This is a genomic window from Ferrimicrobium acidiphilum DSM 19497 (genome assembly GCF_000949255.1).
GTDB classification, from domain to species: domain Bacteria; phylum Actinomycetota; class Acidimicrobiia; order Acidimicrobiales; family Acidimicrobiaceae; genus Ferrimicrobium; species Ferrimicrobium acidiphilum.
This window is the reverse complement of the sequence record NZ_JXUW01000019.1, coordinates 1-56,815: the sequence shown is the minus strand read 5'-3', so window position 1 is coordinate 56,815 and position 56,815 is coordinate 1. Positions and strand designations below refer to the sequence as shown.

Annotated in this window: 52 protein-coding genes and 1 pseudogene; 27 read left to right on the top strand and 26 right to left on the bottom strand. The window is 54.5% G+C overall.

The window, feature by feature from the left end:
• From FEAC_RS09570 to FEAC_RS09545, 4 genes and pseudogenes are all read left to right on the top strand, one after another.
• A partial coding sequence (locus FEAC_RS09570) for a transposase (RefSeq protein ID WP_152623173.1) occupies window positions 1-916 on the top strand: 916 nt, incomplete at its 5' end.
• 1,256 nt (window positions 917-2,172) lie between these two features.
• Entirely contained in the window at window positions 2,173-2,394 is a 222-nt protein-coding gene (locus tag FEAC_RS09565; protein WP_035392467.1) for a hypothetical protein, read from the top strand.
• A gap of 163 nt (window positions 2,395-2,557) precedes the next feature.
• Window positions 2,558-4,432, top strand: a pseudogene (locus FEAC_RS09560) (IS1634 family transposase).
• Between the two features lie 390 nt (window positions 4,433-4,822).
• Entirely contained in the window at window positions 4,823-5,671 is an 849-nt protein-coding gene (locus FEAC_RS09545) for an HTD2 family dehydratase (RefSeq protein WP_035391428.1), read from the top strand.
• Window positions 5,672-5,919: 248 nt separating this feature from the next.
• Here FEAC_RS09545 and FEAC_RS15595 read toward each other — a convergent pair whose 3' ends face one another.
• From FEAC_RS15595 to yczR, 7 genes are all read right to left on the bottom strand, one after another.
• A complete protein-coding gene (locus FEAC_RS15595) occupies window positions 5,920-6,192 on the bottom strand; it encodes a hypothetical protein (protein WP_156099322.1) in 273 nt (90 codons plus the stop codon).
• 415 nt (window positions 6,193-6,607) lie between these two features.
• Window positions 6,608-7,579 carry a nucleotidyl transferase AbiEii/AbiGii toxin family protein gene (locus FEAC_RS09535; RefSeq protein ID WP_035391432.1) on the bottom strand — a complete coding sequence of 324 codons (972 nt, stop codon included), beginning with the start codon at window positions 7,577-7,579 and terminating at the stop codon, window positions 6,608-6,610.
• Window positions 7,563-8,048 (bottom strand): hypothetical protein, encoded by a 486-nt coding sequence (locus tag FEAC_RS09530; RefSeq protein ID WP_052566162.1) that lies wholly within the window; start codon window positions 8,046-8,048, stop codon window positions 7,563-7,565. The genes FEAC_RS09535 and FEAC_RS09530 overlap by 17 nt, the downstream gene beginning before the upstream one ends.
• Window positions 8,048-8,287 (bottom strand): WhiB family transcriptional regulator, encoded by a 240-nt coding sequence (locus FEAC_RS16405; RefSeq protein WP_035391435.1) that lies wholly within the window; start codon window positions 8,285-8,287, stop codon window positions 8,048-8,050. Before FEAC_RS16405 ends, FEAC_RS09530 begins: the two co-directional genes overlap by 1 nt.
• On the bottom strand, window positions 8,284-8,574 hold the full coding sequence (locus FEAC_RS09520; protein WP_035391437.1) for a hypothetical protein: 291 nt from the start codon (window positions 8,572-8,574) through the stop codon (window positions 8,284-8,286). Before FEAC_RS09520 ends, FEAC_RS16405 begins: the two co-directional genes overlap by 4 nt.
• Before the next feature lie 182 nt (window positions 8,575-8,756).
• Window positions 8,757-9,323 (bottom strand): NAD-dependent epimerase/dehydratase family protein, encoded by a 567-nt coding sequence (locus tag FEAC_RS09515; RefSeq protein WP_201773890.1) that lies wholly within the window; start codon window positions 9,321-9,323, stop codon window positions 8,757-8,759.
• Between the two features lie 233 nt (window positions 9,324-9,556).
• Window positions 9,557-11,044, bottom strand: a complete 1,488-nt coding sequence (yczR, locus tag FEAC_RS09510) for a MocR-like transcription factor YczR (protein WP_052566161.1) — start codon at window positions 11,042-11,044, stop codon at window positions 9,557-9,559.
• Between yczR and yczE the strand changes: the two genes are divergently transcribed.
• The 4 genes from yczE (at window position 11,029) to FEAC_RS09490 (ending at window position 14,594) form a co-directional block, all read left to right on the top strand.
• On the top strand, window positions 11,029-11,730 hold the full coding sequence (gene yczE / locus FEAC_RS09505; RefSeq protein ID WP_473234768.1) for a membrane protein YczE: 702 nt from the start codon (window positions 11,029-11,031) through the stop codon (window positions 11,728-11,730). The two genes, yczR and yczE, sit on opposite strands and share 16 nt — an antisense overlap.
• Before the next feature lie 208 nt (window positions 11,731-11,938).
• A complete protein-coding gene (locus FEAC_RS14765) occupies window positions 11,939-12,253 on the top strand; it encodes a type II toxin-antitoxin system Phd/YefM family antitoxin (protein WP_081901248.1) in 315 nt (104 codons plus the stop codon).
• A gap of 92 nt (window positions 12,254-12,345) precedes the next feature.
• The gene (locus FEAC_RS09495) at window positions 12,346-13,569 is read left to right on the top strand and encodes an MFS transporter (protein ID WP_035391443.1); all 1,224 of its coding nucleotides are present in this window, start codon (window positions 12,346-12,348) and stop codon (window positions 13,567-13,569) included.
• 254 nt (window positions 13,570-13,823) lie between these two features.
• A complete protein-coding gene (locus tag FEAC_RS09490) occupies window positions 13,824-14,594 on the top strand; it encodes a DUF7019 family protein (RefSeq protein WP_035391445.1) in 771 nt (256 codons plus the stop codon).
• A 492-nt stretch (window positions 14,595-15,086) separates the two neighbouring features.
• Here FEAC_RS09490 and FEAC_RS16400 read toward each other — a convergent pair whose 3' ends face one another.
• Window positions 15,087-15,293: a tyrosine-type recombinase/integrase gene (locus FEAC_RS16400; protein WP_081901250.1), complete on the bottom strand. Its 207-nt coding sequence runs from the start codon at window positions 15,291-15,293 to the stop codon at window positions 15,087-15,089.
• 823 nt (window positions 15,294-16,116) lie between these two features.
• Between FEAC_RS16400 and FEAC_RS09480 the strand changes: the two genes are divergently transcribed.
• The 13 genes from FEAC_RS09480 (at window position 16,117) to FEAC_RS09415 (ending at window position 29,415) form a co-directional block, all read left to right on the top strand.
• Window positions 16,117-16,359 carry a helix-turn-helix domain-containing protein gene (locus FEAC_RS09480; protein WP_052566159.1) on the top strand — a complete coding sequence of 81 codons (243 nt, stop codon included), beginning with the start codon at window positions 16,117-16,119 and terminating at the stop codon, window positions 16,357-16,359.
• On the top strand, window positions 16,349-16,798 hold the full coding sequence (locus FEAC_RS09475; protein WP_035391447.1) for a hypothetical protein: 450 nt from the start codon (window positions 16,349-16,351) through the stop codon (window positions 16,796-16,798). The genes FEAC_RS09480 and FEAC_RS09475 overlap by 11 nt, the downstream gene beginning before the upstream one ends.
• A complete protein-coding gene (locus FEAC_RS09470) occupies window positions 16,798-18,441 on the top strand; it encodes a site-specific integrase (RefSeq protein ID WP_035391449.1) in 1,644 nt (547 codons plus the stop codon). The genes FEAC_RS09475 and FEAC_RS09470 overlap by 1 nt, the downstream gene beginning before the upstream one ends.
• The gene (locus FEAC_RS09465) at window positions 18,434-19,072 is read left to right on the top strand and encodes a hypothetical protein (RefSeq protein WP_035391451.1); all 639 of its coding nucleotides are present in this window, start codon (window positions 18,434-18,436) and stop codon (window positions 19,070-19,072) included. Before FEAC_RS09470 ends, FEAC_RS09465 begins: the two co-directional genes overlap by 8 nt.
• A gap of 2 nt (window positions 19,073-19,074) precedes the next feature.
• Window positions 19,075-21,141: a UvrD-helicase domain-containing protein gene (locus tag FEAC_RS09460; protein ID WP_035391453.1), complete on the top strand. Its 2,067-nt coding sequence runs from the start codon at window positions 19,075-19,077 to the stop codon at window positions 21,139-21,141.
• A 236-nt stretch (window positions 21,142-21,377) separates the two neighbouring features.
• Entirely contained in the window at window positions 21,378-22,163 is a 786-nt protein-coding gene (locus FEAC_RS09455; RefSeq protein ID WP_035391455.1) for a TIGR04255 family protein, read from the top strand.
• A complete protein-coding gene (locus FEAC_RS09450; protein ID WP_035391457.1) occupies window positions 22,163-22,951 on the top strand; it encodes a hypothetical protein in 789 nt (262 codons plus the stop codon). The genes FEAC_RS09455 and FEAC_RS09450 overlap by 1 nt, the downstream gene beginning before the upstream one ends.
• Before the next feature lie 15 nt (window positions 22,952-22,966).
• Complete coding sequence (locus FEAC_RS09445) at window positions 22,967-23,881, top strand: hypothetical protein (RefSeq protein WP_035391459.1); 915 nt, start codon at window positions 22,967-22,969, stop codon at window positions 23,879-23,881.
• 634 nt (window positions 23,882-24,515) lie between these two features.
• Window positions 24,516-26,072 carry an IS21 family transposase gene (gene istA / locus FEAC_RS09440; protein ID WP_052566158.1) on the top strand — a complete coding sequence of 519 codons (1,557 nt, stop codon included), beginning with the start codon at window positions 24,516-24,518 and terminating at the stop codon, window positions 26,070-26,072.
• The gene (istB, locus tag FEAC_RS09435) at window positions 26,066-26,794 is read left to right on the top strand and encodes an IS21-like element helper ATPase IstB (RefSeq protein WP_052566157.1); all 729 of its coding nucleotides are present in this window, start codon (window positions 26,066-26,068) and stop codon (window positions 26,792-26,794) included. The genes istA and istB (FEAC_RS09435) overlap by 7 nt, the downstream gene beginning before the upstream one ends.
• Before the next feature lie 474 nt (window positions 26,795-27,268).
• Complete coding sequence (locus FEAC_RS09430) at window positions 27,269-27,550, top strand: hypothetical protein (protein ID WP_052566156.1); 282 nt, start codon at window positions 27,269-27,271, stop codon at window positions 27,548-27,550.
• A complete protein-coding gene (locus tag FEAC_RS09425) occupies window positions 27,526-27,717 on the top strand; it encodes a hypothetical protein (protein ID WP_052566155.1) in 192 nt (63 codons plus the stop codon). Before FEAC_RS09430 ends, FEAC_RS09425 begins: the two co-directional genes overlap by 25 nt.
• A 1,233-nt stretch (window positions 27,718-28,950) precedes the next feature.
• Window positions 28,951-29,415 (top strand): hypothetical protein, encoded by a 465-nt coding sequence (locus tag FEAC_RS09415; protein ID WP_052566154.1) that lies wholly within the window; start codon window positions 28,951-28,953, stop codon window positions 29,413-29,415.
• Here FEAC_RS09415 and FEAC_RS09410 read toward each other — a convergent pair.
• The 8 genes from FEAC_RS09410 to FEAC_RS09375 all read right to left on the bottom strand — a co-directional run bounded on the left by FEAC_RS09410 (window position 29,379) and on the right by FEAC_RS09375 (window position 36,781).
• Window positions 29,379-30,131: a Fic family protein gene (locus tag FEAC_RS09410; protein WP_052566153.1), complete on the bottom strand. Its 753-nt coding sequence runs from the start codon at window positions 30,129-30,131 to the stop codon at window positions 29,379-29,381. The genes FEAC_RS09415 and FEAC_RS09410 overlap by 37 nt on opposite strands.
• A 90-nt stretch (window positions 30,132-30,221) precedes the next feature.
• The gene (locus FEAC_RS09405) at window positions 30,222-31,022 is read right to left on the bottom strand and encodes a metallophosphoesterase (RefSeq protein WP_052566152.1); all 801 of its coding nucleotides are present in this window, start codon (window positions 31,020-31,022) and stop codon (window positions 30,222-30,224) included.
• A 137-nt stretch (window positions 31,023-31,159) separates the two neighbouring features.
• Window positions 31,160-31,690, bottom strand: coding sequence for a hypothetical protein (locus tag FEAC_RS09400; protein WP_152623170.1), 531 nt, complete (start codon window positions 31,688-31,690; stop codon window positions 31,160-31,162).
• 716 nt (window positions 31,691-32,406) lie between these two features.
• The gene (locus FEAC_RS09395; protein WP_035390973.1) at window positions 32,407-32,832 is read right to left on the bottom strand and encodes a hypothetical protein; all 426 of its coding nucleotides are present in this window, start codon (window positions 32,830-32,832) and stop codon (window positions 32,407-32,409) included.
• A 6-nt stretch (window positions 32,833-32,838) separates the two neighbouring features.
• Complete coding sequence (locus FEAC_RS09390) at window positions 32,839-33,177, bottom strand: hypothetical protein (RefSeq protein ID WP_152623169.1); 339 nt, start codon at window positions 33,175-33,177, stop codon at window positions 32,839-32,841.
• 152 nt (window positions 33,178-33,329) lie between these two features.
• The gene (locus FEAC_RS09385; protein ID WP_035390968.1) at window positions 33,330-34,151 is read right to left on the bottom strand and encodes a TIGR04255 family protein; all 822 of its coding nucleotides are present in this window, start codon (window positions 34,149-34,151) and stop codon (window positions 33,330-33,332) included.
• A gap of 376 nt (window positions 34,152-34,527) precedes the next feature.
• Window positions 34,528-34,698, bottom strand: a complete 171-nt coding sequence (locus FEAC_RS15590) for a hypothetical protein (RefSeq protein ID WP_156099309.1) — start codon at window positions 34,696-34,698, stop codon at window positions 34,528-34,530.
• A 709-nt stretch (window positions 34,699-35,407) separates the two neighbouring features.
• Complete coding sequence (locus FEAC_RS09375) at window positions 35,408-36,781, bottom strand: AAA family ATPase (protein ID WP_052566150.1); 1,374 nt, start codon at window positions 36,779-36,781, stop codon at window positions 35,408-35,410.
• Between the two features lie 1,165 nt (window positions 36,782-37,946).
• Here FEAC_RS09375 and FEAC_RS09370 point away from each other — a divergent pair.
• Complete coding sequence (locus tag FEAC_RS09370) at window positions 37,947-38,660, top strand: hypothetical protein (RefSeq protein WP_035390961.1); 714 nt, start codon at window positions 37,947-37,949, stop codon at window positions 38,658-38,660.
• Window positions 38,661-39,052: 392 nt separating this feature from the next.
• On the opposite strand, the gene FEAC_RS09365 is transcribed toward FEAC_RS09370, so the two are convergent.
• Window positions 39,053-40,363 carry an IS1380 family transposase gene (locus tag FEAC_RS09365; protein WP_052566149.1) on the bottom strand — a complete coding sequence of 437 codons (1,311 nt, stop codon included), beginning with the start codon at window positions 40,361-40,363 and terminating at the stop codon, window positions 39,053-39,055.
• Window positions 40,364-40,477: 114 nt separating this feature from the next.
• A complete protein-coding gene (locus FEAC_RS15585; RefSeq protein WP_156099307.1) occupies window positions 40,478-40,615 on the bottom strand; it encodes a hypothetical protein in 138 nt (45 codons plus the stop codon).
• Between the two features lie 155 nt (window positions 40,616-40,770).
• Here FEAC_RS15585 and FEAC_RS09360 point away from each other — a divergent pair, with 155 nt between their 5' ends.
• A complete protein-coding gene (locus FEAC_RS09360; RefSeq protein WP_035390958.1) occupies window positions 40,771-41,685 on the top strand; it encodes a hypothetical protein in 915 nt (304 codons plus the stop codon).
• Here FEAC_RS09360 and FEAC_RS09355 read toward each other — a convergent pair.
• Entirely contained in the window at window positions 41,645-46,414 is a 4,770-nt protein-coding gene (locus tag FEAC_RS09355; protein ID WP_035390956.1) for a type ISP restriction/modification enzyme, read from the bottom strand. The genes FEAC_RS09360 and FEAC_RS09355 overlap by 41 nt on opposite strands.
• 202 nt (window positions 46,415-46,616) lie before the next feature.
• On the opposite strand from FEAC_RS09355, the gene FEAC_RS09350 reads away from it, so the two are divergent.
• Window positions 46,617-47,156, top strand: a complete 540-nt coding sequence (locus tag FEAC_RS09350; RefSeq protein ID WP_152623167.1) for a hypothetical protein — start codon at window positions 46,617-46,619, stop codon at window positions 47,154-47,156.
• Between the two features lie 180 nt (window positions 47,157-47,336).
• Here FEAC_RS09350 and FEAC_RS09345 read toward each other — a convergent pair whose 3' ends face one another.
• On the bottom strand, window positions 47,337-48,182 hold the full coding sequence (locus FEAC_RS09345) for a tyrosine-type recombinase/integrase (RefSeq protein ID WP_035390952.1): 846 nt from the start codon (window positions 48,180-48,182) through the stop codon (window positions 47,337-47,339).
• A 223-nt stretch (window positions 48,183-48,405) separates the two neighbouring features.
• On the opposite strand from FEAC_RS09345, the gene FEAC_RS09340 reads away from it, so the two are divergent.
• The gene (locus tag FEAC_RS09340; RefSeq protein WP_081901208.1) at window positions 48,406-49,404 is read left to right on the top strand and encodes a S66 peptidase family protein; all 999 of its coding nucleotides are present in this window, start codon (window positions 48,406-48,408) and stop codon (window positions 49,402-49,404) included.
• A gap of 468 nt (window positions 49,405-49,872) precedes the next feature.
• On the opposite strand, the gene istB (FEAC_RS09330) is transcribed toward FEAC_RS09340, so the two are convergent.
• The 4 genes from istB (FEAC_RS09330) to FEAC_RS15230 all read right to left on the bottom strand — a co-directional run bounded on the left by istB (FEAC_RS09330) (window position 49,873) and on the right by FEAC_RS15230 (window position 52,845).
• Window positions 49,873-50,652: an IS21-like element helper ATPase IstB gene (istB, locus tag FEAC_RS09330; protein ID WP_201773888.1), complete on the bottom strand. Its 780-nt coding sequence runs from the start codon at window positions 50,650-50,652 to the stop codon at window positions 49,873-49,875.
• Window positions 50,643-51,305 carry a Mu transposase domain-containing protein gene (locus FEAC_RS09325; RefSeq protein WP_052566146.1) on the bottom strand — a complete coding sequence of 221 codons (663 nt, stop codon included), beginning with the start codon at window positions 51,303-51,305 and terminating at the stop codon, window positions 50,643-50,645. Before FEAC_RS09325 ends, istB (FEAC_RS09330) begins: the two co-directional genes overlap by 10 nt.
• Before the next feature lie 125 nt (window positions 51,306-51,430).
• A complete protein-coding gene (locus FEAC_RS09320) occupies window positions 51,431-52,138 on the bottom strand; it encodes a DDE-type integrase/transposase/recombinase (protein ID WP_052566145.1) in 708 nt (235 codons plus the stop codon).
• 116 nt (window positions 52,139-52,254) lie between these two features.
• Window positions 52,255-52,845, bottom strand: coding sequence for a hypothetical protein (locus tag FEAC_RS15230; protein ID WP_152623166.1), 591 nt, complete (start codon window positions 52,843-52,845; stop codon window positions 52,255-52,257).
• Between the two features lie 474 nt (window positions 52,846-53,319).
• Between FEAC_RS15230 and FEAC_RS09315 the strand changes: the two genes are divergently transcribed.
• Both FEAC_RS09315 and FEAC_RS15225 read left to right on the top strand, forming a co-directional pair.
• Window positions 53,320-54,537 (top strand): IS256 family transposase, encoded by a 1,218-nt coding sequence (locus tag FEAC_RS09315; RefSeq protein WP_035390947.1) that lies wholly within the window; start codon window positions 53,320-53,322, stop codon window positions 54,535-54,537.
• A 102-nt stretch (window positions 54,538-54,639) separates the two neighbouring features.
• Window positions 54,640-55,047 carry a hypothetical protein gene (locus tag FEAC_RS15225; RefSeq protein ID WP_152623165.1) on the top strand — a complete coding sequence of 136 codons (408 nt, stop codon included), beginning with the start codon at window positions 54,640-54,642 and terminating at the stop codon, window positions 55,045-55,047.
• Between the two features lie 473 nt (window positions 55,048-55,520).
• Here FEAC_RS15225 and istB (FEAC_RS09305) read toward each other — a convergent pair whose 3' ends face one another.
• Both istB (FEAC_RS09305) and FEAC_RS15580 read right to left on the bottom strand, forming a co-directional pair.
• Window positions 55,521-56,249, bottom strand: a complete 729-nt coding sequence (gene istB, locus FEAC_RS09305; protein WP_052566144.1) for an IS21-like element helper ATPase IstB — start codon at window positions 56,247-56,249, stop codon at window positions 55,521-55,523.
• Window positions 56,243-56,815 (bottom strand): Mu transposase domain-containing protein (locus FEAC_RS15580; protein ID WP_419195365.1); only part of this gene is annotated, 573 nt, incomplete at its 5' end. The genes istB (FEAC_RS09305) and FEAC_RS15580, both read right to left, overlap by 7 nt.

The following is a 56,815-nucleotide window of genomic DNA, read 5'->3' as shown; positions in this document are numbered from 1 at the left end:
GGAGCTTCGTCGTCGTGAGACCCGTATAGCCAAGATGCGTCAAGCCAAGGAGGCCATCGAAGCTGAGGCCCGTGCTAAGGCCGAGGCCAAAGCTGATAAGCGTGCCAAGGCCAACACCACAACCAGCAAGAAGGCAGAGGTCAAGGCCAGCACTGATGTCAAGGCCAACACCCAGGCCCCGACCAGCACCGATGCCAAGACCGAGGGTACCGTTGTTGATGATGCAAAGGGTGCCGGCTCCACCGAGACCGTTGCCCCGGCCCCGACCAGCACCGATGCTGATGCTACACAAACCCCAATTCGACCAAACCCCAAAGCCCAACGCAGCTTCACTGATCCCGATTCTCGGATGATGAAGACCAACGAGGGATTCCACTTCGCCTACAACGCCCAGGCAGTGGTGGATGAAGGCTCTCAGGTAATCGTTGCAACCAAGGTAACCCAAGCCGCCGGAGACGTCAACGAACTCATCCCCATGATCGAGGCGACTACGACAAGCCTCAAAGCAGCAAAGATCAAACGTTCGCCACGGGTCTACCTAGCTGATGCTGGCTACTGCTCGGAGGCCAACCTTGGCCACATCACCAAGTTCGACATCAACGCTCTCGTCGCAACCGGACGCATAAAGCACAACGAACGAGTCAGTGAGTCCCCACGCGGGCGGATCCCAAAGAACGCAACGCCAAGAGAACGCATGGCTCGCTCTCTTCGAACCAAGCCTGGACGCATTGACTATGCCAGACGCAAAGCTATCGTCGAACCCGCTTTTGGACAGATGAAAGTCAGACAAAAAGCAGGATACCTACGCCTTCGAGGACTACAAGGAGCACAAACCGAATGGACGCTGCACTCAATCTGTCATAACTTACGAAAACTCTCCAATGCAAGAGTGAATGCAGGGTTGGTGATGGCCTAGAACACAGCGAATAGGTCCGACTTGGGATCATTGACCCCAATTCGGGACCGAAACCAAGAACCCGAGACTACAACCCCCGATTTTGGGAGATTTTAGGACCTCAGCCCTGGATTTTGGGAATGATTCGGACTCACGCTCCTAGACGAATCGCAGCCAGATACTCACAGGTATCTCTAGTACGACGGCCTTTGCATCAACCCCATCACCCCCGCCCAAGTGACTGCCAGGGTGATGAGGGTTGGCTAACAATGCAGGCCGCTCGCCTGTTAGGTCCCAAGCGTGCGAGCACCGCAGGTGATTCTTGACAACGTGTGTAGGAGAGGTCCCTGGTCAAAGAGGGGTATACCGTTTGGTCAAAACTTTCTTGACGCACCTGACGGTATCTCTATTGTATTCGCTCGACTAGAAGTCTCTTCATGCAGGGCGGCTGGCAAATCCCTGAAGCAAACCAGGCTGAGCACTTCCATTGGACGTCCTATGGCACTCAGGCGCCGACAAAAAGGTGACGCCGCGTCACTTGCGCACGACAATAGGCACAGAAATACCCAGGTAACGGGCCATTGTTATGTTTTGGCCACAGACTCGATGTTTGCGTGTTGAGCTGGAAGAGCACAGGGATAGCCGTCACCTCGTATGCGCGTGTTGAGCTGGGGTTTATGTGAGTTTTTGTCAGCGCCCGGGGAGTCGTTGCCGAGTACGCAGAACAAGATCCCTGCTGGGATGGGACGCCTCAGCCCAACTTTCGCAGCTCACCCCCATGCTCCCGGGTAAGTAGATTGGGGTCCAAATATGGGACATTACGAACGGGCAACAATCGGCTTTATGCGCTTCAGTGGGTCTTTAGACGGGGTGGCTGGCAAATCCGTGAAACAAACCAGGCTGAACACTTCCATTGGACGTCCCATGACACTCAGGTGCCGACAAAAAGGTGATGCCACGTCGCTTTCGTACGACAACTGGCACGGATACACCTAGGTATCAGGCCGTTGTGATGTTTTGGTCAACCAACGTCGAAAGTCAAGTCGTTCGGTATTCTCAAGAATTCCTATGACGTTGCAGATACCGTCGAAAGACGTAATGCTGGTGACGGAGGCTGTCAGGAGTAGTCACCACCCTGGCTTGCAGCCGAGAGCGCGTCAAGAGTTTGGTGCAGAACCATTGAGGACCAAAGAATGTCGCTATTAAGCTCGATTGGTGGCTTGAGTGGTCCATGCACTCAGCTCATCTGACTTTCCCGTGCGGAGATGGTTATTGGAATGTATCCAGGGATCGAGAACGGGAGTGAGATATATCGGATCTTGGTAGACCATCTCAGGGACGGCCAGACCGACGAGTTCGCCGAGCTGCTGCCGCAGTTCATTTCGACTATGCCGATCGGGAACTCAAACCGTGTCGTTGATCTGATCCTCGCATCTCTAGACCAAGACGTAGGCCAAGCCCAACTTTCGGAGAATCTTCCCGAATTAGCGTCTAGCTAGATCTTTTTGCCCGATTTCGATGGGTTATCCACAGGTGGGATTTGTATTATGGCAGGTTATATACCAGGTGGGGTATGTTTGGGGATGAATGTAGTGTCCTAATTATTAATATACTTGCATTTTATGACAGCATTCCCTCCTACTCGCTGGTAGCATCGATTCTATGTATATCCGCTCAGTTGATACCAAGGCCAAGACCGGTGCAACATATACCAAGTATCAACTCGTCGAGTCGTATAGAACTGAGAATGGTCCAAGACAGAGGATCATTTTGACCCTCACTGATCTAGATCTCGAGAAGCCTCTCTGGCCAGCTCTAGCTCGGGTGATTAGTGACCGCCTATCTGGAGTGGAGTCGATCTTTGACGAGGATCCAAAGATCGCTCACTATGCCGACATGGTGATGACCAAGCTCAGTGTGAAGAGTGAGATCACTACAAGTGATAGCAGACGAGACAATGAGGCGGACTTTGAACGTGTTGATCTCAATACCGCCACAACCACAAAGGTACGGAGCCTTGGTCCAGAGCTCATTGGAGAGAGGTTCTATGATCTCCTCGGGTGCGAAGAGATCCTGGCGAATGCAGGGCTACCTGTAAAGGCACTCCCTATCGCTAAGGCCGTCATCCTTGCTCGTCTCATCCATCCAGGCTCTGACCTTGCTACCTACAGGTGGATCCGGGATAACTCCTCACTTGTCGAGCTGGCTGGTATTGAGATCGCAAAGTTTACCAAAGACCAGGTGTATGAGGTCGCTGACGCACTCTATGGGGTAAAGGACGAGATCGAGAGAGCGCTCTTTCGCTCCTCGTCCACTCTGTTTCCAACTGATGAGACCCTCTTCCTCTTTGACCTGACCAATACCTACTTCGAGGGCAATGCCAAGGCCAATACCCTTGCTAAGTATGGCCACTCCAAGGAGAAGCGCTACGACTGTGCGCTTGTCTCACTTGCCCTCGTGGTTGATGCAAGAGGATTGCCCATCTACTCCGAGATCTATGAGGGTAGTGTCTCAGAACCAAGGACTTTAGCTGATGTTTTGGCCCACCTCGAGGAGTTGAGAGGAGAGACGCTCTTTGCTGGGGTTACCCCTACCATCATCATGGACCGCGGTATCGCAACTGCTGACAACGTTTCACTCTGTATCGAGAAAGAGCTCAACTACGTCGTTATCGAACGAGCCAATAAGGCGAGTCTCTACAAAGAACACTTCCGCTCTCTAGAGGGATTCGTAGAGGTCACCGATGCCAACGGTTCAGCTGTTGGACTAAAGAAGCTCCAAGAGGGCCAAACCAGTGTGGTTCTGTGCTCATCTGTAGGGAGAAAGAATAAAGAAACGGGGATCGCCAGTCAAGCTAGCACCAGGTTTCTAGCTGACATCGAACGATTGAAGCCGCTCTATCGCCAAGGGGTGCGGTGGTAAAAGACCCAACTCGTCTCAGAGAGGATCGGACGCATCAAGGCTAAGTACCCAAGTGTTGCCGGTAACTACGACTTTTCGCTCAGCTACCACGAGGATCATGGCAAGGTCATAAAGCGGAGTCGAGTAGACCGGGTCATAGATCTCACCATTACTGAAAAGCCGACCAAGACGGGTAAAGACTACCTACGTGGTGCCTACGTGATAGAGACGAATCACAACGAACTCACAGAGGGCGAGATCTGGAGTCTCTATATGACCTTAACCAGAGTCGAGAATACCTTTCGGTCCCTAAAGAACGATCTTGGCCTTCGTCCCGTCTATCACCAGCTAGCAACGAGAACCGCTGCTCACCTGTTCATCTCGGTACTTGGCTATCATCTCCTCAGCGCTATTGAGCTCACCTTGCGATCTAACGATGACACCAGGAGTTGGTCGACGATTAAAGAACAGGTCTCTACCCACGCTAGGACCACCATGGTGTTGACTAGTGACGAGGGGATCGTCAATCACATACGGGTCTCCTCTGTCCCAGAGCCAACACAGCGCAAGATCTATTCTCTTCTTGGGGTCAGGGACCCCCTGAAGCGCACAAAGACAATTGCCACGCGTTTGTAGTGTCCTACTGCTCTAACCCCAACCCCTCTACCAGGGAGAATGCGGATGAGTTTCGAAAGTTGGGCAAGGGAGTTACACCGCAGATGAAGTTGTCTCTCAAGATCACGGAGGCAAATGACAGTCAACAATGTGACGCCGCGTCACTTTTTGACGGATTCTGGAAGGTAAAGACCCTGGTAGATATGCATCATTATGTTTGGGTCAAGACACGCAACCGGTGGCGTAATGTCGACTCCCCCGTCGGGCCGATACGCTCTCTGCTTCCTCCAGTCACCGTATCGGGCCGCGACGCCGCGATGGACGCAATACCGGGGTTCGGCCAGCACAATGATGCTATCCGCGCCGAATTCTCTCCAAGGGCAATCAACAGTACCAAGAAAGGGATCAGTCATGACATCGAACACGACAAACATTCTGGCGAATGAACCCGAGACCAGCACCCGCACTGAGTTAATTACTCTTGGGCCAGCCGAGGGGCTGGCAGGCGTGCTGGACATCGACGCGCCCTCCGTCAGCGACGAGCTACCCGCCCTGTGGCACTGGGTCTACCTGCTTGAGCACCCGCGACAGAGCGACTTGGGCCCGGACGGGCACCCGAGACACGGCATACCGGCACCCCCCGGTCCCGGTCGCCTACGCATGTTCGCCGGTGGACGTGTGTACATGCACATTCTTCTACGTTTTGGCGAACCAGCAACACGTACTACACGGGTCATCCGCACCGTCGAAAAGGAGGGTAAGTCCGGTCCGCTGACCTTCGTAACCGTTCGCAGTGACATCGAGCAGAACGGACGATTAGCGATCGTTGACGAGCGAGATATCGTCTACCGGGCGCCTGGATCGAGGCTACCAATTATGTCCAACACCAACGAGACCCCGCCACCCGACAACAGCCTCACTCTCGACGTCAACTCGGTAATGCTATTTCGGTTTTCAGCATTGACGTACAACGCACACCGCATCCACTATGACTCTGTTTATACCACGCAACAGGAGGGTTACTCTGGACTAGTCGTGCATGGGCCGTTGCAAGCCCTGATGATGAGCGAGCTGATTCGCCGCTCAGGCTTGCCGCTGGTGGGTCAAGAGTTCGCCTACCGCCTTGTCGCACCTGCGGTAGGTGAGCAGCGCCTAACGGCAATGATGAGCGGACCTGAGGAGACCGGTGTCTCGGCGCAGGTGAGGGACGCCACTGGTATCGTAACCGCAACCAGTACTCTTCGTCCGCTGCGGACGTAGTCCAACCACCTGCCGCATACTGGCTCGCTTTCGCAATGGCCCACCAAGATACAGAGTGCCGAGTAACCCCAATGGCGCAGGTCGGCTTGACCAGGTTGTCTCGGGCTTGATGGAGGCCAAAACTGAGCGCCGCGCTGGCTTTGAGTCCGGAATGTTTACGACCATGTCCTGATGGACTAGCTACCTAAACCGAGCTTAAGCCTAACCTGCCGACCGATAGTACCTCCTACCAGGTACTTTATCGTGGGTCAGTGCTTTTGTTCTGTCGACTTGCCTCCAATGGTGATTGGAATCGGTGATCCAATGAGTTCAAAGACTCGACGCTGCAGTGGAGTTGGCACCGAGAGCTGTTCTATCTGGATGCCTTGGCTAAATTCAACCGTGTTTCTGGTAAGGGTTCCAAGGTGGGCAAGCAGGGTAGCAAAGCTATGGAGGACCTCGCCATTTGCTCCTAGTTTGGTGGCGTCTTTGGCACGGGCGGCGTCTGAGCGAAGGGCGGGAGCAACTGGGTCGGTCCCCACCGGCAGCGCCGTAATGGCTATGGTTGCCGAGCACATTGTTCCGTGCAACCTGGAACTGGGTGGTAAGCCGCCCACCATCAAAAACGCTACCGACCGTGGATCCTACTATGTCGGGATGTTGCCCGCTAAGAGTGGCACAGGTCGTGCACAACGTGCCGTGTCGTGGGCGCGACGCCATGGTGTCGGCTGTAGGGACTCTTAGAGCCAGCCGATTTGCCAACTCACCATCTGGTACCAGATGGTTTGGAGCGGCTCCAAAAGTGACGCCGCGTCACTTTTGCATAGCGGAAGACAAATAAACCCCCCAGCTCATAGTCCATCGTTATGTTTTGGTCAGTCACCGCGCTCGACGTTGCCTTTACGGATGTCTCCTGGTTGGCGCGAATGCTCCAAGTCCTAAGTTGTCGTCATCACCTTACCCACCCAGTGCGCCGCGGGCCAAGTTGATAAAGGTCCCAGTGACATCATCGAAGCTCGGCGTCTCGCCCCATATCATGGTCTGACAGAACTGCTCGTACCGAGTTCGCGTATCATCATCACGAACGCGGCCAAGCTCGTCGCGGAGTACTGCGTAAGGATCACCAGCAAAGACCTCGTGCTGGTGCCCATAGGTTTCGACATCGCGAGCAACGGTCTGGGAAACTAGGTCGCTAATCCGGTCTGCGAACTGGAGCGCGTCAAAGTCTGACGAGTTCGACAGTCGCTCGAGCACGCAGTGGGTGTCGTACAGGTGGCGCACCTGGCGATCATCGTAATCCCCACGAGTTAGTCCGGCACGTTCCTGAGAGGTGCGGCGTAGATAACCGACCACCTTGTCGGCCAGAGTGTCCATGACAGAGATGGTTGGAATGGTATCTGCGTCCGACACGGTACCTGTCACCCTGTCTACGATGGTGGCCAAGGGCAATTGTGATACCGGAGTAATTGGAGCAAACGCGGTCATCTCGAGTTTGAGATGTTCACGCATTGCAGCATCCTGTCTGGGGAATCGACTTTGGTAGGCGAACTCGCCCATCATGTACGAGTTGTTGTTGCGGCCTCGCATCTCGCTTACCAACGGGAACCCGGCATCCCCCAGGAGGGCTACGATTTCGGTCTTGACGGTCGAAAGCAACTTGCGAGTTTGTCCCCGGCTCAAGCCATCCGGGACGACTATGCGCAAGTCTGCGTCCTCGGACATACGCTCGATGAGCTGGTGAGCTTGGCTGAGCGAAGTGCCACCACAAAACACCAACTGGCAACCTTCGTCTTGTCCAGCGTCCCTAATGGCCAAGATCGCTTCTCGGACAAGAATGTCCTTCTCGAGCATTGCTGGAGAAATGGGGACAAGATGCTCGCGATCGATGGCACTGATTGTGGTATGCTCTACGTCACTTAGACCTCTCATAGACCAGCCGCCCCTTTCCGAACCCGATCTGTCGCCTAATGCGAGAGTTTCCGACATCGAAGGCGAACCATGCCGGTACCTGCGTGCTCCTACCCTCGTTATATGCTCGTAGAGCGCTATCTGGCTGCGGATCTATGCCTAGTTTGCGCAAGAGCTGAGCACCCCATGTTTCAGTTAGAACGACTGGCACTATCGCTGACGCCTTGCTGATGGGGCTGATGATGGTTTCAGCCTTTACGTAAGCCCCATAACCCACTCGTACAAGCTTCCCATCTTTGACCATAGCCCGCAGTGCTTTATCCACCCCAGAGCGGGTCTTGCCTAATCCGTTAAATTCGGAGCGCAAGAAGGCAGCCTCGTTCGGACGGTCCTCTAGGTACTTCTCAATCGCGGGTCTGATCTTGGAGGTGTACATACCTCTATTATATACAAGTGGGCCAAGCGGGCACATGTGCGCAGTAAGCGCCATCAACCTGCCTCCACACGCCGTATCTTCAAGAGTCGCTGTCGAGCACTAGGAAAACAATGACCGCCCCAGACCCCCTGTGCTGTGGGATTGGCGAGAGCCTCGGCGAGGCATGGCTCTTTGCGCACACAGTCGGTAAAAAGCTGTTTTGCAAGCGTCGTGCGCCAAGTGCGCTCGGACTCAAACCACCACTCGGTAGGCAGCCCCACACAGGTCGCTTGCTTTCGCCAGGCGTCGGTCATGACGCTGCCTTAGCGTGGAATGCTACTCCTTCGACGTAGTACTCCGGCCAATCGTCCTTGGGGCACTGTGGTTCTTTCCCTGCCCGAGACCAAGCCTCTTCCATGCTCATTGTCTCCTTTAATAGATCTAGCTTGGTGTAGAACCGCACTTGTGCGTCCTCATAGCGTTTACGTCGCGCCTCAAGCTTCGCACAAAACGCCCGAGCGTCCTTCTCGGTGCTAAATGCTGCGATCGGATCCTGGGATTCCCAAGGCACCGAGCCTATTACGATCCAAACCTTACTCATTGTTCTCTTCCCACTCCCAGCCCCACAATCCCTGACGACCACGAGCTGGTACCGGCGCTGTTACCTTCTTTACGCAACACAGAGGGCACACTTGCCTTGTGAAGTGAGGCCATGACTACCAGCTTCTCGTTTCGCCAGGAGTAACTTTGGTCCTGGAGCGTGCTTTCCTTGGGCCCGGTTTTCTAGGCCTCGACGATGTTTAGCACTCCGCTTGGGGCATAGAGGGAATCTAAAGTTTTGCTAGCTGCATCGTTGACGTGCACCCTGGGCCGAGGTGGTGGCTCTGATTCGAAGTAGGTCTCAGGCCCGTAGAACTGACCGTATCGAAGAACGACTCCACCAGCGGCAAGGACGGTGTGCTCGAGGAACTCCACTGCAGCACCACCGTCCCCTGGAAGTATCCAAGCGATACTTTGGGCTATGACTTTGGCACCACAGGCCTGGGCCGCATTGACGAGATTCGTTGTCCCTTCTCGTCGTATCCGATTATTGGAGGAGGAATGTTCACGGATAAGTGTGTGATCGTTGGGCAAGTCGGTTAGTTGATGGATGACGATATCTGGCTTATACCCTGTTACGACATTAACCAATTCGTCGTGGTCAAAGACATCGCAGAGAACCGGCGTGGCTCCCATGATTTGTAACTCTTCGACCCTACTCGGAGTGCGGGTCATCGCTGCAACATCATGGCGATTTGCGACGAGTAGGGGAACGAGGCGTCGCCCAATGACCCCACTTGCGCCTGCCACGAAGATTCTCATGTCATTAGGTTAATTAGTCAACCTCAACGCTGATCACATGATCGGTAACCCTCAGCGGATGGTTGCTCACGTGCGCAGCGCTCTATCGCAACCGTCTCGCGGCTCTGGACGGCCCCTGCAACAGCGATTCGAGTGGTTCGTCGTAAACAAACAAGCCCATCAATGGAGACGAACTCCAGTAGGCTTGTTCACGCAATTGAGCTGGCCAAGTCGTCGCGCACTTACACTAGAGTGTCACCAACCGGTGCGGTTATACTCCAGCCACGATTCACATCGGTCACGACCGCGCTCAGGCGCTCGATCGCCGCGACGATATCGTGGGGCGCGAGCGTGAAGGGAATACGAAGAAAGTTCTCCAGTGTTCCTGAAAGTCCAAAACGAGGGCCGGAAGCCAGGCGAATCTGGTAACTTTCAGCCCTAGCCGTAAGCAGAGTACTGATGGGTTCTCCCAGGTTGACCCATAGCGAGATACCGCCGCATGGCACCTCGAATTGCCAGTTAGGGAGGTGTGAATGGATAGCCTCCACCAAGGCATCGCGCTGAATACGAAGCATCTGTCGCCGGGAATCGAGTAAATCACTCCCTCCACGGATGAGCTCAGCTGCGAGAAGTTGATCAACTACCGGGCTTGCCATGTCGAATGTAGCCCTGGCTTCAACCAGATGCGAAATCACAGTACGATCCGCCCGCACCCACCCTACGCGGAGGCCGGCCCAATAAGACTTACTCATCGAGCCCACTGAGATGACGCGCCCTTCACCGCCAAAGCTTGCCAACGGGGCAACGACAGGAGAGTCGTCGAACCCCAGCTCGGCAAAGCTTTCATCGACCAACAACTGTGAACCGCAGTCCGCCGCAGTCCGTACGAGTTCTTCACGTTGGGTTGCACCGAGCAGTCTTCCGGTTGGGTTGTGATAGTCAGCTATCAGATACACGAGCCGTGGTAGGACTTGGCGCATGGCGATGCGAAGTGATGCCGAATCGTCATCCAACCCAACATCGATCACTCGTGATCGGTGTCGTCGAAGGACATCCAGTGCTCCTGGATAGGTAGGTGTTTCGATCGCAACTGGGTCGAGTGGGTCGCTGAGTGCTTCCACTACGAGCGATATCGCCTGTTGAGCGCCACTTGTAATCGCGATCTGCTCTACGGATGTCGTCAAGCCACGACTGGTGTAGTGCTCGGCAACTGCTTCACGCAACGCCAGTAGCCCGTGGGGAGTGTATCCGTGATGGGTGAGATAGTGGGGTAGCGCTTCATGCACCTTTACGAGCGCCATCGCGATCCTCGGGTCCCCAGCTATGGCTGCGACGGCGAGATCGAGCCAACCCGATCCTTGCCAGACCGCTGGACCCCAGGCGGCGCCCTGTCGACTTCGCCCCTGAGGCAACTGAGTCCAGCTACCTCCTCCATGCCGACTCACCAGGACTCCCTCCTCTCTTAGCATTGCATAAGCAGAGGAGACGGTTCGCCGACTCACATGTAGCTCAGCCGCAAGCGAGCGTTCACCGGGCAGTCGGACACCATAAGGGATTCGGGCGTCAAGGATCAGCGAACGAATACCCAATCCAAGACGGGCGTAAAGTGGACCCTTACGACTCACCGATGGCCAGTCGCCGAGGAGTTGCGCGAGCTGATGGCTACGTAACGACCGTGGTTTAGATACCACATTCCCATAAGCGGATCCTGATTGTGCCTCCACCATCATCTAAATTAATTCATGTGCCTACCGAAGATCCCGAATTTCACCAGTTCACATGGTTGAGGCGGCTGCCCTCAAGAGTTGTCGCGCCCCTACCGCATGACCGTCGAGTCAGAAGAGTCACGCAACTGTTAGCTGGACTCTTTCTTTACGGAGTAAGTGATTCGATGCTGGTAATAGCGAGGCTGGGGCTCGATCCATGGGATGTCCTCAATCAAGGTCTCGCAAGACATACTGGTATTCCAATTGGCACTTGGGCGATTCTCGTGGGGGTGGGGGTACTCGTACTCTGGATTCCACTTCGTCAACGACCTGGAGTCGGTACCCTTGCAAACGTTGCTCTGATCGGGTCAACAATGGACTTGGTGCTTTGGCTTGCACCACATGTTCACGGCAATGACCGATGGATCGTTATGTTCCTTGGTGTAGCTTTGAATGGGATCGCGACCGGGCTCTACATCGGTGGCATGCTAGGCCCAGGCCCGAGAGACGGGCTTATGCTCGGTATTTCGGCTCGTGGTCACAGCATCCGAGTGGTGCGCACATCGATCGAGGCAACGGTGCTCCTAGCAGGATGGTTGTTGGGCGGACAGGTTGGCTTTGGTACGCTCGCGTATGCAATCGCCATTGGCCCGCTCGTGCATGTTCTCATACCCTTTCTTAGGGTGAAGTTGGTCGAATCCACGGAGTAGCGACTGGCTATAGATCTTCTTGATCAGCTCGTGTGGGTCATCCCTTTGACTGTCTCGATTGTGCCTGAGAGCGACCTCGTAGAGGACCTGCCCGACGTAGTCTTGCCTTTCGTATGAGCCGTCGGCGACTATAGCTGGCATGCCCATGGATTCCCAGCTCGTCGGCCCCTAGTTTGCGTTCAGAACGTACAGAAAGTACAATACGAACATGAACTCAGAGAGAACCATACCGGTCACCGAAGCCCGCGGCCAGTTGGCCGAGTTGGTCAATCTTGTCGCCTACAGCGGCGACCATGTCACGCTGACACGCCACGGTCGACCGATGGCCGTCTTGGTTTCGGTCGCTGATGCGCAGCGACTGCAGGAGGTGGAGGTACAAGACATCGAACATACCCAAGTGCATTCGCTGCCCATCCCCACAACCGAGACTCTGGAGGAGTTGGGTCATCGCCATGATATTGCAGCCTGGACTACTCCTGGTCACCCAACGGATCCTCGATCAAATAATCGGGGAACCTGTTGAACTCGGCAGTTGCTCGGCAGGGCAGCCCGAACATGCGCGACTGCTAGGTCCTGAGGGACAGGAATAGCCTCGCAGTGGATAGGCGATAGATAATGGCGTCAGAACCGGAGAGCACAAGACCACTTAGGGACTTCGCGACCCTGCTCCGGTCATCGACGGTCCGCTGGGTTGTAGCCGAGGGATTGATTGGGAGGCTACGCGAAGGCGGTATCGGCCTAGCAATCGTTCTTCTCGTAAGGCACGCGACTGGTACGTTTGGTCCTGCTGGCCTGGCGGTGGCAGCCTTTGCACTGAGCACTGCGGTTACCCGACGTGAACATGGTCGCTTCATGGATGCATTCGGTGTCCGACGCGTCATGGGCCTCACCGCCGCAGCTAATACCGTCGCGATGCTCGGACTTGCGCTGCTAAGCCATGAACCGGACCAGAGCGTTAGCCTCATCGTAATGGCAGGGTTATGTGGTCTGACCTTGCCCGCCTTCACCCCCGCCATTAGGTCGTTTTGGACGACTACACGAAAGGAGATGGCACGTTCGGCGCTCGTCGTTGACGCCTTTTTGTATGAGCTTTCTATGACGGCTGCCCCCGGCTTGGTTGGACTAGTTGCGGTCGTGGCCGGTCCTTCGATCGCAGTCATCGTTTTGGCCGCCTTGGGCTGTGCGGGTTCTACGGGGTTCGCGCTCACTGCGGGCTCTTGTCGAAACGGCAGATCCTTCACTTGGCGGCACCATCCACCAGAGCATCGGCTCGCTCGTGGCATCTGGGTTCTGGTTGTCCTTGCCGGTGTGTTAGGTGGGGCAGAGGGTGCACTCACTGTTGCGCTGCCGGCTTACGCAGTCGGCATTGGCGGCGCTTCACGGGCTGGTGTGCTGCTGTCAGCGATTGCAGCAGGGAGTCTTTTTGGAGGGCTGCTATATAGTGGCCTTCGGTTGAGAGGTAATGTCAAGGTGGAGCTAGTCGCCTCAAGCAGTGTGTTCGCGGCCGGTCTCGTGATGTTGGTCGTCCTCCGTGGGGGCTTCGCGTTGACGGCGATCTTGTGCGTTATCGCTGGCCTTGGTCTTGCCCCTATCGTAGCGGTCATTTTGGCATGTGTCTCAAAGCTGGCGCCAGCGGAAAGAGCTACCGAAGCCTTCGCCCTCGTCGGCGCTGCCTGGCCACTAGGAGTTGGTCTTGCAGAAGCGGTAGTAGGCCTATTGGTAACGAGCGTCGGTGTTGGGCCGGGGCTCTTGGTGGCACCGGTGTGCGCAGGAGCTGCTGTCGTTGGTGCCGTCCTCTTTCGGAGGGTATTGTTCGATGGCATGGGGTCAAAAACCTAACTATTCGACGTTGCTTATAGAATGCCAGTCACCAGAGTCATCGTAGGTTCGCTGTTATGCAACATGACAAGAGAGGGCAACCTTCGCCTTTGACCCGCAGACTGTCCCTTTCATAATGTCCCCATTGAACTGCCTTTCTAGCTCAGCAAACCATCGTTGCGATGGTTTCCCAAACTCGACGGCTCGCTCAACCTGTCTCACTTTTGGACATTCGAGTACACTCAAAACACCAGGTGAGGAGACATTGTTATGTTTTGGTCATCGGTGCTATCCTGTCGACTATGGGGGTAGATAGGTGGCCGGTCGACTTTCGTTACATTTCCAGTCGGCTTGTACGGCAGATTGTCCAGCAGGATCAAACCTATCGTCTTGCCTGGAGACTCCGGACAATCTCATTACTGCACGGCATGCTTGGCTTCCAAAGAGATTCGCCTGATCGAGACAATGAGTTCGCGCTATGCCGAGAGGCTACCGAGGCAGTTCGGGACTTGACCGGCACGATCTCGGAGTATGAGTCTTCATATATTCGGGCTCAGGTTGACCTAACGATGGGGTTCTTGACGGTCCACATGGGCTGGCAAACTACAAGCAATGTTGAGATTGCAGTCATGAAGGCTGATGTAAATGTTCCCGATGTTGGCAAGGTGCTCGTGGCACTTTTTGGCTCTGCATCCAACTACCGCGGTAGAAGACCCGTAAGTGACGGCTCGGCTGAAATCCCTAGCGACGTTGACGGACTTTACGGCATCTTGGAAAGAACTCGAGAGTTGGCAGACCCACAGATAGATCACTATGAGCTCGATCGCGATCTAGGACATTCGCCGGACACCCGAGCTGATACGGCGGTCAGCTTGCTTGGCCAACGCTTCAAAGGCTTTGAGCAGAGGCGATTGGATGTGCTCATGCAGAGATTCTGTGTGGCCAAAGACATCGAGCCGTACGATCTAGTCATTCTGGGTGCTCCAATATGGGTAGCCACGCCTGAACCAAGCCCGATAAACACCTCCACCGTTTCGCCGGAGTAGCCTCATACCCTCTTAACTAGTCGATCGACGACAAAGCTAGATGGTCTCAAACGCTCTCGCCTGCCTGCACACTGGCGAAAGTTCCCAACTTCTTAGAGCATCATTACCAGGGCTGCTTTCCCACACCACCCGATCGGTCTAAAGCTTGTCTATTTGGCAACCGACTTGACTCGTGGTGATTCGCCACCAGAGATATAGAAATTCAGTGACAATCGAGGGGTCAACATCAACTAGGAACCAGCAGACCGAGCATCGAGCGGCATCAGTGACTGCGACCAAGCACCCGCCGATTGTTTGCGATATCCTACAATCTTTTAGAGCCCGCCGATTGGCAACGATTAACCAAGGTGAGTAGCGTGAAGCCAGCTAGCCTTCCCGGTTTCGCTACGATTTTGACCCCAGACTCGGATCCAGCACGCCAGCCAGCCGATCAACAGCACCCCACAAAGCCTCGTATCCAAGGTGCGCCTAGACCTCGTCGGTGATTCGGGTTCAGCTATGGCCAAGTACGCGGGATACTTCGGGTAGCGGAGTTTCAGCCGGCAACATCAGGGAGGCTGCGGCATGACGAAATTCATGGACATGGCGGCGGCCAAGTACTGCTCGTGCGACGAATGCTTGGAAAGCATGCGAGGTGTTGTCAGGGTCGAGGGGATACCCATTTGGTGAGGAACTCCAGTCATCGCTGACCGGACGGATCCCGCGGGTCGGCTAGGTGGAGCCAATCCGACAAGTAAGTTATTGACTCAAACCAATCGGCCAATTGGACCCCCGACACTGTTGAAATACGTGCTCCCCCACCCAAGTTGATCCCCGGGTGCCACTTGACACCAGTTCGCGGTCACCCGTCTGGGCCACCACGTTGCAAGCCCGGAAGGACTGGGTGAATGAGTCCGTTCCATCATTGTTCGCTCCTGCGGATCCACTCTGCGCAAGTTCCCCTCGCCCTGGTGTTGCTAAGTCTGTAGGACTATTGACGTGAAGTCGCCCTATGAAAGGGCGACCTGATCCACATGAATGTCAAAAGAACCACTAGATCACGGTGAGTTACGCCGAATAGGAATTTGTCTCTCAAGATCGAGAGGGCAATAGACAGTCAATGATGTGACGCCGCGTCACATTTTGGCGGATTCTGGAAGGCAAATACCCTGTTAGATATACATCATTATGTTTGGTTCAATCGTATGCGTACGTCGATGCGTACGTCGATGCGTACGTCGATGCGTACGTCGATGCGTACGTCGATGCGTACGTCGATGCGTACGTCGATGCGTACGTCGATGCGTACGTCGATGCGTACGTCGATGCGTACGGCCAGATGACATTTGCGAGTCTTTATAGTGTCGGGAAATGCTTCATTTCGCGTTGATCCGTTGGCAATTCTTCTAGAAAGTCCCTGGTGGGAGGGTTTTTATTTCTCGAATGTCACTTAGGGTGGGATTATTCGCACTTAATTACTGCTCCTTGTGATAGCTTTGGAGAAAAGGAATTGCTACGGAAGCAACTGGCGAAAAGGAGTTCGATGACCCGCAGAATATTGGGCGATCAGCCCACGAGTGGTGCAGATGCCCTCGACCCGCTATTGACGGTCGTGGAGCTCGCAAAAATTCTGGGAACGAGTGAGCGCCATGTGCGGCGTCTTGTCGCCGAGCGGCGGTTACCCTTCATAAAAGTCGGGCACTTCATTCGGTTCAGTCGGCGCGATATTTCTGAGTGGTTGACTTCCGTGACGATCATAGGTTGGGATAAGAAATATGGATGCTGACCCTCAACAACAGCTCTACGAAGAGATGGATTGCCTCTGGGAACAGGTGCCAAAGGCTCCTAGTAGAGCGCAGCGAGTGCGAAGGGGAGAGTTTGCTCTGGATGGTCCGTGGGAGCGACGCATCACTCGGAATCGGAGGCTGTCACTCAAAACGCTGCTTCCCTCTTTTGCTGACCAACTTTCAGTGCGGAGCACTTGGTGCGGCTTGATTTTGAGCACCGATATCACTGCGGGACCCCTTATCACGATTAAGGAGTTCCGCGGCCATCGCGAAGTGTGGCTACGTGGCAGCATACGTAAACTTCTGCCAGGCGCTCTTGATCCGGCAGCGAAGGGTTCGAGTTCGACGCCAGTCGACGTCTATCGTCGATACAGTCCAGATTTCGGGGGCATTTGGGAATTAGAGGTCTTGCCGAGAGGCCAGCGGAGGGCCATCTGATGCATGGCGACTCTAGGCCCGTAGCAGTAAGCGAGACTAGCCTCGCCCGCCTGCGTACAGAAATCGCGGCCACCCTGAAGATTGGAGAGGAGGAGTTGGTGAATGGGCTGCGCCATCTTGAGGAGGCGTCGCCGAGCGAGTGGGATCGGGAGTTCCGTACACGCCGCTCGCTGGAGGTTCGAGTCAGCGCTCTGCTTGCGCTTGAAGGCGTGGATGGCATTGGGCTGCCGCGCATCCTCGACGACTTCACGCGGACGACAGCCTTCCAACGGAGCCTGGCCGCTTTAGGGCAGCAGTTCCCCAACGAGGTACCGAATTTAGAGCGAGTGTTGCGGCAGCTATTTCGAATCATTCCACGGCTTACAGATTTTCCCGAGGCACTGGGGGTATTGGAGCTGCTTTACTCAGGCTCGCCGCCGTCTTCGATGCTGCAGCTCCTGAAAATCCTTGGGCCGGAACCGCGTCTCGAAATGAACGGCGAGCAAATTACGGCCAGGGAGGTTGCTAGCCGCATACGACGAGGTTATGGAGGTGTGGAGTACGGTTGGCTGGTTGTCCGTTCAGGGTTGATACCTTCGACCTTTGCGGGGCTGTGTGAGGGGCTATTGGGGAGGAAGACTAGCGATGCAGCGTTGGCACCTCTGCGATGGCTTTGCACCAGCTCTCCTGCGGCTGCTGCGATGCTGGCTTATCTGGGGCCTCGTCGCTTGGCGTCCTGGGAGCGTCTTGTTCGGGTGGGTAGGCACTGCGAGCGCCTCTCGCGGGTAGCTGGATTGGATGCCACGCCGGTGATTTCCCCAGGGTTAGAACATGTGCGTCGGCTCGTGGTGGATTCCGAGGTGGCGTTTCGCTATGACGAGGCGCTCGCACAGGATGCAGCAACCTTGGAAAAGATGTTCCGTCTCCAGGGGTGCGATACGGATACCGCTCGGGAAAGGGCGATGAAAAGAGTCATGGAGGGATTTCAGCCCTTCGTGACGTATCTTGAACAAGCGCAGCGATTTGGCGCCTCCGTTCTTGCTTTCCCGTGCGGTTTGCAGGGACATAGGATTCAGTCGTTCTGGCAGGCGCCACGGGATGACTTAGCACCTGACCAGCTGACGGCCGTCTCCATTCTCGCTCTTGCGCCCAAGCTCCTCGCCGGTGAAGCCTACGGAAAACTGATAATCCTTCAGATTTTATCGTGCGCTCGGGCCTCCGTCGTTCTCGGTCTCCGACGATCGTATGTTGTTGTCACGAGAGAGGGTTGGCTTATCCATGTTCCGTGGAAGGCTAACAAGACGGGTAGCGCCGTGCTTTTTATCGCCGAAGCGTTCCTTGAGGGCTTTGGGATCAACCTCGACTGGCTGCCAATCGATGCGCCTGAAGAGCCTTCAGACGCCTCGCGACGCGATTTTGCGTCCGCGATTGAACGAATGTGCAGTCGATACCAATTGATGACGGACCAACGTATTCCGCATCAAGACATTCGATTTACTCGCCCGATGATGGCGAAGCTTTTGGCTGACGCTCTCACGCCGGACGACTTTGCCCCGATAACGGCGATCCTGGGGCATAGCAGAGGCGAGATGCGACTCAATTACCTTCGGCCTAATGTTGCAGAAGCCGCTAGGTATCTCGGTAGTTGGGGGCATCATGGGTGAAGGCAGGTCGGATGCCAACGCTAGGGTAGGCAGGCGAGGAGCCTCTGGTTCGGATAAAGTACGTCGGCAACGATTAGCCTTTATTCCACCAGTGGTCGAGGCCGCGGTCTGGAGGGCCGCCTCGGAGAGTGGCAATCGTGGGTTGCTACTGATGCTTACCAAATACTTTCTTCGACCTTCTCAATTAGTTGGTGCCACTCTGCACGATGACCAGCTGGTTGTCAATGGATTCAAAAGTCCCCTACCTGTCGATCCCAACGATGTGGCGGTGCTTCGCCAATGGTTGGAGCGCCGGAGGCGCCCCAACAGTCCGCAAGCTATTCGAAATATTCTCCGAACGATGCGACCGAATGTGGTCAAAATATTGACGGATGGTGATTCTGATACTGACTGGGAACTACTCGTTAACTGTGGAATTACAAGCCTGCGGATGCTCGCCAAGGAGCACTACGCAGCAGCACACGGGTTCGATGAACGCTTGTACTGTAATGCGCTTCATGATCAGTTCTCCGATCCCAGTGAATCTCTCCGATGGCTGAGCACTGAGACACGACAACGGCTCAACGGTGCGGCCTTGGAAGTGATGGAGGCTGTCCGAAAAGTTCAGATGCAGTTGGAGGAGCTAGATTAATCATGCATGGCAATAGTTGTGGACAAAGTCATGGGATTACCTTAACGAATGAGCAATCTACGGTCATTAGGGTCGCCTCTACGGCACGGACGCTCATTGCAACAGCGAAGGCTGGAACAGGGAAAACGTCGACTGTAGCTAGCCTTATTTGTGGTGAAAGTCAAGCCGCTACACGTGTATTAGCCCTCAGTTTCTCCCGAAATGGGCTCAAGGAGATAGTGTCGGCACTGTCTCAGCGCCATGACCTTAAGCTCAAGATGGTTACGCCTAGTGCGTTTTTAGGGAACAGCTTGAGGGTGCAGACATTCGATAGCATGCTCTTTGGAGGAATACGAGAACTCGTTCCTGATTTTAATAAATATAGATTGGCGGGCCCCACGGAGCAATATTCTCTGCTGGTCGCTGTCGGCGGGGAGGAGATGATTAGAAGGGGTGGAGAAGCAGGTCTTTGGAGCGACGAACAAGCTCAGCATAGGTTGATCCATATTCTAGACCTCTTGGCTAGATCGCAGGCGTTATCACGCATTTATCAGGAGTTCATGACGCCTTATATCAATGCTATGGAAGCGAAGGCGTTGGCCGACCATATCATTCTTCCTGCTGTATGGAGTCGGTTAGTGGTGGGTCAAGCTACTCGGGTGGCGGAGTTGCTGTGTCGATGTTTCGACCTCATAATAGTTGACGAATTCCAAGACTGTTCAGAACGCGACCTTTCTCCACTCATCGCTCTTAGCCGTCTGCCCCAAGGCCCCCGCTTGGTGGGGCTGGGAGATCCTGGTCAGGCGGTGATGACGTTTCGTGGAGCCGTTGGTAACCCAGCAGCCTTCTTTCGGAGGTCAGGGGTTGTTTTTGAGGAGCGGGCACTTACGTTGAATTTGCGTTCCACTCCTGAGTTGGTAACTGGTGCGAATTCATTGCAGCAAGCTTCAGGGATGGGGTCGTTGCCTGCACGTACTCCTAAGGATTGTCCGAGTGGGCCAGAACCATTGGTAACGGTGTGGCTTTGTGAACAACAGTTGATGGATGCTTTACTGTGCGCCTTAATGTACTGCAAGCGAGCGAGTTATAATGTTTCGATTGTGGGTCGTCTTCCAGTCGAGTTTGTGCGCTTTTGGGAGCGCGTAGAACGTGGGAACACAGCTGGAGGAATTGAGAGGGCCCCTACTGATGTAAGTGTGACAGTCTTGGTGCCGACCAATCGCATAGCTAGGGAAGTGGAAAAGGGACTTCAACTTCGGGGGATAGATGCAATACATGTCAAGCCTCAGGAAAATCCATATGAGAGTGAGACTGTAATGGCGGTAGAAAGCTGGTTTGAGTTTGGGGGAGAACCTGTGGCACAGCTAAGGGCGTTATTGACGAAGCAAAAAATCAGATGGGTTGCTGGTATGGATAAGATATCGGAACGGGAGGTTAGGTTTTGCTTCAAAGTGTTGATGTACAATCTAGGAACTCTAGGCGTAACGCAATCGCGACGTGAGGTGAGTTCGCGACTAGTGAAGGTCATTCAGGACATTGCAAGATATCCAAAGCTGACGGCGTGCGGTCGGGAGTACCTTGAAGGTTCGAGGTATTTGGTACAGCAGTTTAGTAATACCGACAGTCGGACTCCTGTAATAGATAGTGTAGCGGACTTGCAAGGCGTCCTACTCTTGTCGGGCAAAGCTACGAGCCGGGGAAGTACACGTGACTTATGGATCCTCGATCTATTAAGAACATGGGGGGCGGAAGTATTGTCTGGCAAGGTAGCTGCGTTCATTCGCGATAGGCGGGAGAACTGGCAGCCCAAGGAGCTTGAGCTGTCTACTTCGGTAGTTCAGATTAAAACGCCAGAGAGTTCGAAAGGTGATTCTGTGGATGTTGTGATTGCTTACCATGGGGAGCGCATCCCTCGCCCGGAACATGTCGATCGCTGTGCCGCTTCTTCCAATGGCGATGTCGCGGCAGGTTCGCAGTCGTATGTTGCTGAGACTCGGGCGCGCAGAGCCTACGCGATGTTGTGTTTGAGTGGCTTGCCCAGGTTCCATGAAGTTCCTTTGGAGGGATGGCAGTACCAGGATTTTACGTAGTTAATCCGGCGACGAAATGAAGGCTGAATGGAGCTCTCCGCATACAGTACTGCATGGCTGCTAAGAGATACCGCAACAGCCGTAGAGGTTTTACGCATTGGGAGTCTCGCTCTACTCTCAGCACCTGGGTTCACCTCCGGAGTGGAGGGACTATACTGCAACTTGCCCGCAACTGTGCTTACGCTGGGACGAATGTCCAAGCCGGGCCAGCATGAACAGAAACGAGGTGTTGCTGGATGCCTGGGCTGCAACTGCCAGAGCCATCGATGGAAAAACTTGAGCGCTCTCCGCTGGAGTTAGTCGTGTGTCAGATCCGGTACGAGCGGAACCTCGCAGTTACCGACACTAGGCGAGCACTTGAGGTCCAAGAAAGATTGGGGGGCAAGTACCCGGTTCTCGACCAGGCCGCCGGGATCGCCCTCAACATCTTAGGCGGTACATCGGGCATGTCTACTGCGTCTGAACAGCAGCATGGGTGGAACTTCCGCTCCACGGATGGGGCATGGACGGTGGTGCTCATGCCGGAGTTCTTCGCGCTGGAGACCCGCGCGTACACCGACTGGGCAGATTTTTCCACCCGCCTCAATGAACTCGTTCTGCTGGTGGTGTCTGCTTTCGATCCGAGCCTCGAACAGCGCGTTGGGTTGCGGTTCATCGATCGCGTCAAGGATCCGGTTATCCATTCTCCCGAGGGCTGGGAAGGCTGGATCGACGATCGTCTGCTGGGTCCCGCCCTTCACAGCGCCTTCGCACCGGCGATCAAGGCATGCCAGCAGGTGCTCCAGCTTGACGGTGGCGACGATATGGAAGTGCTCCTGCGTCATGGTTGTGTTCCAGAAGGCTCCCCTGACGATTCCGTGTGGCACTACGTTCTCGATCACGACTGCTCGCGGTCTGGTGGTAGAGCATTCTCTTCAGATAGTATCCGTAACTGTACCGAGCGCCTCCACACGCTAGCGCTGGCGGTTTTCCAAGCATCCGTTACGGAAAAGCTATTCGGATACCTGCGAGGCGATGCTTGATGCTCCAGACCACTCTTGCTCACCCCGAAGAGGACGAGGCTTTCTCGAGATTGTTCGACTTCACCCCTTTGTGCACTGCCAAATCTCGAGAGACCGTTGAGAGTGTTGGCCTTGAACGGCTACCGAAACGCTCTGTAGACTGGGGTATTTTCGGTGCCCTCATCACAGCCACAGCCGTTACAACCCAAAACTTACTCGCCGAGCGGCTCGCCGCTATCTCTCATCCGTTCAGCCAAACCACTGACGACGTTTCCGAAGGCAATTGGGTTCTGGTGCGGTCGGAACTTCCCGATGTCATCGGTGATATGCGACCGTGGACGCCGACTCCGATCGAACCAGTCATGTCGTCGCCCGCGGAGGCAGCGCTTGCAGCTGTTTCCGACATCCAGGACTGGCTGGCCATCGGCCAGGATCAAGTAGCGGCGCTAGCTGGCTACTCCTCCAGGTCCGTTAAAAATTGGCGAGAGGGCATGGACCCGTACCCGGCGACCGTGCGCCGACTCTTCGATCTTCATGCACTCCTGGGGTCATTGGACCGCGCGATGGGCACGGAGCGCGTGCGGCTCTGGTTGGCCGACACTGGACCAGGCGGCATCAGCCGACGTGAACGTCTGGCGGACGACGCAGGACTACGGTCCGTGGTCGCAGAGGCGAACACGATCCTGTTCGAAGAGCCCACAGTCGCCCTTCTTCATGCCCTCGACTTCGAGGAAGAGGGACAGCGGGTTGTTGCTCATAGTCCGGACGTCTTTTCTAGTCCTGTGCGGCGTGTGCGGAGCCGGTCTTAACCAAAGGGGAGTACCGTGATTGGAGCAGGAGTACCTGAATCGGCTAACGACTGGCCAGATGGAATCCTTTCTGCACTCCGACGATTCAGGCAGGGTGATCTCGTGGCAGACCCACCGATGGCATACCTGGCGGATCCCAGAGCACCTGTATGGGAGCAGAGCGTGCGATTTGCTAAGGAGCTAATCGCGTCCGGTGATCCAGTTATGCCCGAAGTCATCCACTTCCCCGAGGGACTCACGCCGCCCTACGGAATGATCACGACTCAAACGTGTGATCTCGTCGAGGAGGACGCCACTCCTCCTGGATGGCCCTGGGCGCAAGTCATACCCGTCTACAACATGGATGAACCGCTCAACTCGGGCGAGAAGAAGCTACTACGCGAGGGACGGTTCCGTCGCTCTTGGCTGCACGTCCCGGCGGTCACGCCTGGCTTCTACGTCGCTGACTTCCGCATCTCGTTCCCTGTGGAGAAGGGATGGCTAGTACGTCAAGCGAGGGTTGATGGGTTCGAGAGCGAAGAACTGCGCCAGCGCGTGGGCGATCGCCTTGCGCTCCTCAGCGGACGACCGGCTTTCGCGGGATCGTTCATAACCACCATCCAGGATCCATTGACCCAAGCCCTGCGTGAGTTGAAGCGGGTCGACCGAGTGGAGTTTAACCGCATGGATGAGATGGTTCCCGAGATCGGAGTGCTGATGGACAGTCGGCTCAGCCCGTCTAACGTGCAAATCGTTGTCGTTTCGACCGCACCTCTGGACGGAGCCCAGATGGAATGGTGGAGCCGATGGTGGGATAGATGTCGACAACAGGCCGCCGCGACTGGAATCACGCTACAGGCGTTGGATTTCAAGGTGCTTGATGAGAACTACTCGGCGGTCGAGTACAGACGGCTTACCCACCTTCCGCTGCCCAACGTCAGTCCAGACTGAACAATGATCCTGAAGGGCGGGACTCGAGTCCACTAGTAAGCGTCAACCCTGGCAAAATATCAATAACGAAGACCAATATATACCACGGTTCACCACCCAGGCGTTTAGCTGCCAATAAGCGCTCGGACACGACGCGGCGTTTCACAGTCGCTTGAACAACCCCCGGGGTTGACGGTTATGAAGTACAAATATTTGAGCGGCTTACTGCTAGAGGCTTCCATTTGCACGGCCCCTCCATGCTGGCCCTAGAGGTCGAGTACGACGGTCGTAAGGAGGACAGTTGATGCCGCGCTGGCTTTCTGACCAAAGCCATAGCGTAACAACCTGTTCACAGGCATCTGCTCTATTTGTGTTAGTGCTCCGGAGCCGCTGTTGACTTGATCTCTAGTGTCGCGGGTAACCGGTAACGGTAGCGCGACTGGAGATACTGACCAATGCCTGATTGTGTATTCTCGCTGAAATGTGCCACCCGTTCTCGCTGAAATGTGCCACCCGTTCTCGCTGAAATGTGCCACCCCCTAGAGGGTGCGAGAAGGACTCAGGAACAATGGATGCAAAGAGGCTGTGGCATCCTTATGTGGTGACTCAAAACCAACCACAGAAAGGATGCCACATGCCCAATAGGAGGATACCAATGAGAAAGATCGAAGAGGTACTGCGCCTCAGTGCGCAGGGCAAGAGTGCCAGGGTAATCAGCCGGGAGACGGGGATGTCTAGGACGACAGTGACGAGATATCTTGAGAAGGCAGCAGAGCACGAGATTGGCTGGCCACTTCCAGCGGGCATGGACGTACAAGCCCTGGAGCAGTTGTTGTTCGCCGCGGTTGAGACAACAAAGAGTACGCCCGTGATTCCCAACTGGCAGGAGGTGGCCACCGAGATACAGGCTCATAATCACCTGACCCTTCAGCTTCTCTGGTTTGAGTACAAGGAGCGCAATCCAAATGGGCTCAGCTATTCACGGTTCTGTGCTCGCTACCGAGAATGGAAGAAGATCAATGAAGTGGTCATGCACTTTGAGCATCGCGGCGGAGAGAAGCTCTTCTGTGACTTTGCCGGTGATACGGTCCCGATCTGGGACGACCACACTGGTGAGGTAAACTTCGCAGCTCAGCTCTTCGTCTCGGTGATGGGAGCGAGCTCCTATATCTTTGCCAAAGCGTTTGCCAACCAGAAGGCCGAGTCATGGACCGCTGGAGGAACAGCAGCATTCGAGCACATGGGAGCGGTTCCCATGTGTGTCGTTCCAGACAACCCCAAAGCGGTGGTCATCAAGCCGTCCAAGTACGACCCGGTGTTCAACGAGAGCTACCTGGAGTGGGCCAGGCACTATGAGGTGACGATTCTGCCAGCTAGACCCCGAAAGCCTCGAGATAAGGCCGCCGTTGAAGGAGGAGTCCTGATCGTTGAACGCCAGATTCTCGCCAGGCTTCGCAACGTCAGATTCTTCTCCCTGTATGAACTCAACCAGGCAATCGCCGATCTCTTAGTGGATCTGAACGCTCAAGGGTTCCAAAGGCGGGAGGGGACCAGAAAGAGCGTGTTCGAAGCTGTGGATAGGCCGGCGATGCATCCTCTGCCGGCCATGGCGTACGAATATGCGGAGTGGAAAAGGTTCAAAGTCCAGATGAACTACCACGTACGGGTCCTAGACGGCTACTACTCGGTTCCCTACGATCTGGTTGGACAGACCCTTGATGTACGGGTTACCAGAACCACAGTGGAGATCTTCTCGGCTGGAGTGCGCATAGCGAGTCACCGACGATGCGAGAGGAAGGGTCAGTACCAGACTTCTTTTGCGCACATGCCCTCGAGTCACCAGGCCCAGGCATCATGGACCCCGGCAAGGATCCTCGCCTGGGCTCGGACGATAGGGCCAAGTACCCAGGTGGTCTGTGAGACGATCATGTCCGGGAGGCACTACCCAGAACAAGGCTTTAACCAGTGCAGAGGCATCTTCAACCTGGCATCGAAGGTCTATACCCCTGAGCGAGTCGAGGCGGCATGTGAAAGAGCAATAGCGATCCATAGCCCCCTGTACAAGAGCGTGGTCTCTATCTTGAAGAACGGACTCGATGCCGTCGCACTCACGCCACCGGCTGGACCGCCACCCATTGAGCATCCAAACATCAGAGGGACCGAGTACTACAAGGCACTGCTTGCCGGGGGTCAGGAGAGCGTGACATGTTGAACAACCAGACGATGACAACCCTGACAGACCTTGGGTTAAAGGGGATGGCAGACGCGTTTCGAGAGCAGCTAGAGAGTGTCCAATACCTCGAGCTCAGCTTTGAGGAACGCTTCGCAATGTTAGTAGACCGGGAGGCAATGGATCGAGAGGCCAGAAGGCTCGCTACCCGGCTTAGAGCTGCCAAGCTCAGACATCAAGCCAGCATTGAGGATCTTGACTTTCACACCCCGAGGGGACTGGAGCGTTCGATGATCATGGGCTTTAGCTCATCTCACTGGGTAGATGCACACCAGAACATTCTGGTCACCGGTCCAACTGGAATAGGTAAGAGTTACCTTGGGTGTGCACTTGCCTACGCTGGGATTCGATCTGGCCATAGTGCACTGTACCGGAGGGCACCAGCTCTCTTTGCGGATCTAGCCATCGCCAGAGGTGATGGAAGGTATCTGAAGGTACTACAGAGCCTTTCACGCGCTGAGATACTAGTCATAGACGATTTCGGACTCACCCCACTTACGGGGAGCGAACCGTCGGATCTACTCGAGGTGTTAGAGGATCGATCTGAGCGCAAGTCGACCATCGTCACCTCACAACTTCCCGTTGACTCATGGCACGAGGCACTTGGGGATCCGACACTCTCTGATGCTGTTCTCGATCGCCTCCTGTGTAACGCTCACATTATCCAGATGAACGGGACCTCCATGAGGACAAAGAAGTCATGAGTGTGAGCCGCCCAGAACAAACCCAGGAGCCATTACGTAACGTTACGAAACCATCGTTGTCAAAGATTTGTGAGGGGCCGGGATGCGATCAGATACTGGACGAACAACCCAGAGGAAGACCGGCACGGTACTGCTCGGCCGCTTGTCGTGTAGCTGCTCATCGACGACGAAAGAGAGGACCGGTCATAGTAGAGGTGCACTTCGGTTCCGCTAGTACAAGAAATCGAAGAGAGGACCGGTCGTGGATGGTCAAGCTACGTCGCGACAACGACGAACTGATCGTTGTCATCGGTCAGACCAGAGATGGTGCACAGCGTCTCGCTAGTCGGCTCAACGATTTTCTCAACTGAGGATACAACCATCCAAGAGGAGTAGAACTCCGATCTTCAGGGTGCACAAAAATCAATCGAAAGGAGCCAATTCTCGACCCATCAGATATACACTTCAAACAGTCCGTCTCGCACCCTCTAGGGGGTGGCACATTTCAGCGAGAACAGGTGGCACATTTCAGCGAGAACAGGTGGCACATTTCAGCGAGAACAGGTGGCACACTTCGCAGGAATACGCACAAGGGTCTGGATCGCGGGATTCGTCCAGTTCTACAACGAGGAGCACCATCACTCCGGGCTGAACTTTGTGACCCCGAACCAGAAGCACAACGGCGAAGATGTTGCGATCCTCGCCAATCGAGTCAGGGTCTATGAGGAGGCCAAGGCCAAGAATCCCAAGCGATGGATCAAAGTCCAGATGATCTAGCGCACACCTCGCATGTATGTAATGCTTGTGCTATCCTTTGTACAGTTGTAGATTCAGGTGCCAATTACTTCGAGACCCACAACGATCCAGAAGCTCAGGTAAAGCGGCTGAGCAAGCGGATCGAGGCTCTCGGATTCGAGGTCACCGTAACCGAAAGGGTCGCATAGCCCTAAGGGCTCACAACACCTAGACCACTCTCGCATCGTCTGATGCTTGGGTTTTGTCGTCCTAATTTCCCCTGGTAGGAGGCATTACACTTTAGTCCTGATGAGCTAGCGCACACCACAGATGCATGTAATGCTTGTGCTATCCTTTGTACATCTGAAGAAACAGGTGCCAATTACTTCGAGAGCCACAACGATCCAACTGTTCAGGTAAAGCGACTGAGCAAGCGGATTGAAGCTCTCGGGTTTGAGGTCACCGTAACCGAGAGGGTTGCCTAGGCCAGAGCATCTCACAACGCAAAGACCAGCTCGCATCGTCGGATGCTTAGGTTTTGTCGTCCTTATTTTTCCTGGTAGGAGGCATTACACTTTAGGTAACACCCGGAACTGGGAGCCAGTCGCCTCTACGTCACTTGTTCCGACAAACCCGGATACGCCAGCATCAAAGTCCACCACTACACAGCCTGATTCGAACCTGACGAGTGCCCCATGACCGATGGATCCTCGTTGTGTCACGATAGCGTCACGATAACGTGCCCCGTCTGTGGGGATAGCTTCGGCCTATCAGGGAGAAGAACCTATTGCTCGGATGCTTGTCGGGCTCTTGCCTATCGACGACGTCGCGACATGGGAGGTATCCCACCAGCTACAGTCCCCAAGTCACGCTCACGTCGAGAGTTCACCGTCTATGTGTGCAATTCCTGCGGTGAACGATCCCTTGGAGAACAACGCTGCTCGGAGTGCCACACCTTCATGACCCGTGTGGGAATAGGAGGGTACTGCCCCTCGTGTGAGGAACCAATCGCCGTCATCGATCTACTTGAAGAGGAGGTGACACAAGCGAGAAAGTGAATCGAGGTTACTTTAACTTATTGCTACCCCAGTTGAATAGACAGCTACTAGGATCTATAACAGCCCCTTCCAGCAAATACACTGACGGCTTCCGTCACTTCCAGTTCTCTTTTCTCCCATACCATGATCCTACTAAAGCTACTGAACGCCTGTACTGGCCACCGATGATGAGCAAGGGAAATGAACAGAGGCAGGTATTCAAGGTCGATCTGACGGTCGGCCTAGGCGAGCCGATGAACTTCCAAGGTGTCGCCAGGTTGGCTCTGTTGTCCGATTGCTAGAACCCATAAGCAACGAAAGATGGAAGAAGTATCTAACCCACTTTGTGCCAACCATCACAACAAGATCCGAAGAGGATCTGGTGGGCTGGTATAAGCTCAAAATGTGTCTGGTCCAACGATCCGTAGCCAAATTGAAAGCTACCTTGTCGAGCACGAGTCTGAGTCGGCGTTCTTGCGCTCTGAGTTCTCGGCTTGTGGCAAGTCACGCTCAGGTGTAGACAATGCTATTCGTGCGATGATTGCCGATGGCCAACTCGTGAGGGTTGGCTATGGGATCTATGTCCGTTCAAAGCGCCGAATCAGCTCTATCACCGGGAACGAAATCACCGGCCCAGTCGAAGTGCCAGAAGTCTGGGTACCCGAGTTGCTCCGAAAGCTTGGCGTAGAACCACGGGCAAACAGCGCAGTGCGTGCCTATAACGAACGCAGAACCACCCAAGTACCAGCCTGGATCTGTTATGAGATAGGCAGCTCGAGGTTGCGCCGCAAGATTCGTATTGGCAAGGGGGTCGTCAAATACGAACGCAATGGTCAACTTCTAGATCTAAATGCTAACTCCAAGCGTTGATCGATCATGACCTCCACCGCCTTTGCGGTAACGGTTATGAACTCAGTATCGTCGCCGTCTGTGTAGGCTCGCCCGAGAGCGCTGATGTACTCGTTACGCTCCGAAACGCGGTACATAGCTGGTAGATATCCGAAACGCATAAGCACCAGGTTGACCAATAGCCGAGCCATTGTCCCGTTACCGCCTGTAAATGGGTGGATCCGGGAGAACTCGATGTGAGCGCGGGCTGCGAACGTGATTGGATCCTCGTTCCCTGGCCCTCGATCTAGGCGCTCAATCAACCCTCCCATCGCAGTTGGCACCGTCATCCAGTGAGGCGGGATATGAGGGGATCCCGAAATACGAATCGGCTGTCGTCGATAAGCCCCTGCGTCATGGCCACGAATTCGATCCATTACAATTGCGTGCAACTCAAGGATCACCTCTTCACTGATGGGTTTGCCAGAGGCGATGAAGTCCTCTAGCCAGAAGAGGGCATGGTGGATGTTGACTACTTCAAAGTGTTCTCTAAGGAGTTTACCGCCGACGGTCATGCGATCTTGGACGATCGTCCTGGTCTCCTCCAAAGTATGAGAGTTGCCCTCTAGAGCCGTGGTCTCATATACATAGCGGACCATAAAGTCATTGCGAAGGCCCTGTGGACTCCCTACAGACAGCGGAGGCAAACTGAGCAATTGCCTGTGCTTGGCGATCACGCGCTCAAGTACTGCTTCCATCCGAACCCTCCAAGACCCGACCAATTCGGCTAAATGTCGACGGTTGCGTAGATAGATCCTATCTTTGTGCCACCGAGAGAAACAACACCGTTATCTCCCCACATCTAGACACCGAATCTCACCTAACTCATCTCGCTCATAGAGCCTCCACCATCCAAACCGATCACGACCCTGCTTCTTTGTCGCTGGTGGTACCGCATTCAAAGCATTGACGATGGTAGTGCCGATTGTTCCTTCAAACCCAGCGTGCATGTGACCACAAAGGTGTAGCGTCGGCCTAATGGCCTCGATGAGATCTCTGGTTGAATCGTTACCGCGGCCAACACGCAGATCACTTGGCCAGTCATGGGTTAAGAGGACATCAATCTCGCCAAGACGAGACGCCTCTTGGAGTATGGTGACTACCTCCTCACGCGAGAAGTAGGTTCGAGCCCGTATCGACTCGGATCGCAGACCTGGATCAGCATTAGGGGACGATATCCCAGAAAGCCAGGCAACCTTTAGTCTGTTCTCGAGTATTGTCGCTCCAGCTCTCCCGAGATAATACACCGATAGGTCATCTCCCCAAGGAGTAGGAAAGGGTCCAGGTAATGCATCGAGAGCTACATAGGGTTCATGATTCCCACCGATGAAGTACACAGGTGAGCGGATATCTCCTTGACCAAGAGCAGAGAAGTCTCCAAGTGAACGGTACTTCTTCGGAGTATGACACCCAGCTAGATCCTCCTCGTTTCGGTGTGGCTCAGCGTCTCCCACTTGGAGGACAAGGTCAGGTAGCTTCCCAAGGATCGCTTCAGCGAGAGCTATCGCCTCAATCACACAGTCCCAGTGACCATGGACATCGCCGATGGCGAGGAAGGTTGTGCTGTTGTCGGGTTCCAGGGTTGCCATGTGATCAGTGTATGGAGCCAGAGATTCTGGACTTGCCTAAGGGTCGGCAGTGAGTGCTAACGGCCTTGAACTCCGTGTGGAATCGGTTGCTGGTAACGAATAGGTGTGATGCTGGAAGAGGCCTTTGGAGTTGCCGATTAGACATAGTCTGTCCAGCCACGACTGGGGCGATCTTTGGTGGACGCTTTTTCAGGTAACTCTCCTTGTGCAACACGGTAATAATTCCCAAGCGCATCCTTGTACGTGGCAATAAAAATGTTGCCAACTCTGTCTATATCCTTCCTTTCATGGAACGTGAAAACCTCATCAGGAAACTCGTCGTCACTCTCTTTTGATCTATCTAGTTCAAGTTTTTGGCTGCTGTTATCGCGCGCCGCGATAACAAGGTTCTTCTTGGTTCCCCAGAGACCCTGATCGCTAAAGTATCCCCAAAGCGTACACTCGAGCGCTGGCCCATTCCCGTAATTGGTAATTACGAGTTCAGCCCAACCCTTACCAGAATTACCAACACATGTAACTTGAATATTCAAGATAGCCCCCCAAACTAGTTCCCTATCTTCGCGAGCTTGTTGAGCGAGGTCGCTAGTAGCAGACGCCTCCTTCGTGGCGGCATCTGCAGCTTTCCGGGAGGCCGAAGCAGATATCCAGGTAAAAATAGCTAATACCATAGTGGCAGCCGCCATTACAAAGCTTGCCCAGTCACTCCAGCTCACAACGTATCACTCTCCAGTGCTGTGCAACCTTACGTGGTGCGTTCTTTGCAATTATAGAGCTGTAGATTGACAACGCGCCTTCGTTGATATGGAAGGATTCGCAACGCGATCGGCTTCTATGGACGGCGGATATTTCAACTGTGAGGATTGGCTGTCTCTTGTCACATGACGCGGATTCTCCGCATGGGCTTCCCCAAAGAACGCAGTGCACAGCACAACGTGCCTAATTCCGCGATCCAAGCTGAGCGTTGAGGCATAGTGCTGAGGTGATCTCCACTCCTGCAAGAATGCTTGCGCTTCCAGTCCATCGGGCAGTAATTTCGAGCCGATGCCTTAACTGCGGATACGAGCCGATCGAGCATTTGGAGCAACCGGTCGACCGCGCATCGTTCGTGGGTTTGGATGATCGCGACCCCCAATCCGGCCGGTAACATTTGGATAATAAGGGCGTTGTAGAGCAGACGGCTATTGCTGCTGGAAGTGCGTTCATTGGATCTATGGTTGGCGGTGGCTTCGCGCTGCTAGCAGGTCGTCAAGAGTGGAGGAGCTCGCTCCAATCTCGCTCTCACGAAGCAGCAGCCCGAGTTGTTAACGATCTAGGCAGTAAGCCAAGCTTGGGTCTCATTGGAAGTGTCTGGGAATATAGAGGCACTGATCGTGGCCCAGGCTTCCTAGCGTTTCGTGACTATGTGAACCAAGGGAGACACTTGTGCGATTCGGTCACGACGCCCCTTTGGGTTCTTGTTGCCGCGAACTAATGCGTGAGCTGGATCACACGGATGCGGCTCTGGAGGTGCCGTGATCGGATCGCGTTCAATGTTCTGCTCCTCAGCAATCAGAGTCTCTACTGGAATGGCTGCGACTGCCCAACCGGGTTCCTTCTCGTGAACCACATGTTCCTTTGTCAAGCCGATGCAATCTACAACTGATTGAAGATAGGCCGACATCGGCGAACCATCGCTGTCATCGGTGAATGCCGCCGCCGAAGCGCGTCGACCACCGGGAACCTTGGGATCTGAGACCACGAGCAGAGGCGGAACGCGCCGCAGCGCTCGGTCATTTGCCGCAACACTACCGAATTCGGCTCCGCATGCCACTGAAAGTTATTTCCCGAGCCCTAGTTTCATGAAGGCTGAAGCAAGCTGTTCCATGGAATCGCCAAGAGCAGCTTCGACTTCGGTGTTCGTTTCGCTATCGCGGACATAGAAAGTGTTTCCCGCGGGTCCTAGTTCGATTATGAGATCGATGACTTCGGTGTGCCACTCGATCAACAGACCTCCATCGTAGGTGGGAACAAGGTCTGGCCCAGGTGCAATGCCTGAAATCAGGTCCGATGATAGAAAATCCCGTGCCCTTGAAAGGTAGTTGCGGTCAGGAGGAATGGCATTGCAACCGTCCCACCCTGGGGCCAAACGTTCCAATTCGTTCAAACGATCGGACACCGATACACTCCACCAACAAGCTTGTTGCATGCTCTGATCGTGTACCGATCCTGCATCCGACAAGTAGATCTCATAAGTCGAGGGAAACGTTCGGTATTGTGCAGGCTGAATCCTGTCGTCTGTCAGTGTCCCTCCTCGATAGGGCATTGGAGTCACCGTTTCCTTTCCCATAGCAAGTCCTGAGCCGTTTCTGTCGTGACGGCTGCGAACCCGTTAACAATCCATTCGTGCGCCAATCGGAAAAACCTAAGCATACCGTCACGTCCTGAACCAAGCGGTGCGCCTTGGGCCACCAACTGCAGCTGAATTATCGGAGAGCGATCGTCTAACCGAAATCCCTGTGTAGCCTGGACCCGTAGCCATCCTATGTCTTGGCCCTCGAGACTTATACGGTATCGAAATGCCAATTGTCCGTCTTCTGGGTCCGGCAAGAATTCAGTCGTTTTGCCCGCCAATCGGATCACCCTACTGAGTTCACCACCTTTCGTCTTGAGATCCTCCGGGACGATGTGGTTGATGTAAGTCAGCTCACACATGGTCACTGCCAACGACGTGTCCGCTGTACTTTGGACGAACTGCGAATAAGAATCCCAAGTCTTGAAGAAGAACTCCTCGTTGGCTGAGTAATGTGGGTATGACACATTGGTTGGTGATCCCTGCCAATTGCAGGCGAGCCAGTCGCGCTGGAGCTGAACCAGTCGTGCCTTGTCCTCGGATTGAAACCACAAACGCACTGGGGGTGTTCCGGCCAGAAGAGAAAGCGCTGGAGCGATGGACCCCACCGGGTTAGAAGACCCTATCACCGATACAGGGGGATGCTCTGTGTGTATAGGAAAGTCATCGTCGAGATACTCTATGCCAAATTTTGCCAGGTCTACCACCGAGAGTGCCGACGGCCCAACGACAACCGCAAACACAACCTCAACCACAGGAGGTTTGGTATACTCGGGCAGAACAGAACCGGTGTTGCTCATACGACCGTTAGACGCCTTTTCGGAGACCCAGCAGTGAAACCCAACACGTCTTCTACATTACCACGGTCCATCAGGTAATGCGTTGCCGACGCGGAAACCCGCTTGCTGAATTGGAGCGTTACTGGACTTGACCAAGTTCAAAGGCCGACTTCACACGAACCTAGTCCCTAATATGGCGTTTCTGGTCCCAGGTTTCTGAAGCGTACCGTTCCTATCGTGGCTCATGGGGAGGTATGACCCAAACATAATGATGCATATCTACCAGGGCCTTTACCTTCCAGAATCCGCCAAAAGTGACGCGGCGTCACATTGTTGACTGCCCTTTGCCCCCGTGATCTTGAGAGACAACTCCATCTGCAGCGTAACTCGCCTTGTTCTAGAGAGCGAGGATCAGGTCAACGACATGGTTTGAATCCGCGATCTGCATAGTTGACATGAACTCCTTTAGCCCCTCGACGAACTCCTCGGGATGGCCGTCCCTGAGATGGTCGACCAAGATCCGATAGACCTCGCTGGCGGCATCCCGCCATGCCTGGATACATTCCAATAGCCATCCCCGCACGGGAGAAGTCAGATGGGCTGAGTGCATTGAGCCACTCAAGCCGCCAATCGAGCTTTGCCAGTATTGATTCGATGTTTGCCATGTCTCTCCTTTGCTCGCAGTGAACCTTCTACCCTTATGTATTTCCCAGGAGATGGGGAGCTCAGAAAAATTCGCATAACCCGAGAGACCCCGAGCATGACGTCTACCTCGACTCGATACACTGAGCCAGTTTCTTGGGCCAGCCTTGTCTCTAGTTAGTAAGCGGCGTTACATCTTTGGGAACGGTCGTTTCAAAGAAATGAGATGACGACGGATGAGCCTGCGAATGCTCGCCTTTTGCCCTGATGCAACGCAGCGGACGGGAGGGCCGGCCATCGAAAGTTGTGGGGCGCTCTCCCGTTTATCTCCAAATTCGGCGCCCGGTTGACACGTACAGGCATTCCCCAAGTGATTCCTTTCCCCAGGAAGTCGCCGTGCATCTATAACTATGGTTGACGTCTATCTGTTCCACAAACACCGTTCTGAACTGCTCATATACTCTGGTGAACCGTTGAAACGATGGATCATAGGTGCGAAGACCTGACCTCTGGCCAAGGTCACGCAGACCTCCGTGATCCCCACTCCAGCATCGCGTCTGCCGATAGGTTTCGAGAACGCTCTCAATAAGAGACATTGGACGGCCCCTGGTGAGTACGGGAGGGTGGCTAGCAGATCAGTCCTTCACTCCAAAGCCCAGGGTCTTTCCCGGTCGTTGGTCTAGATCCGTTCTGTTAATGACCTCCGTGAGTAGGCCGAGGCTAACTCGGGACTCTCCACATCTACGTGCCCTTGCCAAGGCAGAGGTAAGTAGTTGTCGCTGTCGTCTCGGTGAGAACTCACCTATACGGTCGATCACCTCATCGGTAAAGGCCATCCCGTCATAGTCACGAAGGAGAGCGGCCACAACTGAGCTAGTAATGACACGACGTTGGCTTGGAGTAGGGCGTGAAAGTTTGAAGCTGAGAAAGCGACTCGCTAGTGGTGGATCGAGGCGATCGCGCCGATTTGCGGTAGCGATCCAGATGATGTGGCTCACATCTATTGGGAGCGGAAAGCAACCATCGGTGAAGTACCTGGCCGACTCTGGCTCTAACAGCGTGTGTAACGGAGAGAGAGGGTCTCCGTAGGCATGATGCATCGAGGCCTTGTCGATCTCATCCAAAGAGATGATCGGGCTCAAGTGGTGACTCGCGGCCATGGTAGTAAAGACGATCCCAGGTTGTGAGGTTGACCAGATTGGTTCGGCTCCAGCGAGAGAGCCACCTAACTGAAGGTTGTCAAAGGAGAGCCGTGCCGAGGGGACACCGAGCACCTCATGGAGTCGATTCACAAAGTAGGACTTGCCAATACCAGGCTCACTCACAATAAGGATCGGATCAAGAACCAAGGGACGTTGGGAGGTGATCGCCAGGTTGATCGCATCTGCGATATGTTCAATTACTGCCGAGAAGTTCGGGAGATCTTCGGCGAGCTTATCCAATGCGCTAAGTACATCGGGAGCGAACCCAAAGTCTCGGTAGGGACCGATCTTACCGAGGTCAGTCGCGATCTTGTCGTACTGGTTCCGCGCGGTCTCGTTCTGATAGGTCGTCGCTGTTGCGATAACCCGTACTAGCTCCTTGCCACTAAAAAGCTTGCGGCTCTGAGTCCGATCCACAATCCGAGAGACAGGGGGCTCTGGAGGTTCATCAAACAAGGACGGACTTCCAGATGGTGGATCGCCAAGCTTGGTAACCGGTTCAGGTGAATCGACCTCATCTCTTTCCAGACACTCATGGAGGTGCTTGAGGATTGGCTTGGTGAGAACGGAGGGGCGAGTCCCTACCTCGAGGCCGTCGAGGAACTCCTCGAACACATGGGCAAAGGCTTCGTCTCGGCCCTGTTCTAGGAGGTGAACAAAGTGGGCTACGAGCGCTGCAGGCACATCGGTAGATCTGACCTCGACGCCGAGCTTGGCAGCACTGTCTTTGAAGTTTGACGGCCCTGTGGCCTCCAGCCACTCCAGTTGCCAATCGAGATCTCTCATTATGCCTTCGATATCTGCCATACCAGCCACTCCTTCACTCGAACAACATCCGATACCTCTTGTAATACCCAGCCAGATTGGGACTAAGAAAGTGCGACGGGTAACGGCCGCGAGTGCCTACGTGATTGGTTGGCTCTACCGCGACGTCAGTGGACGTTGGAGCTGTGCTAACAGACTCCAGAGGAGGATAGAGTTGCACAAGTGCGTCAAGCCGAGCGAGCTCGGTCGTGACGACTCAGACTGGTACTTGGATGATACCAAGAAGCCGTACGACTCGAGGACGTGCTGGGGTCACAATGCTTCGGGGATGGAATGCGGATTTTGGAGTGCTTGGGTTGGAGAGATTGTCACTAGAAGACTGAGCCTTCAGCCTCCTATCTGTTCCAGAAACACCGTTCTAAGATGTACACGCCATCAGAACTGTCGAAATGACGGACCGCGGCCGCGGCCGCGGCCGTATCACAAAATGTTGTTGGATGAGGATCTTGCTAATGGATTAGATCCCAGTTGCAGCACCCGTCTTGATGAAGGCTCACAACTCGACCTTCCAGCGATGGTAAGGGTGCTGCAATGACCCAAACATAATGATGCATATCTACCAGGGTCTTTGCCTTCCAGAATCCGCCAAAAAGTGACGCGGCGTCACATTGTTGACTGCCCTTTGCCCCAGTGATCTTGAGATAGGCGGCTAGCTCCTATTGACCAGAACACAATGATGGAGCACTATCTGGGAGTTTATTTGCCTCCCGCTGCGTAAAAGTGACGCGGCGCCACTTTTCCCACCGCTCGAAATCATCCAGTACCCGACGGAAAACAGGGAAGTCGGCTGACTCCTATCTCCAGCGCTGCAAACCTTTTTTGAAATGGGCGTACTCAACCAGATTATTCCCAGAACCCAGCGCGGCGCTTAGTCCAACTGGACAATATGGGAGACTCTTGTGACCGAGCCGTTGTGTGCACTGATGGCGTTTCTCTCTTGGAGGGGGCAATGTAGCACAATCACCGAGGCGTTGACCTCTAAGTTTTGACCCTAACCCATTGACGACGTTCCCGGCCTTGATATCCCCATCCGAAGTCTCTGGCATTCTGGCAAGGGTGGTAGGTATTGGTCGAGATACCGGGCCGAGCGCATCAAAGAACTAGACGGACAGCCACGAAACAGATAGATAGTCAGTAGGAGGAGCGAATGGTGATCGCACGGTTTGAGTTGTTGGATGTGGACGACGGCTGGGTCGAACCTTACGCTCGCGCCATCACTTCGCTTGACGACGCCATCCGGAGCCTTATCACCATCTTGGCCGCGCCGATAGCTGCCAACGGTTCACTGCGGATTCACCGCGACGATCTCGCGCTGTGGCGGTGGATCGTGGAGTTTGTACCAGTCCGCCCCGACACCCCCGATGTGCTCATGGCGATGCTACATACGCTAGCGCAAGCTAGAAGTAAGAAATTAGGGTTGCCAGAGGCTGTGATCCAAGCGTGGAGCGATGTTGCTCTACTTGCCCTACTTGCCGAGGCAATGGTGCTGGAGGTAGACATACCAGGTGCCGCGCCGGAGGTCGAGCGGATGTTGTTACCGCCGACATTTACAGCGCACACCTCGATAGGTGGGTGGGAGGTAATTCCAATAACCGAGGCGGTAGATTGCTTAGTTGTGGACGGGTGCATACGGCACGGCACGACCCTGGAATACCTTACCGACTATGACACAGTGGCAATGGAGATCGCCTACCACAATGACGGGGCGGATGTGTTAGACCCCAACCACGTCACAGTCAGCGCAGAGCAGCACACCCTAGCGATCATGCTGGGCGGCGAGGTAATGCTGCACAAGACCTATAGGACAGACTTCTTTATTACCACAACCAAACAACCAACTCGTGAGGCTAAGCGCCGGTAACTACCACGAGAACTCATCAGGGTCAGCACTTGGACGCCGCTTTAGTGCGGAACTCATAAACAGCACGAACGCGAAAATGCAGAAGAGCACCGCGATGAGTATGAGGGTGATACCCTCAATTGCACCGTTCCGCAGTGGGCCTCGGCACAACGAAAGACCCACCCCCGAGGCATTGTCGGCACCCGTTAAGCCTGGATCCACCGACGCACCCCGGTGTCGGGGTCCGTCGGTGGCCCTCGGGCTGTGATTTTGTGCCGCTGAGTTGACCCGTGGTTCTGGATCGGTTCTGACCCGAGTCGGGACGTGATGGGTTAAGGATCTGATTTGGTGTTTCATTTGTGGGGCGCATGGAGAGTGTTTCCCGACCGCGCTTTCGAGTCGGAAGTAGTTCCCTATATGGGAACTGGTTCGAGTGCCCGGAGGGTCGAGAGTGCTCTCATGAAGGCCCCGGCCCATGGCCAACGAGCCGGAGTGCGCAGTGTAATCTTGCCCGATCGGTTGACGAGTCGTCCCACAAGCGAGATGAAGTGGTTGCGAAAAGTACGGGCTATGACCATGGACTCCCTCGGGGTAATGGTACCAAGGTAGCTCACCTGACGGGTGAGGTTATGGGCGATCACCGCATGGGCTAGCCATGCTCCATTGGCATGAAACTTACCAGAGGGGACGTGTTCCATACCGGCTCCCTCTTTGAGATCTTTGATGGAGAGTTCAATCCGTGCTCGGTTACGGTGGAACTGATCCACCTCAACAGCTGAACCTAACAGGTCAGTGACGAATCCGAAGTATCTCCAGTTAGGAAAGAGCTCGGCCTGGTTACCAATAAGGCGGGTACGACGGATAATGAGACGTCTCCCCTTATAGGTGGTCTCTGCTACTTGGGCCTCACCGTTCTCGGTGTAGTCAATAGCTACCCAGGAGTCGGTGTCGATGTCCTCTACCAGCGACTTTATCCCTTTGGCGTTGGCATGGACCGCCATGGTGTAAGAGATGCCGAGACGTTCTAACTCCTTCAACGTCGCATCTGATTGGTACCCAGAGTCAAAGCGGATGGTGATCTTGCCTGTCGACCCGATGCGTCGACACCTAGCGATGAGCTCTTGAACAAAGCGCTTGGTTCCCCGTTGTGTATTGGCTGAACCTTTGCGCATCCGTTGATGAAGTACCTCACCGGTGTCGGAGCGAACGGCCAAGAGTGGGTGATAGCCGAGCTTCTTCGTATACCCATAGGCTGCTCCCTGCTTGGCGTAACCAGATACCTCACAGATAGTAGAGTCGATGTCGATCACCAGGGGATCGTCTCCCGGGGCCAGGCCCATTGCCCAAGCACGGGTGAGCTCTTCCTCAATCACCTCATCTAATTGACGAACGTGACCAAAGGTAAAGGAACGTAGGTAGGTACCAAGGGTCGAGGGAGCAGCGACGTGAAAGGGAAGCACCTTCGAAGATGCCCCGGCTCGCAAAAGATCCACGTGGTCAATATGAGAGGCACCCGCCACCATCGCATGAATGAGGGTCAATGACTTACTAGCTGGATTGGCCCCACCCACTCGACCGGTGAGATCTACCCGCTCGGAGATGAGAGCATCTAGACCAAGCTTGGAGGCAAGGGTGGAAACCAAGAGAAGTCCAGCATTAGCGACCAGATTCTCATCGTCAAAGGTGACCTCGATAGCCTCTGAGTTCTGGTAAGATCGTGTCACAGAAAGTGTTCTCCTTTGTTGGTCGTTTGGGATGCTTCTATACACCTATTCTACCAGCTCAGGGGGCACTTTCTTCAGTTTTCGGCGACCAATTCACAGAGTTGGTCGGTGCTTCTAGGTTAAGTAGCCCAACGGATTACCGCAAGAGGCAGGCACCCCAAGTAGCGAGATGCTATCAGTTATCAGCAGCCGCGCAACGCCAAGCACAAAGAACACCGATGCCCCGAGCATCACCAGTATCACTTTAATCATCCGCGGTATCTCATATCCAGCCCCAGTTTACATCTGCCAAGAAACCAGGCACGGCTAGAACACAACGGCGCAACGTTCTGAGCTGTGCTGTGATGTGGCAGAAGTAGCAGCCGAGCGGCCTGGCTCACCTCCCAGTGGAGGGCTAGAATAGCGCCATGCGAGGTTCTTTCACCGTTTCAGATTTCCACCGAACTGCTTCAAAACTTGAACTAAATGAGCTAGGAGCTTCGGGGGTCTTGAATCCCCGACTCAATTTTTATGGTGAGGTATCTCTCATGCCGGAGGTGAAGGAAGTTCGCCTTGAAGTCAGCTTAAGACTGGAATATCGGAACGAGTTAATTGGCGAAAGCAAACCACTGAGGGAAACCGTAGATCAAAACGACAAAAACGTATCCTTCGAGATCGTTACCTCTCAGCGACTACTTCGGCACATCACGGATGGTTTGCCATCTAGCGAATCATCTGTTCAGATAGATGCTCAACTTCAAGGCGTGGGGTGGTACTACCTAAAACCAATTGACGAGCGTGCAAATGGCTACCAGACGGGAGATGATCCAGAACCAGGAGAATGGAAGGAGTTCAAACTACATAACCCAAAGCTAACCATCAGCATTGAGCGTTCTGAATGGTACGAAAAGGTGTTATCCCGGACCAAGAGTGAGCAATACCGATTCTTGGAAATCGCACTCCCACGATCCGACAGCACCTTAGCACAAGAGTGGGGCAAGACCGTTGAACACTTACAAAAAGCCGAACGCGCTTACGCTGTAGGTGATGATGCGGCTGTCTTTAGCTACTTGAACGGAGCCCGCGAAGCGCTGCCAGGCACTATTCAGAGGATTTGTGACGGTATCCACGACACCCACAAGAAAAAGGCTGTAAATGAGTTACTTGCGAAAGTAGGAGCCTACATACATTCAGGCCGGCACGTTTCCCAGACGGGTCCTGAGGATGGGAAATTTCCAGTCGATCACATGGATGCTGCATTTGCTATCGACCTCATGCGTACCGTTTTATCGCACCTTTCACTCATACTCTCGACTGAACGTGATCGGGCATCGCGGCAATAAGATCCAACGTCTCCACACACACTCTGATCACCCGCTTGGTCAGCTCCACAACGTACATTGGATCCTCGCTGAACTCGTTCGGATCGTTCTTGATCCCACTCTTCTTATCCACTGATGGCCTTATTCGTTGTAAGAAGAGCTCGAGCGCCGGACGTGGCCCGAGTATCCACTCCGATGCTCGCTCTGGTACCCCCGTTAGCGTTAGGTGCTCATTGACCTGAATCCGTGTCCGATCCCAGTCGGCTTTGCCTCGTGCTCCGGACCCCTTGTTCGGGTGCCCCATTATGGTCGCGCGATAGCGTTCGCGTCCATCTTCTGGAGGCATGAGAGTGAACTCCTCCGCCACTGGATAGGGCTCCACGGTTTCATATCCGATATGTAGGTCAAGTAATTTCTCACCAATGTCGATCAGCTCGCGATAGTTCTTCAGCCAAGGTATCCGTGGATACTCCTTGGTGAGGTTGTCAGCGTATTGTTCTATGTAGCCTGGGTGGTGAAGGACTCCGTAGATGTAGGCAAAGAGATCATCCTTGGTGAGCGAGTTGTCTCCGTAGATGCCCTGGAACTCCGCCAGCGCTCCATCGGTGATGTTATCGACTCGTCTGATCTCCGACTCCGCTCCATCAAAGAGAACCCCTTTGGTATTAAGAACCTCATAACGGTAGCGAGCAAAGACGTGGGTAGTGTCTATTGTATGCAAATTTGGTGTCACATCCGTCGCTAAGACCGCAAACCTTCCAGCACCCCTGCCACTCACCAATATCGCCCGATTTCTCACTTCTTCCGTTGGGAAAATAATACTGATTTGAGCTTGATCCTCGTTAATTGCTTTGTCGAAGTAAAGCCACTGTTTGAAGAATGGGCGATGGAGTCCAAACCTGGCTCGCGATGGATCACATTCAACACCCGATCCATTCGCTCGCCGCTTCAGCTCAAGCTTGAGACCCCTAGACCAACTGATCTTTGTCTCGTCGCCGATTACAAAATCATCGACCGAAGAGGGATGCTCGTGCCTGTAGCGTTCAACCTCTGAGTTGAACACCTCAATCATTGAACCCATCGTTGCAAGCAGAGCCTCCCGTGAGGAGTTATAGACCCAAGGATCTCGATTTGTCTTTAAGCCATTTGAATCTATGTTGAAGATTCCGGCATCGGGCTCCGTGGTCGTCAAGGACTTGAGCCCATACCAACTCTGATCTCGCTGATTGATCCAGTCGTGTTGTTCGTTGGGCTCGATCAGTGTCCATGGTACGCCTGCTACCGAGTTAAATTGGGCAAGTTGGCCGAGCTTGGCCTCTCGGCTCAAGTAGTCACCAATGTCGTGGTAGAAGATACCTCGTGGCGCTCGTTCGTCCACCCCCCCTTTGATCAGGATGAGCATTGTTACAGGAATGCGGACTTCGAAGACGTTGCCACCTTCACTGGCTATAGATTTGTCGCCATAACTTCGCCGACTGTTCCCCCTCAAGTCCATCACGTAGACTGCATCGAACTCGTCTTCGAAACTCGCCCGTACTCCTTGGCCAGATCCTCCCCGCAGCCAGCCTCCGTTGGTCACAAAGCAGACGATGCCAGAGTCCCCTATGCGATCCGAGGCCCAACGAAGCGCACGGATGTAGGAGTCGTACAGACTGTTGTTGGCAACAGCTCGTGATTTAGCGACGTAAGTATCGGCAATTCGCAGATCGAGGTTTGGGTACTTTAGGTTTTTAGCATTATCGTTCGCAGTACGCTGTCCAACCGAATACGGAGGATTCCCGATGATCGCGGTAATCGGAGCTCGCCGTTGGGCCTCGATGCGCTCAGAGTTGGCCTTGAAGACCGTCTCCTCCATGAAGGAATGCGACTCACTCAACTGGAAGGTGTCGGTTAAGACGATGCCGTTGAAGGGTCGATACGTATCGGATTGGGTCATCGCGTGATAGGCGGACTCGATGTTGACCGCTGCGATATAGTAGGGCAGGAGCAGGATCTCATTGGCGTGAAGTTCACTCGCGTACTTGGCAGGCAGGGATTCCCCCAGAAGCCCAAGCTCGATTAGACGCACGATGAAGCTCCCAGTTCCAACGAAGGGATCTAGGACATGCACACCTGAGTCTTTGAGTTCAAGACCAAAGTAGGTTTGGGTGAGCTCGGCGACAGATTTCAACATAAAGTCAACGATCTCAATCGGGGTATACGCGATCCCCATGCGATCGGTGGTGCGCTTTAGAGCCTTGTTAAAGAAGTTCTCGTAGAGGTCCTTCACAAGTTGCTGGCGAGCATCCTTGGTCTTCGCAGCTCCTGCACGTTCTCTGACCGATGCATAAAAGCGTTCGAGATCCTTGGCCTCGGACTCTGTGCTCTCCTCATCGATGAGGTAGGCGACGACTGCGTCGAGTGATTTTGATACTGGGTTCGAGCTCGCAAAGTCATAGTCGCCAAAGAGGGCGTCAAAGACCGGCTTTGTCACCATGTGCTGGGCGAGCATCTCGATCGTGTCATCTTCTGAGATACTCGGGTTGATGTTTTCACGCAGCGTCTCGACAAGGCTCGCAAGATTGTCGGCAAATACGCTCGATCGGTTCTTCGCCTCTTTGATACGAGTCACATAGGTGCCAGCGAGTACTGCAACATCCTCGGCCCACTGGGGCCAGTACTTAGAACTGGAAAGTCGCTTTGAGAGCTTGGCAAAGATGGCGGTCTCGATATGTTCTGGCCAGAGAGCTGCCTGGGTGTTGATTTCGTTCAACGTCTCCTTGTGGGTGCTATCGGACTCCTCGGAGTCACCAGCTACCCCGATCACGTTGATTTTGCGCTGAGCTGGATCACCAAGATTCAAGGTGTTGATGATTGCCTCGAAGCGTTCATCATGGGCCTTTAGTGCCTGAAGGATCTGCCAGACGACCTCAAAGGACTTGTTCCGATCGAGTGCCTCGTCAGGATCGACGTTAGAGGGAATGACCACTGGGAGAATCACGTAGCCAAACTGTTTGCCCTCTGCTCGCCGCATTACTCGCCCTACCGCCTGGACGACATCGACTTGAGATTTGCGGGGTTGTAAGAACATGACGGCATCAAGGGATGGTACGTCTACCCCCTCAGAAAGACACTTGGCATTGGTGAGGAGTCGGCACTCCTCGGTTGATTCTCTAAGCCAGTTGAGATCCCCATTGCGCTCCAGTGCCCCCATCGTGCCATCGATGTGTTTGATCTCGACACCAGGCAGATTACGACTGGTCCCGATTCCTTGAAGCTGAGCTTGGGCGGCGACGTCGGTGAAGGTCTTTTGAACCTCCTTAGATCCATTGATGGTATTGACAAAGATGACTCCGGTCTTCATGGGGTCTGGATCATTAGCGAACTCCTCCTGACTATCGCTGATCTTGGCGAGTCCCATCCAACAACCGAGCAGTTTTGCCGCGTCGTCGAGTTTGATCTCAGAATCTGAATCTGTGAGAACAGAGTGCAGGGTCTGGGCAGCATAAGCCTCATCGATCGCCAGGATCACCACTTGGTAATCCGAGAGCAGTTCTCTCCTTACCGCCTCACCAAAGCCAAGACGATGGAACTCTTTGCCAAAGTGGGCCTCGTTGTCCATCGAGTAGAGGATGACTTCGGCCTCGGTGGCCTTGGATTTGGCCCGGTCTCCATAGACCTTCGGAGTCGCGGTCATGTAGATGCGCTTGGTTGCTTTGATGCGCTCATTGTCGTGAACGAGCACAAAGGCAGAGTCGTGAGTCTCGGTAGCGACACCCGCGGTCCTATGGGCCTCATCACAGATGATGAGGTCAAACTCCGGGAAACCGAAATCTCGTTGGGCCTCTTCGATCACCCGTAGGGACTGGTACGTTGAGAAGGTGACATACATCGGCTCATGATCGCCTTGGGAGAGAGCTCTTTGCCTCGCGGTCTCAAGGTGAGCTCCTAAGCGTTCTGGCTTGGTGGTGGCAGGCAGTGCGATATCAAAGGTACGGCTGTCCTCTGAGTCCCGGGTGACCTCGGTGTCAGAACAGACCGCTAGACACTGGAGCGGTATCTCGGACTCACGAGTCCACTCTTTGAGCGCTTGGGAGAGAAGAGCGATAGAGGGGACGAGAAAGAGTACGTGGCCGCCACGTCCTACGACCTCTTCTGCGAGCCGGAGCGAGGTGAAGGTCTTGCCCGTCCCGCAGGCCATGATGAGCTTTCCTCGATCGGCTTCGCGAAAGCCCTGCTTCACGTCATCGATCGCCGCTCGTTGATGAGGCAACAGGGTTCGGACTGAGAGCTTCAGGAGCCTATCTGGAATCGTGGGATCGAACTTTGACCAGTCGATTGGTGACTCAAGGAGATCAGAGAGTCCAAGCCTCTGGACCGGGGGGCGCTGGTCCTTTAGGGTATTGGTTGCGTTGGTGTTCCAGTGATCGGTGGTCGCGATGATGAGCCGTGAGGTAAAGGGCTCTCTCGATGAGGCCGACAGGAAGCTGTCGATTGCTGGCTTTGAGACGCTTTGGCCGGCTGGGATGAACTTACACTGAATTGCACACACACCGCCATCGCGCTCGATGCCAACAAGATCGATTCCGGTGTCGCGTTCCCTGGCTGGTCGGTCAGGCCACTCCATCCAACTAAAGACCTTCTCGAAGCGGTCTGAGTAGAGCGGATCGGTCTGCAGGTAGGTCCGCATCATTCGTTCAAAGGCGGTCCCCTGTTGGGAAAAGCTTGCAGACAGCCGGGTGAGCTTATCGAGAAGATCCGTTAGGTTCATGGAACTACTGTAGTACAGAGGCCACCGCGCGCAGGGGCACCGTTATTATGTCCGGTCATGGTGCCTTGAACACGGCGCAGGGGCACCCGAGTCAGCAGTTTCCGAATTTCTGCAGATCCACTTAAGCAGACACCAGTCAAACTGTACTATGGCGTGGATGCGTTGGCGTGGAAAGAGAGTGATATTGGGGGAAGTCAACAGTTTGGAACCAGAACCGGCAAAAGCGTCCGTTAATGGTGAAATTAAGGATAACCCAGAATACCCACCTTCGGCACACTTAGATCGCGTCTACACCGAGATAAAGAGCAGGCTTGACCTTCAACGAACGGAACTCGATGACCTTCAGCGGATCGTCGCCATTGTGCTTGCAGCAAACGGAGTGGTTCTTGGGTTTGCCGGCAGTCAGTTTCCGTTCGGCCATGGTCGGCCTGAATACATCGTTGTTATTTTCATTGTCGCGATTGGAGTGTTGTCCCTGGATATTTTGGTGGGGGTTTGGGCGCTATGGCCAAAGAAGGCTATCAAAGCGATAGTGGAACCCCCAGCTTTGGTCGACGAATATGTCGAGTCAGCGACGAATGTGATGTTGTTTGACCTAATCGCAGCAGCAAATAACGCCTATCAAAGCAATGAAAGCATTGGAATCAGAAAGAGGAGGAGTTGGCTTGTTCGAACCCAGCTCTTGTTGCTGGGTTTGGGTGCTCTTGTGCTAGGCGCAGGCATCATAATCTCACACGTATAGCCTTAGAAACGTGACCAAGACCTCACCGCACAACATCCCTGAACCTAAGCCGGTCGTCCCGAAGGTTTATCCAGCTCCTAAGGATAGGCCAGTAAACCAGCGACTTATCGGCGAGATAACAAAGGGCCAGAAGCCTAAGCAGACCAAGTAGCCGGTTTGCGGATCGTGTCCGGCGATGGCTCACCCCTCCACCGGCAGCCCAGCAATCGCCTTAACCCGATCACCGGCGCTCGGCAATGAGTACCGCCGCGTGCTCTCCAGGCGGCTATGGCCCATCATCTCGGCCACGATCACGATGTCAGTACCTTGCCGCACCAAGTTAGTCCCAAACGTGTGCCGCAAAGTATGTGTGCTCATCTCCAGCCCCACCGACGTGCCGAGTTGCACCACGATCTCGCAGATGCTACGACTTGAGAGTCGCCCGCCTCTGCGGTTAATAAACAGAGCATCAGATTCACTAAACCACCTATCCCCTAGCCACTCATTGACTGCCTTCCGAGCCTCGGGGTGTAGCGGCAACTCGCGGTGCCGGTCGCCCTTGCCGTGCCAGACGGTGACTGTGCCCTTGCGGGCGCTGAGCACAACGTCCTCAATGTTGAGCGCTGCAAGTTCGGCCACCCGTAATCCAGAGTAGAAACCGAGTAGGCCAATCGCACGATCCCGCGATAAATCGGCCTTCTCTGCGGAGCGGAGGAACAGAGTCTGCTCTTTTGGTTCCAGTGCTCGTGGTGATGCTTGAGGCAGGTGCTCGTGACGTGCGCTTGGTGCGCCGAAGCCGAGAGTCAGGCAAAGGTGACCTACGGCATCTAAGTGGCTGTTAACGGTCGAAGGTGACCGGTGACCGTCCTTGAGATGCTGCCGGTAGTCTCGGATCACAAAATCACGATCAGAGGCTAGATCTGCACCTTCGGGTAACCACTCCAAAAACGCCGCCACACGAGAGGCATAAGCCCGCTTGGTGTTGGCAGACAGTGGGGCCTTGCCAAGAGCGAGCTGGTATGCGGTGAGTTTTTCTTCTTTATTCATACTGAACCATGATAACGCAAGGGTCTGACAAATATCGGAAGTTGTTTTGACGGGTTACAGATTGCTAAAGACACGAATATCGGAAGTAGACACTCGATCCACTTCCGATATTCACTACTATCGGAAGCTGGACTCCTCGTTGGTTTTCTCAACCCAATCAGCAACCGCAGTGGTGTGGTGTGGATGTCTATCAACTTGTACATGATTTACAACCTTTTCATTCATGACGCTCATCGAAAGATGGGGTAAGATGGCCCTCGTGACGCCAACCCAAGCACATGAACGACACCGACGACCTCAGCGCTTAGGTCCCGGATCTAGAGTCGCGGTAATAGCGCCATCAAGTGGAGTTTTGGACCGCTCAATGTTTGATCAGGGTGTTCGAACGCTTGAGCACTTCGGACTTGAAGTCTTAATTGGGTCGGCGGTTCACGAGGTGCGCGGCTACCTAGCGGGAGAAGACCATCAGCGTGCCGAAGACCTGCTCTGGGCACTCAGCGACGAAACTATCGATGGCATATGGTGCGCGCGAGGCGGATACGGCGCCCAACGTACCGTCGCTTCCCTCGACATGGCTGCATTCGAATCCCTTGCAGAACGACCTCCCAAGGCTTTCATTGGATTCTCGGACATTACCGCGCTGCACGCGCTGATCACCAGCCGCCTCGGATGGATCACTTTCTATGGGCCAGGCATCTCGAAGCTCAGCAATGCCACGGACTACACACTTGACGGTGTTCGTGTCGCATTATTTGAAGCGCAGCCGTTTAAGGTCGAACCTCGACCGGGAGTTAGTACGGTCACGACGCTCGTGAATGGAACCGCAGAGGGGATACTCGCAGGCGGGTGCCTCCCGCGATTGGCCAATTTGGTTGGCACGTCACTTCAAGTCAATTTCGATGGAAAGATATGTTTCTTTGAGGACGTCTCAGAGGCGGTGATGGAGGTTGACGGTAACCTAACGCAGATGATCGCGGCGGGATGTTTCGATGGTTGCGTCGGAATAGTCATTGGCGACCATGTCGGCGTTGAGACTCAATATGACTCATCACTCGAGCTAGAGCAGGTCTTTGGCGATCTGCTGGTGCCGCTCGACATTCCGTGTTGTTACTACTTACCTATCGGTCACGGGCCAGATCAAGCGACCTTACCAATCGGTGCCACAGTTCAACTTGACGCTGACAATGGGATTCTAGCCGTGCTGAACCCGGCAGTTGCCTAACCAGCTGATTCAACTCTTATCACCCTGTGGGCACTTTGGCGGCCTCCATCAATCGAGGTATATCCCAACATGACGTAAGAGACTGGGCCGCTGCTCAACTTAATCCGCGCGGGTACGTTGCTGACCCAAACATAATGATGCATATCCATCAGGGTCTTTGCCTTCCAGAATCCGCCAAAAAGTGACGCGGCGTCACATTGTTGACTGCCCTTTGCCCCCGTGATCTTGAGAGACAACTTCATCTGCAACGGAACTCAGTTTGACCAAAACATAACAATGTCTCCTCACCTGGTGTTTTGATTGTGCCCGAATATCCAAAAGTGACGCCGCGTTACTTCCTGTCAAGGGACATCTCAACCTGCACGGGGACGGACACCTAAGTTGCACGGGGACGGACACTAGTTTTGCACGGGTGAAGGCGCGTCATCTAGGGGGCGTGTAGCACCTAGCTTTCGTTCGGGATTGGTATTAGAGGGGCATCACCCCCTTGCCCGAGAGAGCCTGTGAGAGTCGGATGGACTCGCCTGTCGTCTCTATGAGATGGGCATGGTGAGCCAGGCGATCGACAAGCGCTGCAGCAATCGATCTTGGGTTGAGGATCTCATCAAAGGAAGCGAGTCCAAAGTTAGAGGTCACTATCAACGAGGTGGTCTCATAACAGGTCTCGACGACGCGATAGAGCGCTTCGGAGTCGTTCTCACCAATCGGTAGAATCCCTAGATCGTCGATGACGACCAGATCGAGACGTCTGAACTTGGCCAGGGTTGAACCAAGAGTATCGGTCGCCTTGGCCGTTGCGATGGTTTGGGCAAGGGTCTCGGAGTTAAACCACGATACTCGCATGCCAGCCTCGATCCCCTCTGATGCCAGTGCCTCTGCAAGGAAGCTCTTACCCGTCCCTGGCGGACCACAGACAACGAGGTTCTCTGCTCGCCGTATCCACGCCAAGGTGCTAAGTGCGTTGATGACATGGGTGGGCACTGATGAGACCGAATGGTCAAACCCAGCCAGGGTTCTGTTGCCAGGCAGGTTTGCAACCGCGCGTCTCACGAGTAGTGTCGAGGCATTTCTCCCGTCGATCTCGGTTTCAAGGAGAACTCGTAGGAGCTCTATTGGATCCCACCGTTGCGCCTTGGCCGTTGTGCAGAGATCTTGGAAGTTACGACGCAGGTGGGGCAATCGGAGCCGCTTGGTCATCTCAGCGATCTCTGTTGCTACCGGGTTGGTCTCTCCTTGGGTCATCTGCATGCCGAGACCGCCTTGAGCTTTGCGTAGGGCAAGGTTGAGCTACCCAGGCTCTCAACCTCACGAGCGGCTGGTGCCGGTGTCACCTGTTGTGTCTTGGCTAGCAGTGCGTTCATCGTCGTATAGCCAAAGTCACCAAGGGCTAAGGACTCCGTAATGGCGTTCTTAGCAATCTGGGTCTCAGCCAAAACGAGGACCCCGATAGTGTCAGGGATCTTCTTGGTCCCGAGTGAGGCAGCTCTCTCGAGCCAGGTCCCAGCCTCGGTTGTGATACCAAGGAACTTGCCTTCGGTCTCGTTCGTTGGGATTGGGTGTCGAACGAGCGGACCACTTGGGTGCGACGGGTCCTTGTGCTTGTCAGAGATCACGTATCCATAGGGTTCACCTCTCTTGTGACGAGCGACCTCGGTGACTCCGCTCCCTGTGACCGTGACGATCACCACCTCATCGTTGTCCTCGCGCACATAGACAGTAGATCCGCGAAGTGAAGGGTCCACCGAGTAGCCACAGCGACGATAGCGAACGATTCCCATGTTGACCTCTACACGGCGCATGACCCCGTAGGCAGCCACGTAAGGATTCTTGGGTAACGAGGAGAACGCCGTTAGCTCCTGGGGGAGAACGAGCGAGGGGATCTTACCTGTGCCTGAGTGCACCTTGGCATTGATCTCGATGTTGAAAGCATTAATTGCGTCTTTGAGCTCCCCAACGCTGGCGTAGTTGGCTACCAGGTTGGCATCCGTTGGGCACAGGTGCTCTTTTGCGACACGTACAGCCCGTTCTACCCCACCTTTGAAGAGGGATCATAGGGGATGCAGGTCTGTAACGCAAACCCGTAGGCGGAGGCGAACTTGACCATCTTCGCGTTTAAGACCGCAACGTTTGCGATGTGAGCGCTAGCGGCTGTCTTGGCGTTATCGGTGAGCACGTAATGAGGGACCCCTCCGGTCATCGCAAAGCAGGTGTGAAGGGCACCGATGACGTTCGGGAGAGACTGATCGGGGATGTAGAGCACGATTCGATACTTGGAGTAGGGCAGGTAGTAGTGAAACAGGGTGGTCTTCTCGCCATCGATGACCGGTCCATCCGAGAAGTCGTACTGAGCCCACTTGCCAGGCTCTGGTATCCAGGGCCAATACACGCGCGCATGAGCCCGGCGGTACTTGGTCTTCTCCTTGCGCACCGCTCGCCTGGTGCTACGTCCCGATCCCTTGTACCCGATCCCTTGGAGTCTTCGATGGATGACATCGGCTCTGATGAAGCCCTCGGAGGCCTCCACGAGTTCGGTAATGAGGCTAAGTTCGTCGGCATTAAAGATTGACGAGGTACTTTGTCGTCGTCCTCTCGCAGCAAGTGTTCCATCCTTTCTGGCTTGTACCAGGGCCTTTACGGTATTGGGAGAGCAGTGGCACTCTCTGGCTGCTTGGTTGTAGGACTGGTAGAGGTCATAGGCCTCGAGTATGTTCATGGCTTGGGTACTATCCTTCATGTGTAACGGCTCCTTCTGGAAATTGGTAATGTGACAATCTCCAGTTTCATCCAGTGAGGAGCCTGTTTGTTAATCCGAGTTGTATCTGGTGTTATCTGGGGGAGAATCCCTAGTGCTCAGGACCCGACGATGAGCTCAGTGCCGACGAGTTCGCTAATTGCGACGCTTTCGTCACACGAGGGGCAATGCCCCCCGATTCCGACTCGTCGCATGAAGGTGTGACACTCCGAGCAGCGTTGTTCTCCCAGGGATCGCTCGCCGCAAGAATCGCACTCATAGACGGTGATCTCCCGACGTGACCGTGACTTGGCTACGGTGATATTCTCCCTACCCACACTGCGCCGTCTGCGATAGCCAAGAGAACGACAAGCATCTGAGCAATAGGTTCTCCTCCCCGACGAGGGGAAGCTATTCCCACAGACTGGGCACTCTATCGTGACGCTATCGTGACGCAACGGGGATTTGACTCCTGGTGACCCCACACTCGGGTGGAGTTGGTTGATCTCATTGACTTTGAACATGGGTGACACTCCAATTCTTGGGCAGTTGTGCATTGTTGGACATGATGTGTGCTCTGGTGCATTCTCGAGTCGCCATTGGCATACCCGATGCTCTCGCCAACGCGCCTCAACGATGTGCGCATACTTCACCTTGAACCAGCCACCCTTGGAGGGCAGCGATGTGCGTGCAGTTTTGGTGTCCGTCACCGTGCAATTATTTGGCCGCATCCATGCATTATTGCATGTCCGCTAACACTTCCTCGCCACTCCTACTACTGGTTGATCATTGCAAGCAGAGATGATCTGAACCATCAGGTGCGTATTCCTGCGAAATGTGCCACCCGTTCTCGCTGAAATGTGCCACCCCCTAGAGGGCGCGAGACGGACTGCTTGAAGTGTATATCTGATGGGTCGAGAATTGGCTCCTTTCGATTGATTTATGTGCACCCCAAAGGTCGGAGTTCTACTCCCTTTGGATGGTTGTATCCTCAGTTGAGAAAATCGTTGAGCCGGCTAGCGAGACGCTGTGCACCATCTCTGGTCTGACCGAGAGGTACCCTGAAAAGTTGTGTTTGGGCTACTGATGAGCGCGACGGGAAAAGTTTGGGGTGAGTGACCTGGTTGGGTGGGATTTCCTACTGGAATGTCAGTAAGAAAAAAACAATCAGAAAGGAAATCCCAATGACCATGATAACCCCTGACTTCTCGGGTCAGTCCCATGAAGTCCATGACGCCATTACCGAGCTGTTGCGCGTTCACGCAAGGCATCTCATCGCTACCGCTCTTGAGGTAGAGGTGACCGAGATGGTCAACGAGCTCAAGAGTGCCGGTAGGGACGTAGTACGCAATGGTTACCTGCCGGAGCGATCTGTCACGACCGTTGTCGGTGACATCGAAGTCGAGGTACCAAGGATCCGCGCACGCGATGGTGAGCCGATCAACTTCGCCTCAAAACTCATCCCTCCCTACCTACGCAGATCCAAGTCCATCGACGCCTGGGTCGCCTATGCCTACCTGAAGGGCATCTCAGAGGGGGATATGGCCCGAGTCCTCGAGGTTGTCCTCGGCGAGGGAGCAAAGAAACTAACCCCCAATGTCGTCTCATCGCTCAAAGCCAAGTGGAGGACGGAGTTTGACGAGTGGAAGAAACAGGACCTTAACAAGTTCACCTTCTCTTACATCTATGTTGACGGCATCTATCAGAAGATCCGGGGGGACAACCCCAAGCTCTGCGTACTCGTCGTTATCGGCGTCGATGACCAAGGAAAGAAGCACCTCCTCACCTTGGAGGATGGGACAAGAGAGTCCACCCAGTCTTGGCACGAGGTTCTCGTCGATCTCAAGTCCCGGGGGATGAACGAACCAGCTCTGGCGATAGGCGATGGTGCTCTCGGGTTCTGGTCAGCACTGAGCGAGATCTACCCAACGACCAAGCACCAACGGTGCTGGCTTCACAAGACGGGCAATGTCTTGAACTATCTACCCAAATCCCTTCATTCAAAGGTCAAGGGGTCGATCCGTGATATCTGGATGTCACCGACCAGAGATGACGCCAAGGCTGCAATCAGAACGTTTGAGACCAAGTACGGGGCCAAGTACCCAAAGGCTGTCAACTGCCTGACCAAGGACACCGACGCGCTCTTGGCCTTCTATGACTTCCCAGCTGAACACTGGGTACACCTGCGTACAACCAACCCGATAGAGTCGACCTTTGCGACTCTACGTCATAGAACCGTCAAGGTAAAGGGTGCCTTCTCCAACGAATCCGCTCTTGGAATGCTCTACCAGCTGGGTCTTGAAGCCGAGAAGTCCTGGCGGCGCATCACCGGTCACGAACGCATCGCAGAGGTCATCTCTGGCGTTGCCTTCGTTAATGGCGTACGCGCCGATACCGCCTAGAGCAGACTCTTAGCGCACAAAACTATCGCTGAAGGCCCGTGAGGGGCCGTCCCTCGGATCCAGTCACCGATGCAAGAACTGCCTAAGAATTGGAGTATCACCATGTCCAGTGTCAATAAGATCAACCAACGTCACCCGAGTGTGGAGCCACCAGGAGTCAAATCCCCGTTACGTCACGATAGCGTTACGATAGCGTGCCCAGTCTGTGGGAGTAGCTTTGGCCCCTCGGGGAGGAGAACCTACTGCTCAGATGCCTGTCGGGCCAGTGCCTATCGACGACGTCGTAGTTCGGGTACTCTCCCGACGCTCAGGGTCCCAAGATCCCAGCCACGTCGGGAGATCACCGTCTATGAGTGCGATACCTGTGGTGAGCGCTCTCTTGGAGAACAACGCTGCCCGCAGTGTCACACCTTCATGCGACGAGTCGGGATCGGTGGGCATTGCCCCTCGTGTGAGGAGAGCATCACAATCAGCGAACTCATCGGCACTGAGTTCATCGTCGAACCCTAGCCACGAACGTTGAGTTAGTCACCCAAACCTGTACCCAACGTCCCTCCGGCTGCTATGGTAGTTGGTGGCATTTGTGTAGGAATCACACCCGATTGGTCAACCGGTTAGCAACCGAACCCAAACTGGGTCCGAAGACGCTTTTGAAGTGGTCCATACACAACTTTGCAGCATACCTCTCTGACCGATGACAACGATCAGTTCGTCGTTGTCGCGACGTAGCTTGACCATCCACGACCGCTCCTCGTTTCGATTTCTTGTGCTAGCGGAGCCAAAGTGCACCTCTGCTGTGACCGGTCCTCTCCTTCGTCGTCGATGTGTGGCTACACGACAAGCGGCCGAGCAGTACCGGGCTGGTCTTCCCCTGGGTTGTTGGCCCAGAATCTGGGTGCATCCCGGCCCCTCGCAGATCCTTGACAACGATGGTTTCGTAACGTTACGTAATGGCTCTCGACTTTGTTCTTGTCGGCTCACACTCATGACTTCTTTGTCCTCATGGAGGTCCCGAACATCTGGATAACGTGAGCGTTGCACAGCAGGCGATCTAGGACTGCATCAGAGAGTGTCGGATCCCCAAGTGCCTCGTGCCAGGAGTCAACGGGAAGCTGTGAGGTGACGATGGTCGACTTGCGTTCGGATCGATCCTCTAACACTTCCAATAGGTCCGAGGGTTCGCTCCCTGTGAGTGGTGTGAGTCCGAAATCGTCTATGACTAGTATCTCAGCGCGTGAAAGGCTCTGTAGTACCTTCAGATACCTTCCATCACCTCTGGCGATGGCTAGATCCGCAAAGAGAGCTGGTGCCCTCCGGTACAGTGCACTATGGCCAGATCGAATCCCAGCGTAGGCCAGCGCACACCCAAGGTAACTCTTACCTATTCCAGTTGGACCGGTGACCAGAATGTTCTGGTGTGCATCTACCCAGTGAGATGAGCTAAAGCCCATGATCATCGAACGCTCCAGTCCCCTCGGGGTGTGAAAGTCGAGGTCCTCAATGCTGGCTTGATGTCTGAGCTTGGCAGCTCTAAGCCGGGTAGCGAGCCTTCTGGCCTCTCGATCCATTGCCTCCCGGTCTACTAACATTGCGAAGCGTTCCTCAAAGCTGAGCTCGAGGTATTGGACACTCTCTAGCTGCTCACGAAACGCGTCTGCCATCCCCTTTAACCCAAGGTCTGTCAGGGTCCCAATCGTCTGGTTGTTCAACATGTCACGTTCTCCTGACCGCCGGCGAGCAGTTCCTTGTAGTACTCGGTTCCCCTGATGTTTTGATGCTCAATAGGTGGCGGGCCAGGCGGTGGGGCGAGTGCGACGGCATCGAGTCCGTTTTTCAAGATAGAGACCACGCTCTTGTACAGAGGGCTATGGATCGCTATTGCTCTCTCACATGCCGCCTCGACACGCTCTGGGGTATAGACCTTCGATGCCAAGTTGAAGATACCTCTGCACTGGTTAAAGCCTTGTTCTGGGTAGTGCCGTCCAGACATGATCGTCTCACAGACCACCTGGGTACTTGGTCCTATCGTCCGAGCCCACTTGAGTATCCTTGCCGGGGTCCATGATGCCTGGGCCTGGTGACTCGAGGGCATGTGCGCAAAAGAAGTCTGGTACTGACCCTTCCTCTCGCATCGTCGGTGACTCGCTATGCGCACTCCAGCCGAGAAGATCTCCACTGTGGTTCTGGTAACCCGTACATCAAGGGTCTGTCCAACCAGATCGTAGGGAACCGAGTAGTAGCCGTCTAGGACCCGTACGTGGTAGTTCATCTGGACTTT

What these genes read in the sequence shown, in the direction of transcription:
- FEAC_RS09565 (WP_035392467.1), top strand. Translation starts at nt 2,173, where the DNA reads ATGTATCCAGGGATCGAGAACGGGAGTGAGATATATCGGATCTTGGTA.
- FEAC_RS09545 (WP_035391428.1), top strand. Translation starts at nt 4,823, where the DNA reads ATGACATCGAACACGACAAACATTCTGGCGAATGAACCCGAGACCAGC.
- FEAC_RS09535 (WP_035391432.1), bottom strand. Translation starts at nt 7,579, where the DNA reads ATGAGAGGTCTAAGTGACGTAGAGCATACCACAATCAGTGCCATCGAT.
- FEAC_RS09530 (WP_052566162.1), bottom strand. Translation starts at nt 8,048, where the DNA reads ATGGCGCTTACTGCGCACATGTGCCCGCTTGGCCCACTTGTATATAAT.
- FEAC_RS16405 (WP_035391435.1), bottom strand. Translation starts at nt 8,287, where the DNA reads ATGACCGACGCCTGGCGAAAGCAAGCGACCTGTGTGGGGCTGCCTACC.
- FEAC_RS09520 (WP_035391437.1), bottom strand. Translation starts at nt 8,574, where the DNA reads ATGAGTAAGGTTTGGATCGTAATAGGCTCGGTGCCTTGGGAATCCCAG.
- yczR (WP_052566161.1), bottom strand. Translation starts at nt 11,044, where the DNA reads ATGATGGTGGAGGCACAATCAGGATCCGCTTATGGGAATGTGGTATCT.
- FEAC_RS14765 (WP_081901248.1), top strand. Translation starts at nt 11,939, where the DNA reads ATGAACTCAGAGAGAACCATACCGGTCACCGAAGCCCGCGGCCAGTTG.
- FEAC_RS09495 (WP_035391443.1), top strand. Translation starts at nt 12,346, where the DNA reads ATGGCGTCAGAACCGGAGAGCACAAGACCACTTAGGGACTTCGCGACC.
- FEAC_RS09480 (WP_052566159.1), top strand. Translation starts at nt 16,117, where the DNA reads ATGACCCGCAGAATATTGGGCGATCAGCCCACGAGTGGTGCAGATGCC.
- FEAC_RS09475 (WP_035391447.1), top strand. Translation starts at nt 16,349, where the DNA reads ATGGATGCTGACCCTCAACAACAGCTCTACGAAGAGATGGATTGCCTC.
- FEAC_RS09470 (WP_035391449.1), top strand. Translation starts at nt 16,798, where the DNA reads ATGCATGGCGACTCTAGGCCCGTAGCAGTAAGCGAGACTAGCCTCGCC.
- FEAC_RS09465 (WP_035391451.1), top strand. Translation starts at nt 18,434, where the DNA reads ATGGGTGAAGGCAGGTCGGATGCCAACGCTAGGGTAGGCAGGCGAGGA.
- FEAC_RS09460 (WP_035391453.1), top strand. Translation starts at nt 19,075, where the DNA reads ATGCATGGCAATAGTTGTGGACAAAGTCATGGGATTACCTTAACGAAT.
- FEAC_RS09455 (WP_035391455.1), top strand. Translation starts at nt 21,378, where the DNA reads ATGCCTGGGCTGCAACTGCCAGAGCCATCGATGGAAAAACTTGAGCGC.
- FEAC_RS09450 (WP_035391457.1), top strand. Translation starts at nt 22,163, where the DNA reads ATGCTCCAGACCACTCTTGCTCACCCCGAAGAGGACGAGGCTTTCTCG.
- istA (WP_052566158.1), top strand. Translation starts at nt 24,516, where the DNA reads ATGAGAAAGATCGAAGAGGTACTGCGCCTCAGTGCGCAGGGCAAGAGT.
- istB (WP_052566157.1), top strand. Translation starts at nt 26,066, where the DNA reads ATGTTGAACAACCAGACGATGACAACCCTGACAGACCTTGGGTTAAAG.
- FEAC_RS09425 (WP_052566155.1), top strand. Translation starts at nt 27,526, where the DNA reads ATGGATCAAAGTCCAGATGATCTAGCGCACACCTCGCATGTATGTAAT.
- FEAC_RS09410 (WP_052566153.1), bottom strand. Translation starts at nt 30,131, where the DNA reads ATGGAAGCAGTACTTGAGCGCGTGATCGCCAAGCACAGGCAATTGCTC.
- FEAC_RS09405 (WP_052566152.1), bottom strand. Translation starts at nt 31,022, where the DNA reads ATGGCAACCCTGGAACCCGACAACAGCACAACCTTCCTCGCCATCGGC.
- FEAC_RS09400 (WP_152623170.1), bottom strand. Translation starts at nt 31,690, where the DNA reads ATGGTATTAGCTATTTTTACCTGGATATCTGCTTCGGCCTCCCGGAAA.
- FEAC_RS09385 (WP_035390968.1), bottom strand. Translation starts at nt 34,151, where the DNA reads ATGAGCAACACCGGTTCTGTTCTGCCCGAGTATACCAAACCTCCTGTG.
- FEAC_RS09375 (WP_052566150.1), bottom strand. Translation starts at nt 36,781, where the DNA reads ATGGCAGATATCGAAGGCATAATGAGAGATCTCGATTGGCAACTGGAG.
- FEAC_RS09370 (WP_035390961.1), top strand. Translation starts at nt 37,947, where the DNA reads ATGGTGATCGCACGGTTTGAGTTGTTGGATGTGGACGACGGCTGGGTC.
- FEAC_RS15585 (WP_156099307.1), bottom strand. Translation starts at nt 40,615, where the DNA reads ATGATTAAAGTGATACTGGTGATGCTCGGGGCATCGGTGTTCTTTGTG.
- FEAC_RS09360 (WP_035390958.1), top strand. Translation starts at nt 40,771, where the DNA reads ATGCGAGGTTCTTTCACCGTTTCAGATTTCCACCGAACTGCTTCAAAA.
- FEAC_RS09355 (WP_035390956.1), bottom strand. Translation starts at nt 46,414, where the DNA reads ATGAACCTAACGGATCTTCTCGATAAGCTCACCCGGCTGTCTGCAAGC.
- FEAC_RS09345 (WP_035390952.1), bottom strand. Translation starts at nt 48,182, where the DNA reads ATGAATAAAGAAGAAAAACTCACCGCATACCAGCTCGCTCTTGGCAAG.
- FEAC_RS09340 (WP_081901208.1), top strand. Translation starts at nt 48,406, where the DNA reads ATGACGCTCATCGAAAGATGGGGTAAGATGGCCCTCGTGACGCCAACC.
- istB (WP_201773888.1), bottom strand. Translation starts at nt 50,652, where the DNA reads ATGCAGATGACCCAAGGAGAGACCAACCCGGTAGCAACAGAGATCGCT.
- FEAC_RS09320 (WP_052566145.1), bottom strand. Translation starts at nt 52,138, where the DNA reads ATGAAGGATAGTACCCAAGCCATGAACATACTCGAGGCCTATGACCTC.
- FEAC_RS09315 (WP_035390947.1), top strand. Translation starts at nt 53,320, where the DNA reads ATGACCATGATAACCCCTGACTTCTCGGGTCAGTCCCATGAAGTCCAT.
- FEAC_RS15225 (WP_152623165.1), top strand. Translation starts at nt 54,640, where the DNA reads ATGTCCAGTGTCAATAAGATCAACCAACGTCACCCGAGTGTGGAGCCA.
- istB (WP_052566144.1), bottom strand. Translation starts at nt 56,249, where the DNA reads ATGTTGAACAACCAGACGATTGGGACCCTGACAGACCTTGGGTTAAAG.